General features: G+C 41.3%; 61 protein-coding genes and 1 pseudogene (1 of these 62 only partly in view). 35 read left to right on the top strand and 27 right to left on the bottom strand.

Annotated features, from left to right (window positions below; genetic code table 11):
• Both D7V32_RS09845 and D7V32_RS09840 read right to left on the bottom strand, forming a co-directional pair.
• Window positions 1–433 carry the 5' portion of a universal stress protein gene (locus D7V32_RS09845; RefSeq protein ID WP_120402709.1) on the bottom strand. The gene continues 14 nt to the left of window position 1, outside the view, so 433 of the gene's 447 nt are visible here — the first part of the coding sequence; its start codon is at window positions 431–433; its stop codon lies off the left edge, out of view.
• A gap of 63 nt (window positions 434–496) precedes the next feature.
• A complete protein-coding gene (locus D7V32_RS09840) occupies window positions 497–949 on the bottom strand; it encodes a universal stress protein (protein ID WP_120402708.1) in 453 nt (150 codons plus the stop codon).
• 267 nt (window positions 950–1,216) lie between these two features.
• Between D7V32_RS09840 and D7V32_RS09835 the strand changes: the two are divergent.
• The 3 genes and pseudogenes from D7V32_RS09835 to D7V32_RS09825 all read left to right on the top strand — a co-directional run bounded on the left by D7V32_RS09835 (window position 1,217) and on the right by D7V32_RS09825 (window position 3,170).
• Window positions 1,217–2,138: pseudogene (locus D7V32_RS09835) on the top strand (alpha/beta hydrolase).
• A gap of 124 nt (window positions 2,139–2,262) precedes the next feature.
• The gene (locus D7V32_RS09830; RefSeq protein ID WP_120402707.1) at window positions 2,263–2,607 is read left to right on the top strand and encodes an SMR family transporter; all 345 of its coding nucleotides are present in this window, start codon (window positions 2,263–2,265) and stop codon (window positions 2,605–2,607) included.
• The gene (locus D7V32_RS09825) at window positions 2,607–3,170 is read left to right on the top strand and encodes a TetR/AcrR family transcriptional regulator (protein WP_120402706.1); all 564 of its coding nucleotides are present in this window, start codon (window positions 2,607–2,609) and stop codon (window positions 3,168–3,170) included. Before D7V32_RS09830 ends, D7V32_RS09825 begins: the two co-directional genes overlap by 1 nt.
• A 67-nt stretch (window positions 3,171–3,237) precedes the next feature.
• Here D7V32_RS09825 and leuE read toward each other — a convergent pair whose 3' ends face one another.
• From leuE to aceR, 3 genes are all read right to left on the bottom strand, one after another.
• A complete protein-coding gene (leuE, locus tag D7V32_RS09820; RefSeq protein ID WP_120402728.1) occupies window positions 3,238–3,885 on the bottom strand; it encodes a leucine efflux protein LeuE in 648 nt (215 codons plus the stop codon).
• 128 nt (window positions 3,886–4,013) lie between these two features.
• On the bottom strand, window positions 4,014–5,003 hold the full coding sequence (gene tal, locus D7V32_RS09815) for a transaldolase (RefSeq protein WP_120402705.1): 990 nt from the start codon (window positions 5,001–5,003) through the stop codon (window positions 4,014–4,016).
• Window positions 5,004–5,092: 89 nt separating this feature from the next.
• Window positions 5,093–5,983: an HTH-type transcriptional regulator AceR gene (gene aceR, locus D7V32_RS09810; RefSeq protein WP_120402704.1), complete on the bottom strand. Its 891-nt coding sequence runs from the start codon at window positions 5,981–5,983 to the stop codon at window positions 5,093–5,095.
• 116 nt (window positions 5,984–6,099) lie between these two features.
• Between aceR and aceI the strand changes: the two genes are divergently transcribed.
• Window positions 6,100–6,525, top strand: a complete 426-nt coding sequence (aceI, locus tag D7V32_RS09805) for a chlorhexidine efflux PACE transporter AceI (protein WP_120402703.1) — start codon at window positions 6,100–6,102, stop codon at window positions 6,523–6,525.
• Between the two features lie 181 nt (window positions 6,526–6,706).
• Window positions 6,707–7,789, top strand: coding sequence for an OmpW/AlkL family protein (locus tag D7V32_RS09800; RefSeq protein WP_120402702.1), 1,083 nt, complete (start codon window positions 6,707–6,709; stop codon window positions 7,787–7,789).
• 62 nt (window positions 7,790–7,851) lie between these two features.
• Here D7V32_RS09800 and D7V32_RS09795 read toward each other — a convergent pair whose 3' ends face one another.
• Window positions 7,852–9,372 carry an acetyl-CoA C-acetyltransferase gene (locus tag D7V32_RS09795; protein ID WP_120402701.1) on the bottom strand — a complete coding sequence of 507 codons (1,521 nt, stop codon included), beginning with the start codon at window positions 9,370–9,372 and terminating at the stop codon, window positions 7,852–7,854.
• A gap of 241 nt (window positions 9,373–9,613) precedes the next feature.
• Between D7V32_RS09795 and D7V32_RS09790 the strand changes: the two genes are divergently transcribed.
• The 7 genes from D7V32_RS09790 to dnaX all read left to right on the top strand — a co-directional run bounded on the left by D7V32_RS09790 (window position 9,614) and on the right by dnaX (window position 17,372).
• Window positions 9,614–11,005, top strand: a complete 1,392-nt coding sequence (locus D7V32_RS09790; protein ID WP_120402700.1) for a 3-oxoacyl-ACP reductase — start codon at window positions 9,614–9,616, stop codon at window positions 11,003–11,005.
• A gap of 157 nt (window positions 11,006–11,162) precedes the next feature.
• A complete protein-coding gene (locus D7V32_RS09785; RefSeq protein ID WP_120402699.1) occupies window positions 11,163–12,020 on the top strand; it encodes a MaoC family dehydratase in 858 nt (285 codons plus the stop codon).
• Window positions 12,021–12,115: 95 nt separating this feature from the next.
• A complete protein-coding gene (locus D7V32_RS09780; RefSeq protein ID WP_120402727.1) occupies window positions 12,116–13,366 on the top strand; it encodes a serine hydrolase domain-containing protein in 1,251 nt (416 codons plus the stop codon).
• A 90-nt stretch (window positions 13,367–13,456) separates the two neighbouring features.
• Window positions 13,457–13,921, top strand: a complete 465-nt coding sequence (locus D7V32_RS09775; RefSeq protein ID WP_120402698.1) for a copper resistance protein NlpE N-terminal domain-containing protein — start codon at window positions 13,457–13,459, stop codon at window positions 13,919–13,921.
• Window positions 13,922–13,973: 52 nt separating this feature from the next.
• Window positions 13,974–14,390, top strand: coding sequence for a hypothetical protein (locus D7V32_RS09770; protein WP_147394219.1), 417 nt, complete (start codon window positions 13,974–13,976; stop codon window positions 14,388–14,390).
• A gap of 162 nt (window positions 14,391–14,552) precedes the next feature.
• Window positions 14,553–15,158, top strand: a complete 606-nt coding sequence (locus D7V32_RS09765; protein WP_228200198.1) for a hypothetical protein — start codon at window positions 14,553–14,555, stop codon at window positions 15,156–15,158.
• A 60-nt stretch (window positions 15,159–15,218) separates the two neighbouring features.
• On the top strand, window positions 15,219–17,372 hold the full coding sequence (gene dnaX / locus D7V32_RS09760) for a DNA polymerase III subunit gamma/tau (protein ID WP_120402696.1): 2,154 nt from the start codon (window positions 15,219–15,221) through the stop codon (window positions 17,370–17,372).
• Between the two features lie 33 nt (window positions 17,373–17,405).
• On the opposite strand, the gene D7V32_RS09755 is transcribed toward dnaX, so the two are convergent.
• Both D7V32_RS09755 and D7V32_RS09750 read right to left on the bottom strand, forming a co-directional pair.
• Window positions 17,406–17,849 carry an acyl-CoA thioesterase gene (locus D7V32_RS09755; protein WP_120402695.1) on the bottom strand — a complete coding sequence of 148 codons (444 nt, stop codon included), beginning with the start codon at window positions 17,847–17,849 and terminating at the stop codon, window positions 17,406–17,408.
• A 278-nt stretch (window positions 17,850–18,127) separates the two neighbouring features.
• Window positions 18,128–19,288, bottom strand: a complete 1,161-nt coding sequence (locus D7V32_RS09750; RefSeq protein ID WP_120402694.1) for an iron-containing alcohol dehydrogenase — start codon at window positions 19,286–19,288, stop codon at window positions 18,128–18,130.
• 118 nt (window positions 19,289–19,406) lie between these two features.
• Between D7V32_RS09750 and D7V32_RS09745 the strand changes: the two genes are divergently transcribed.
• Genes D7V32_RS09745 through D7V32_RS09730 form a run of 4 tightly spaced genes read left to right on the top strand, consistent with a single transcriptional unit; the run spans window position 19,407 to window position 23,125 of the window.
• Window positions 19,407–19,922, top strand: a complete 516-nt coding sequence (locus D7V32_RS09745; protein WP_120402693.1) for a low molecular weight protein-tyrosine-phosphatase — start codon at window positions 19,407–19,409, stop codon at window positions 19,920–19,922.
• Window positions 19,923–19,930: 8 nt separating this feature from the next.
• Window positions 19,931–20,965: a UDP-N-acetylmuramate dehydrogenase gene (gene murB, locus D7V32_RS09740; protein WP_120402692.1), complete on the top strand. Its 1,035-nt coding sequence runs from the start codon at window positions 19,931–19,933 to the stop codon at window positions 20,963–20,965.
• A 6-nt stretch (window positions 20,966–20,971) separates the two neighbouring features.
• Complete coding sequence (locus tag D7V32_RS09735) at window positions 20,972–22,087, top strand: YdcF family protein (RefSeq protein ID WP_120402691.1); 1,116 nt, start codon at window positions 20,972–20,974, stop codon at window positions 22,085–22,087.
• The gene (locus tag D7V32_RS09730) at window positions 22,088–23,125 is read left to right on the top strand and encodes an alpha/beta hydrolase (protein WP_120402690.1); all 1,038 of its coding nucleotides are present in this window, start codon (window positions 22,088–22,090) and stop codon (window positions 23,123–23,125) included.
• 85 nt (window positions 23,126–23,210) lie between these two features.
• On the opposite strand, the gene ilvA is transcribed toward D7V32_RS09730, so the two are convergent.
• Window positions 23,211–24,749 carry a threonine ammonia-lyase, biosynthetic gene (gene ilvA / locus D7V32_RS09725; RefSeq protein ID WP_120402689.1) on the bottom strand — a complete coding sequence of 513 codons (1,539 nt, stop codon included), beginning with the start codon at window positions 24,747–24,749 and terminating at the stop codon, window positions 23,211–23,213.
• Between the two features lie 107 nt (window positions 24,750–24,856).
• Here ilvA and rpiA point away from each other — a divergent pair, with 107 nt between their 5' ends.
• The 11 genes from rpiA (at window position 24,857) to D7V32_RS09665 (ending at window position 35,908) form a co-directional block, all read left to right on the top strand.
• Window positions 24,857–25,528 carry a ribose-5-phosphate isomerase RpiA gene (gene rpiA, locus D7V32_RS09720; protein ID WP_120402688.1) on the top strand — a complete coding sequence of 224 codons (672 nt, stop codon included), beginning with the start codon at window positions 24,857–24,859 and terminating at the stop codon, window positions 25,526–25,528.
• A 202-nt stretch (window positions 25,529–25,730) separates the two neighbouring features.
• On the top strand, window positions 25,731–26,405 hold the full coding sequence (locus D7V32_RS09715; protein ID WP_120402687.1) for a YgjP family zinc-dependent metalloprotease: 675 nt from the start codon (window positions 25,731–25,733) through the stop codon (window positions 26,403–26,405).
• Between the two features lie 40 nt (window positions 26,406–26,445).
• Window positions 26,446–27,180: a PDZ domain-containing protein gene (locus D7V32_RS09710; RefSeq protein WP_171407635.1), complete on the top strand. Its 735-nt coding sequence runs from the start codon at window positions 26,446–26,448 to the stop codon at window positions 27,178–27,180.
• A gap of 387 nt (window positions 27,181–27,567) precedes the next feature.
• Window positions 27,568–27,831, top strand: coding sequence for a transposase (locus D7V32_RS17700; RefSeq protein WP_171407634.1), 264 nt, complete (start codon window positions 27,568–27,570; stop codon window positions 27,829–27,831).
• A 708-nt stretch (window positions 27,832–28,539) separates the two neighbouring features.
• Window positions 28,540–29,766: a glycosyltransferase gene (locus D7V32_RS09695; protein WP_228200197.1), complete on the top strand. Its 1,227-nt coding sequence runs from the start codon at window positions 28,540–28,542 to the stop codon at window positions 29,764–29,766.
• Window positions 29,763–30,716: a hypothetical protein gene (locus D7V32_RS09690; protein WP_120402683.1), complete on the top strand. Its 954-nt coding sequence runs from the start codon at window positions 29,763–29,765 to the stop codon at window positions 30,714–30,716. The genes D7V32_RS09695 and D7V32_RS09690 overlap by 4 nt, the downstream gene beginning before the upstream one ends.
• Window positions 30,717–30,864: 148 nt before the next feature.
• Window positions 30,865–31,917 (top strand): N-acetyl-gamma-glutamyl-phosphate reductase, encoded by a 1,053-nt coding sequence (gene argC, locus D7V32_RS09685; RefSeq protein WP_171407632.1) that lies wholly within the window; start codon window positions 30,865–30,867, stop codon window positions 31,915–31,917.
• 77 nt (window positions 31,918–31,994) lie between these two features.
• Window positions 31,995–32,735: a DUF6776 family protein gene (locus D7V32_RS09680; RefSeq protein WP_120402682.1), complete on the top strand. Its 741-nt coding sequence runs from the start codon at window positions 31,995–31,997 to the stop codon at window positions 32,733–32,735.
• Between the two features lie 18 nt (window positions 32,736–32,753).
• Window positions 32,754–33,170 carry an ATP-dependent Clp protease adapter ClpS gene (clpS, locus tag D7V32_RS09675; RefSeq protein WP_120402724.1) on the top strand — a complete coding sequence of 139 codons (417 nt, stop codon included), beginning with the start codon at window positions 32,754–32,756 and terminating at the stop codon, window positions 33,168–33,170.
• Between the two features lie 9 nt (window positions 33,171–33,179).
• A complete protein-coding gene (gene clpA / locus D7V32_RS09670; RefSeq protein ID WP_120402681.1) occupies window positions 33,180–35,456 on the top strand; it encodes an ATP-dependent Clp protease ATP-binding subunit ClpA in 2,277 nt (758 codons plus the stop codon).
• Between the two features lie 98 nt (window positions 35,457–35,554).
• Window positions 35,555–35,908: a YnfA family protein gene (locus D7V32_RS09665; protein WP_120402680.1), complete on the top strand. Its 354-nt coding sequence runs from the start codon at window positions 35,555–35,557 to the stop codon at window positions 35,906–35,908.
• A gap of 41 nt (window positions 35,909–35,949) precedes the next feature.
• Here D7V32_RS09665 and D7V32_RS09660 read toward each other — a convergent pair whose 3' ends face one another.
• From D7V32_RS09660 to D7V32_RS09645, 4 genes are all read right to left on the bottom strand, one after another.
• A complete protein-coding gene (locus D7V32_RS09660; protein WP_120402679.1) occupies window positions 35,950–37,089 on the bottom strand; it encodes a hypothetical protein in 1,140 nt (379 codons plus the stop codon).
• An 82-nt stretch (window positions 37,090–37,171) separates the two neighbouring features.
• Window positions 37,172–37,642, bottom strand: a complete 471-nt coding sequence (locus tag D7V32_RS09655) for a hypothetical protein (RefSeq protein ID WP_120402678.1) — start codon at window positions 37,640–37,642, stop codon at window positions 37,172–37,174.
• Between the two features lie 96 nt (window positions 37,643–37,738).
• Entirely contained in the window at window positions 37,739–38,659 is a 921-nt protein-coding gene (argF, locus tag D7V32_RS09650; RefSeq protein ID WP_120402677.1) for an ornithine carbamoyltransferase, read from the bottom strand.
• A 118-nt stretch (window positions 38,660–38,777) separates the two neighbouring features.
• Window positions 38,778–39,428 carry a TetR/AcrR family transcriptional regulator gene (locus D7V32_RS09645; RefSeq protein ID WP_120402723.1) on the bottom strand — a complete coding sequence of 217 codons (651 nt, stop codon included), beginning with the start codon at window positions 39,426–39,428 and terminating at the stop codon, window positions 38,778–38,780.
• Window positions 39,429–39,662: 234 nt separating this feature from the next.
• On the opposite strand from D7V32_RS09645, the gene prpB reads away from it, so the two are divergent.
• Window positions 39,663–40,547, top strand: a complete 885-nt coding sequence (prpB, locus tag D7V32_RS09640; protein WP_111858393.1) for a methylisocitrate lyase — start codon at window positions 39,663–39,665, stop codon at window positions 40,545–40,547.
• Between the two features lie 2 nt (window positions 40,548–40,549).
• Window positions 40,550–41,686, top strand: coding sequence for a bifunctional 2-methylcitrate synthase/citrate synthase (gene prpC, locus D7V32_RS09635; protein ID WP_120402676.1), 1,137 nt, complete (start codon window positions 40,550–40,552; stop codon window positions 41,684–41,686).
• A 78-nt stretch (window positions 41,687–41,764) separates the two neighbouring features.
• Here the strand turns inward: prpC and D7V32_RS09630 are convergent, their stop codons facing one another.
• From D7V32_RS09630 to D7V32_RS09620, 3 genes are all read right to left on the bottom strand, one after another.
• Window positions 41,765–42,355 carry a hypothetical protein gene (locus D7V32_RS09630; RefSeq protein ID WP_147394218.1) on the bottom strand — a complete coding sequence of 197 codons (591 nt, stop codon included), beginning with the start codon at window positions 42,353–42,355 and terminating at the stop codon, window positions 41,765–41,767.
• Window positions 42,356–42,373: 18 nt separating this feature from the next.
• Entirely contained in the window at window positions 42,374–42,997 is a 624-nt protein-coding gene (locus D7V32_RS09625) for an aminotransferase (RefSeq protein WP_120402674.1), read from the bottom strand.
• 77 nt (window positions 42,998–43,074) lie between these two features.
• Window positions 43,075–43,563, bottom strand: a complete 489-nt coding sequence (locus tag D7V32_RS09620; protein WP_120402673.1) for a CinA family protein — start codon at window positions 43,561–43,563, stop codon at window positions 43,075–43,077.
• A gap of 213 nt (window positions 43,564–43,776) precedes the next feature.
• Here D7V32_RS09620 and D7V32_RS09615 point away from each other — a divergent pair, with 213 nt between their 5' ends.
• Window positions 43,777–44,010, top strand: coding sequence for a hypothetical protein (locus D7V32_RS09615; RefSeq protein WP_120402672.1), 234 nt, complete (start codon window positions 43,777–43,779; stop codon window positions 44,008–44,010).
• Window positions 44,011–44,330: 320 nt separating this feature from the next.
• Window positions 44,331–44,444 (top strand): hypothetical protein, encoded by a 114-nt coding sequence (locus D7V32_RS17570; RefSeq protein ID WP_228200196.1) that lies wholly within the window; start codon window positions 44,331–44,333, stop codon window positions 44,442–44,444.
• Window positions 44,445–44,621: 177 nt separating this feature from the next.
• On the opposite strand, the gene D7V32_RS09610 is transcribed toward D7V32_RS17570, so the two are convergent.
• The 11 genes from D7V32_RS09610 to D7V32_RS09560 form a co-directional block, all read right to left on the bottom strand.
• Window positions 44,622–45,038 carry a roadblock/LC7 domain-containing protein gene (locus D7V32_RS09610; protein ID WP_120402671.1) on the bottom strand — a complete coding sequence of 139 codons (417 nt, stop codon included), beginning with the start codon at window positions 45,036–45,038 and terminating at the stop codon, window positions 44,622–44,624.
• 9 nt (window positions 45,039–45,047) lie between these two features.
• Window positions 45,048–45,587 (bottom strand): GTP-binding protein, encoded by a 540-nt coding sequence (locus D7V32_RS09605; protein ID WP_120402670.1) that lies wholly within the window; start codon window positions 45,585–45,587, stop codon window positions 45,048–45,050.
• Window positions 45,588–45,596: 9 nt separating this feature from the next.
• A complete protein-coding gene (locus tag D7V32_RS09600) occupies window positions 45,597–46,151 on the bottom strand; it encodes a hypothetical protein (RefSeq protein WP_120402669.1) in 555 nt (184 codons plus the stop codon).
• A gap of 82 nt (window positions 46,152–46,233) precedes the next feature.
• On the bottom strand, window positions 46,234–46,590 hold the full coding sequence (locus tag D7V32_RS09595; RefSeq protein ID WP_120402668.1) for a hypothetical protein: 357 nt from the start codon (window positions 46,588–46,590) through the stop codon (window positions 46,234–46,236).
• A gap of 60 nt (window positions 46,591–46,650) precedes the next feature.
• On the bottom strand, window positions 46,651–47,010 hold the full coding sequence (locus D7V32_RS09590; protein ID WP_120402667.1) for a roadblock/LC7 domain-containing protein: 360 nt from the start codon (window positions 47,008–47,010) through the stop codon (window positions 46,651–46,653).
• Between the two features lie 430 nt (window positions 47,011–47,440).
• The gene (locus tag D7V32_RS09585) at window positions 47,441–47,923 is read right to left on the bottom strand and encodes a lytic transglycosylase domain-containing protein (protein WP_228200200.1); all 483 of its coding nucleotides are present in this window, start codon (window positions 47,921–47,923) and stop codon (window positions 47,441–47,443) included.
• A gap of 306 nt (window positions 47,924–48,229) precedes the next feature.
• Window positions 48,230–48,718 (bottom strand): GNAT family N-acetyltransferase, encoded by a 489-nt coding sequence (locus D7V32_RS09580; RefSeq protein ID WP_120402665.1) that lies wholly within the window; start codon window positions 48,716–48,718, stop codon window positions 48,230–48,232.
• Window positions 48,719–48,826: 108 nt separating this feature from the next.
• Entirely contained in the window at window positions 48,827–50,026 is a 1,200-nt protein-coding gene (locus D7V32_RS09575; protein ID WP_120402664.1) for an acyl-CoA dehydrogenase family protein, read from the bottom strand.
• Window positions 50,027–50,052: 26 nt separating this feature from the next.
• The gene (locus D7V32_RS09570) at window positions 50,053–51,348 is read right to left on the bottom strand and encodes an acyl-CoA dehydrogenase family protein (protein WP_120402663.1); all 1,296 of its coding nucleotides are present in this window, start codon (window positions 51,346–51,348) and stop codon (window positions 50,053–50,055) included.
• A 224-nt stretch (window positions 51,349–51,572) separates the two neighbouring features.
• Entirely contained in the window at window positions 51,573–52,946 is a 1,374-nt protein-coding gene (locus tag D7V32_RS09565; protein ID WP_120402662.1) for an ABC1 kinase family protein, read from the bottom strand.
• A gap of 138 nt (window positions 52,947–53,084) precedes the next feature.
• Window positions 53,085–53,390, bottom strand: a complete 306-nt coding sequence (locus D7V32_RS09560; RefSeq protein WP_120402661.1) for a hypothetical protein — start codon at window positions 53,388–53,390, stop codon at window positions 53,085–53,087.
• 136 nt (window positions 53,391–53,526) lie between these two features.
• Between D7V32_RS09560 and D7V32_RS09555 the strand changes: the two genes are divergently transcribed.
• The 4 genes from D7V32_RS09555 to D7V32_RS09540 all read left to right on the top strand — a co-directional run bounded on the left by D7V32_RS09555 (window position 53,527) and on the right by D7V32_RS09540 (window position 56,721).
• Window positions 53,527–53,919, top strand: a complete 393-nt coding sequence (locus tag D7V32_RS09555; RefSeq protein WP_120402660.1) for a lysozyme inhibitor LprI family protein — start codon at window positions 53,527–53,529, stop codon at window positions 53,917–53,919.
• A 72-nt stretch (window positions 53,920–53,991) separates the two neighbouring features.
• Entirely contained in the window at window positions 53,992–55,002 is a 1,011-nt protein-coding gene (gene prmB / locus D7V32_RS09550) for a 50S ribosomal protein L3 N(5)-glutamine methyltransferase (RefSeq protein ID WP_120402659.1), read from the top strand.
• Window positions 55,003–55,015: 13 nt separating this feature from the next.
• Window positions 55,016–56,101, top strand: coding sequence for a chorismate synthase (gene aroC / locus D7V32_RS09545; RefSeq protein WP_120402658.1), 1,086 nt, complete (start codon window positions 55,016–55,018; stop codon window positions 56,099–56,101).
• Between the two features lie 122 nt (window positions 56,102–56,223).
• A complete protein-coding gene (locus D7V32_RS09540; RefSeq protein ID WP_407641541.1) occupies window positions 56,224–56,721 on the top strand; it encodes a GNAT family N-acetyltransferase in 498 nt (165 codons plus the stop codon).
• Window positions 56,722–56,748 lie beyond the last annotated feature (27 nt).

The raw sequence follows: 56,748 nt of genomic DNA, 5'->3' as shown, positions 1-56,748 counted from the left end.
TCAGGACAGGTATTGGTGACTGTGTCAGTACATTTTGCGCGACACTGCCCAGCATAACTTTTTGAATGCCTGTACGGCCATGAGAGCCCATAATGACTAAATCTGCACCGACTTCATCTGCAACTTGAATAATGCCTTGAGAAGGCGAGACACCATGAATGAGCTTGCTATTGACTTCGATACCGTCGCGGACAAAAGAGTTTTTAATATCCTCTAAGCGCTCTTTAGCATTCTTTTCGGCCTGCATGAAATAGTCTGTAATTGCGGGTGCGACTTTATAGAAATCAACGCCGATAAAAGGGTCGATCGCAATGACACTCATAATTGTGACTTGGCTATTTAAATCTTTCGCTAAGCTTAGCGCTTGTTCTACAGCAGCATAAGCCATCGGTGACTCATCGACTGCGACCAAAATATGTTGATATGTGCTCATGCTTAGTTCCTATACTTGGAATTATCGTTATATCTATTGAAAAATGAATGCGCCGCTATAGGTTTAAGCTTCTTTAGCCTTCACAATTAATACCGGCAGCTGAGTATTTGCCAAAACATCTTGGGCAAAACTGCCCAGCAGCATTTTTTGAATGCCTTTACGGCCATGTGAACCCATGACAATCAGATCCGCTTTGTGATTGACTGCTGTTTCTGCAATGACTTTTGCATCGACATTACCTTTGATAATTTCAACTTGAGCCTGTACACCAGCTTCAGCTGCCGCTTTTTGCGCGTCTAAAAGCGCTTCTTGAGCATTTTTCTTTGCCAGCACGAAGTATTCATGCATGATTACAGAAGAGGCGTAGAAGTCAGAATCGGTGAATGGGTCTTCGACCACAAGGCTGATCAGTGTAAGCTGGCTGTTAAAGGCTTTGGCAATTTGGGCTGCTTTTTTGACTGCATCAATAGAAGTGTTTGAACCATCTACAGGCACTAAAATATGATGATATGACATGACTTTGTACCTCAGTTATTATGAATGAGCAGTTACTTTATTCATAGCATAAAGTGCGGTTTGCTTCAATTTTATTATGAAAAAAATTATTTTAAATACATAAATTTACAGATAAACTTTGTTTTAAAGTGCGACTTTTTTGGCAAATAATATCAAGTAAAACAGTCGAGTTTTTATGCAGGGAAATAGCGCGAAAACATAAGCGTTTGATAAAAAGAAGTTATCATTTGCAGATCGTGAAATCCGTAGAAATATAGGAATTTTGCAATGCTGAAACAGCACATTTTATTGCTGATGAGCAGTTTAATGCTGCTGCAGCTGGCAGGCTGTCACAGTACGCAAAGCAGCAGCCGTGTGCTGGTGTATTTAATACGTCTACACAAATTCAGAAAAAAGTTTATAGACCGTCATGCGCCAAAGGGTGTGACCGTCACGAATAATATTCGATATATATATAAAATCCTGCTTTGCATTTAGATATTGATCAGCCGTCAAATATAGAAAATTTGGCGCAAAGGCCCATGGTGGTCTGGATTCATGGCGGCGGCTGGATTTCAGGTTCAAAGGAACATGCAAGAGGCTATTTTAAGCGTCTTGCCAGTCAAGGGTATAGTGTGGTTTCTGTTCAGTATCAGTTTGCGCCAGAAGTGATTTATCCAGCACAGCTGATGTAAATAACCATGCTTTGGCTTATCTGCAGGAAAATGCGCAGCGGCTGAAACTTAATCCGAACAGTATTTTTTAGCAGGGGATTCTGCTGGTGCAAATATGGCGAGTCATTATGCGGTATTTGTAACAAATAAGGCATATCGCGAAGCGGAGCATTTTCAGCTTTTGCATTGCGGTATTTATGACTTAAAACGCTCTATCCAGACCGCTCCTGAAGGGGATTGATCATCTTGTTCAAGCCTATACTGGGGAGCATAAGCATGACACGGTATTGCTTGAGCGGATTTCACCGCAATATCAAATCAGCGCAGAATATCCGCCTGTATTTATCAGCGGCGGCAACAAAGGCTTTTTGACTGATGGCCAGTCATTGCCGTTTGCAGAGGCTTTAAAGCGAATGAATGTTCCTGTGACTGAAGTCTTTTATCCAGACAGCAAAGAACTTTTGTTGCATGAATATCAGTTTATGATGGGTAAAAAAGCCAGCCAGCAAACTTTTGCGCAGACCCTTGATTTATAAATTTTTATACTACTTATTTGATTATAGAAAATTAATTTTTCATCATTATTTGTATTTAGCGCTTGCAATAATTTGAGATTTACATAACATACCGACCAAATGGTATGTTTGTTTAAGGGTTAGAATGAGTCCGATATATGCCGCCTATGCCATGCTGGCTTTGGCAATTATGACTGAAGTTACAGGTTCGACATTTTTGGTCAAATCTGAAGGTTTTACGAAACTTTGGCCTTCAGTTGCGGTGATTGTACTTTTTGCGATTGCATTTTACTTATTGTCTCAAGTGATCAAAGTTATTCCGCTTGGTGTGGCATATGCAATTTGGGCAGGTGTAGGGATTATATTGACGGCAGCGGTAGGTTATTTTATCTTTCGGCAAAGTTTAGATATTCCTGCAATGATTGGTATTGCGCTGATCGTATCGGGTGTGGTCGTGATTAATATGTTTTCAAATTCTGCAGGTCATTAATGGATAACCCTTATAAGCGTAAAAAAGATCCGGAACGTGTAAAGCAGCTGATTTTAGACGCTGCGATGCACCAGCTAGCCGAGCAGGGCTTAACTGGGTTTTCGCTGCAGTCTGTAGCCGATGCAGCTGGTGTTACAAAAGGAGGGTTATTGCATCATTTTCCAAGCAAGCAGGCTTTAATGCAGTCTGCGGTGGTGGAAGTGATCAGTCTGCTGGATCAGGCTATTGAAGAGCATATAGAGAAAGACCCTGTGGATTATGGCTGTTTTACGCGTGCTTATATCCATTTTACTTTGCAAAAAGATATGCATGGCATTGGCAGTTTATCTACAGCAGTAAGTATGGCTATGCTGACGGATCAGGTCTTTAATCAGCGGTGGGTAGAGTGGATGGACGGCAGACTTGCAAGGCATGTCCAGACAGATGCAAATATGGATTTGATGCTTTTACGCTATGCCGCAGATGGATTATGGCTCACCATGTATACGGGTATAGATGAGCACAGCAATACACAGCTTTTAGTGGATGAAATGCTGTGCAGAACATATCCTGCATCATCATGAAAAAACCTAATCTCTAATCGAATTTTTTTAATGCAGTGCTGGCTGCAGTCAGCACTGCAAGACGCAGTTACAGTGTTGAAGTGGCAAGTTTTATTCCAAAGCCGCAAAACAGCAGACCGACACTTGCAACGCAGCTTGCAGTGAGTTTTTTACGCTCTGTAAAATAGCCAGCCAATTTAGCGCCTGAGAAAATTAATAGGGTCAAATAGCTCATGCTGATGATTTGCAAAACGATGGCCAGCATGGTGAAGCTAATGGCTGGATATGGGTAAGCGGGATCTACAAATTGTACGAAGAATGAGAGATAGAACAAAATAGCTTTGGGATTTAATATGCTAATAGTCAAAGCAGTGCGGAACGGTTTCAGCTCAGAGAGTTTTTCTTGCTGCTGTATGGCTTGCGGCGCATCTGCAGAACGCCAAGTATCATAAGCGGCTTTGAGAAGTTTTATGCCTAAATAACTGAGATAGGCTGCACCAACAACTTTTAATAAAATAAATAGCCAAGGAAAAGCGTGCAGTAAGGACGCTGCGCCAAGCGCAGTCAATAGAATTAAAATTAAATCGCCGCTGTATACGCCTAAAGCACCTTTATAACCAGCTTTGATGCCATGACGTGATGCAACTGTCATTACATAAATTGAGTTTGGACCCGGTAAAATGACAATAAGAATTGTACCAATGATAAAGGTCGTCAAATCTGTAATGCCAAACACGATGCGAGGCCCATAAAAAACTGATGCTGCCATTATAGCAGCATCAGCAGGTCTATATCTGATGTTTAATCAGTTTTCAGTCCAGTATAAGTCATGTCTGATAAGCTGAGAGTTCATCATTTTTTTACTTAAGCTTGGATTTCTTGCCCTTCACCGAAGGTTTGGCGCAGTAAAGTGCTAAGCTGCTCGCGTGCTTTGATGAAGCCATCAATACCGCCTTGCAATAATTGAGTAGACATTAAGTCGTGCTCAATTTGAGATTTAAAGCCTGCTTCCGTCAATGGATTTATCGGGTGCTCTGTATGCGGGTATGCATGATTGACTGAAAGCTGCGCAGCTACTTCACGTGTATCATTTTTTAGGCCTTCCAATAAGTTTGGTGCGACTGTAAGCAGGTCACAGCCGGCAAGGCCAAGCACTTGATCTATACTTCGAAAGCTTGCGCCCATGATTTCAGTTTTGATGCCGTGCTGTTTGTAGTAATGATAAATCTGTTTTACCGACAGTACGCCAGGGTCTTGATCAATTGGATAGCTGTCTACATTTTCAGCTTTTTTATACCAATCTAAAATACGGCCTACAAATGGGGAAATAAGCGTGACATTAGCATCTGCACAGGCTTGAGCTTGGTGTAAGCCAAACAATAGCGTCAGGTTGCAGTGAATGCCTTCGGCTTCTAATATTTTAGCCGCTTGTATACCTTCCCAAGTCGATGCGATTTTAATCAAAATTCGGTCTTGGCCTACACCGTACTGGCTATAAAGCGCCAGCAGCTCTTTGGCTTTAGCAACTGTTGCATCGGTATCATAAGAAAGCGCTGCATCGACTTCAGTTGAAACGCGGCCTTCAATCAGTTTTAAAATTTCAGCGCCAAATTTCACAGTCAAAATATCAATGGTGCGTTCAATCAGCTCATCGCTTACATAGCCTTCTTGTTGGGCTTGCAAATGCGCTTCTTCAATCAGCTGCATATTGTCAGGCTGTGAAGCTGCTGCTGTAATAAGAGATGGGTTGGTTGTTGCATCCAGCGGACGGAATTTTTCAATCGCTGTTAAATCACTGCTGTCTGCAACAATCGTTGTTAAATTTTTTAATTGGTTTAAAGCTGAATGTGTCATTTAAATCTAGTTCTTAAAGTTATTGCCCATCATTTAGTTATATCACAAAGCATACGCGGCTAAAGCGGCAGCGGTTGTTTTTAAGACATTTAAACCGGTTTTTTACGCAGTTTTCGTACATAATCTATTAAAAAACGTGCAGCAGTGCCTTGCAAGCTTTCTCGATTCCATACTAAATCTACAAAATACTCAAACTTTGGCGTGAAGTCAGAAAAGTTTAAAATCTGCAGCTGCTGTTCCAGCAGCGGGTTTTCATTCAGCATTTCTGCAGGCAAAACACCCCAGCCTAGGTTTTGTAAAATGATGGCGCAAGCAGAGTGATGATTATCGGTACGCCAATAATTTTTTGAATATAAAAGCTCAGGCTGAATGCTGCGGTCACGGCTGGCGACCACAATTTGCCTGCTTTGCAGAATTTGCTCAAAACTCAGCTGTGCAAATTGCGCTAATCCATAAGTTTTAGCAGCAACTGGTACAAGGGCTTGCCGTTTCAGCTCAATGAATTGCTCATTGCTTTCCAATTGCTCTCGCTCAAACATGAGTGCAAATTGTGCTGTGCCATTCACCAGCATTTTTTGCGCATCTTCCTGCGGCGCTGTGAAAATATTGATTTGCAAGGATGGAAATTGGGCTTCCAGCGCTGCAATATACTCTGTCCAATGCGTATGCAGCAGTTCAGAAACCACAACAATATTGAGTTCAGATTCGAGTCCTGAGCTGAGTGACCTCGCAAGCTGTTTCCATTGATTCATCTCGATTAAGAGCTGTTCAGCTTTTTCAAATAAAATTTTAGCATGTGCTGTTGGCACAGGTTCACGGCCAATCCGTTCAAATAGCCGCAAATTCAAGTCTATTTCTAAGTTTGCAATAGACATGCTTACGGCGGAAGGGACTTTACCAAGCTGTCTGGCCGCTGCAGAAAATGACCCTGTTTCCATGACTGTTTTAAAAATCATGAGCTGCTCTTGATTAAGATTCATATGCGCACAAAAAAATATAGAAATCTAACCTTTCAATAATATTGAAAGAATCTAACTCGATTAATCAATAATATAAAAATAAAATACATTTTTTACAAATTATAGAGTGTTTCAAAATGACGATTTCCAAGAGAAGGATTATTCATGCGCTAAGCTATGAGATCATCCTATTGGTGATCATTGCTATTGCGTTAAGTTTTATTTTTAAAGTTCCGATGGAGGTCAGCGGTACGCTGGGTATTGCGATGGCGGTTACTTCTGTGATTTGGAACATGATTTTCAATCATTATTTTGAAAAATTTGAAGCAAAAAGAAAGTTAAAAAGAACTTTTAAAGTTCGTATTTTACATGCGATTGGATTTGAAGGCGGCTTAATGCTTGTAACGATTCCAATGGTGGCGTATGCAATGCATATGACGTTATGGCAGGCAATTTTGCTCGATTTCAGTATGACCATGTGTATTTTGGTCTATACCTTTATATTCCAGTGGTGTTATGACCGCATCGAAGCGCACTTGGGTTATCAGCCACAATATCGTTAAATTTCAAATAGAAATAACAAGTAGGCCTGTATTGATAAATACAGGCCTTTTTTGCCATATAAAACAACGGCAGCAACAAAAATAAAAAAAACAGTTACATAAAGTGCATATTAAAAAGAGTAATTATTACATAACTTTTAATTATAAAACGAAGAATGCGTTTTTACTCAACAAAAAAAATATGACTGACAAGGAGTTAGTTTATGAAATTGGTGAAAATAACGTTACCTGCGGTTTTAAGCGTTTTTCTGTATCTGCGGGTTGGATGCATGTGATGCCCCAAGGAAAGGCAAATCCATTTAATATTAATACAGCTGTAGCAAATGGTACTCGGGCTGAAGTTGGCACAATTAGCCCGGAAGGTTTTCTAAAAGCGATTGATCCAAATGCAATTTATAATGAAGGGAGTAATTCTGCGAACCTTAAGGATACTTTAACCGACCTTGTGAATGGCCCTTTGGGAGGATTAATTAAAGATAAAGATGGCAATATCAAGTCAGAGATTGCAGGGATAGCAACAATCAATGGGTTGGATAGCTGGTCAGCTGACGGTACAGGGCTGGAAGCGGAGGATGTTGATACATTAGGCTTAACATTTAACTACCATATTAATGATAATGTTTCTTTGCAAGTGATTGGCGGTATTCCACCTAAGGTGGATATTAAAGGTAAGGGAATGATTACAGCGCCATTATCAGGTCTCGCTGAGCCAGGCGGTTTGGGCGGTTTTTTATTTCCTGACGGTTTGCCATTGGATTATGCGGTTCCAATTACTGATCTTTCATCTTATGGTAAAGCCGCTTCAGCGAGAGCGTGGACGCCAGTATTTCAAGCACAGTATCAATTTGGCAAGTCGGGTGTAAATAAATTTAGGCCTTATGTAGGTGCGGGGATTATGTATGCCTATTTTAATGATATTGAACTCAATAAAGGCATTGAATCAGACTTAATTGCGGCTGGGCATATGATTCAAAATATTAAGGATGATAAAGCTGGTGCGGCATTAGACGGAAAAGAATCATCAGGTAATATGGTGGTAGATGTAGATGCTGATGATGCGATTGCACCCATTGTCACACTTGGTTTTACCTATGATTTCACCCCAAGTTGGTTTACGGTCGCTTCAGTTTCCTATGCGAAGCTAAATAACAAAACGACAATTAATGTTGTTAATGAAACTTCGGGTGAGCAATTAATTCATGCCAGTACTAAAATTGATATTGATCCAATTATTACTTATTTAGGTGTTGGTTACCGTTTCTAAAATATTATTAAATCTAAGAATAAAAAAACCGCTCATTAGAGCGGTTTTTTTATTCTCGCGTCTTATTTTTCAATAATGGCTGTTACGCCTTGACCGCCGGCAGCACAGATCGAAACCAACACACGGCCTGAACCTTTTTGGTTTAATAGTTTTGCAGCAGTCGCGATAATACGGCCGCCAGTTGCAGCAAATGGATGGCCAGCAGCAAGTGAAGAGCCTTTTACGTTTAATTTCGCGCGGTCAATTGAACCTAATGGAGCATCTAAACCTAAACGCTCTTTACAGAATTTAGGATCTTCCCATGCTTTAAGTGTAGACAATACTTGTGATGCAAATGCTTCGTGAATTTCGTAGTAGTCGAAATCTTGAAGTGTAATGCCAGCACGTTCAAGCATACGCGGCACTGCATAAGCAGGCGCCATCAATAAGCCTTCTTTTTTGCCAATGAAATCTACAGCGGCAGTTTCTTGGAACGTTAAGTAAGCTAAAACTTCGTGGCCATTGGCTTTAGCCCATTCTTCAGAAGCCAGAAGTACACAAGAAGCGCCATCTGTTAATGGCGTAGAGTTGCCCGCAGTCATTGTGCGGCCATCACCTTTGCCAAATGCAGGCTTAAGCTTCGCGAGTTTTTCTACTGTTGAATCTGGACGTAAGTTGTTATCGCGTTCTAAACCAAGGAAAGGCGTGATTAAATCATCGAAGAAACCTTCTTCGTATGCTTTTGCCATTTTTTGATGAGAAGCTGCTGCAAGCTCATCTTGCGCTTCACGCGCAATACCCCATTCAAGCGCTGTAATTGCTTGATGGTCACCCATAGAAAGACCTGTACGCGGTTCACCGTTTTTAGGCGCATCCATTAAGTCTTTTACATTAATTTTTGTTAAGGCTTTTAAGCGGTCTTTACCTGTTTTAGCAATGTTCAGTTCAAGCAATGCTTTACGCAGACCATCACCAAATGCGATAGGCGCGTCAGATGTCGTATCTACACCGCCAGCAACACCCACTTCAATTTGACCCAATGCAATTTTGTTTGCAACAAGGAACGCGGCTTGCAAGCCAGTACCGCAAGCTTGCTGAATATCGTAAGCAGGTGTTTCTGGAGCAAGTTCAGTATTTAATACGCACTCGCGAGTCATGTTAAAGTCACGGCTATGTTTTAAAACTGCGCCAGCAACGACTTCACCAAGACGTTGGCCTTGCAGGTTGAAGCGCTCAACCAAGCCATTTAAAGCAGCTGTAAACATGTCTGTGTTAGAAGCTGTGAAAAAAGCGCCATTTGAACGTGCAAACGGAATGCGGTTACCGCCAATGATTGCAACGCGGCGAACTGTATTTTGGCTCATGTGTTTTTCCTGTTGAACAGAAGTTTGAGTTGTTTGTTGTGAAGCTGTAGTTTTAGACGCTGTACTTTTACTGCTGCGCGGCGCTGTTGAGCGTGTGCGGGCAGGTTTAGCGCTTGCTGCTGATTTGGCCGCTGTACTGGTTTTTCGAGCGGGGCGGCTAGATGCAGTTTTTGATGGTTTTGACACATCTGGTTCAGCAGAAGTTTCGACTGCTGGATTTTCTTGAGTAGTCTTGCTCATAAGGCTTTTCCAAGCATGTAAACGTGTTTCTGGAGGCTACATTATCATAAACTCAGCAGCGCTGAATTGACTGGAATGACATTGCAGAATGCATTCAGGTCAAGTCATATCTACATTAACTCAAGTATGATTCAATGGAAACTGATGGATCTATTGAAATATAAGGCCAATAACATCATATTGAAGTTTAAAGGATATCTTCAAAGCCATCAAAAAATTAATTTATTCGAGAGATACAAACATGACTGACCAATACCAAGCATTTGCAAAATCTCCAATTGGTAAATTTGTCATCAAAAATTTAGGACTGCCAGCACCGACTTTCCTAGAGCGTTTTGAATCTGCTTCTCCTGTGGTGAAAGGCGCAATTTTAGTTGGCGCTGCGCCAAACAGCACGTTGGCGGGTTCTATTGCTCAAGTATTGGCAAATGTGCATGCAAATGGTTATGCAGGCAATAATGCTGAATTGCAGCAAGCAGCGGCAAAAGCAGGTTTAAACCTAGGCGCTTTCAATGAAGGCGATAAAGAATCTAAATTTAAGGTTGTTGTTTTTGATGCGTCTGGCATTGAAAATTCAGAGCAGCTGCATGAGTTATATGCATTTTTCAACCCAATTGCACGCCAAGTTCAAGCTTCAGGCCGTGTGGTTGTTGTGGGTACAACACCTGAAACTGCAAAAACTGCAAAACAGGCAATTGCACAGCGCGCGCTTGAAGGTTTTGTAAAATCAGTAGGTAAAGAATTTAAAAAAGGCATTGCGGCTAATCTAGTTTATGTAGATGCAGGCGCTGAAGCGAACCTTGAATCTGCACTTCGTTTCACAATTTCACCGCGATCTGCTTATGTATCAGGTCAAGTGATCCGTGTGTCTAAAGCAGACACAGTAGATATTGACTGGACTAAGCCGCTTGCAGGCAAAACAGCTGTTGTGACAGGTGCGAGCCGCGGTATTGGTGAAGCAATTGCACATGTGCTTTCTCGTGATGGCGCGCATGTGATTTGTCTAGATGTTCCGCAGCAGCAAGCTGACCTTGACCGTGTAGCTGGTGCAATTGGCGGTTCAACGCTTGCTATTGACATTACAGCAGGCGACGCAGGTGAAAAAATTAAAGCTGCGGCAGCTGCGCAAGGCGGTTTAGATATTATTGTGCATAACGCAGGTATTACACGTGACAAAACTTTGGCAAATATGAAGCCTGAGCTTTGGGACTTAGTGATTAACATCAACTTGTCTGCCATTGAACGTGTGAATGACTATTTGTTAGCGAATGACGGTTTTAATGCAAATGGCCGTATTGTATGTGTATCGTCTATTTCAGGTATCGCAGGCAACTTGGGCCAAACCAACTATGCAGCATCTAAAGCGGGTGTAATTGGTGTAGTGAAATTTACTGCGCCTGCACTGACAAATGGTGTGACCATTAATGCTGTTGCTCCGGGCTTCATTGAAACGCAAATGACTGCAGCGATTCCATTTGCAATCCGTGAAGCGGGCCGCCGCATGAACTCGATGAGCCAAGGCGGTTTGCCAGTTGACGTTGCAGAAACGATTGCATTATTTGCTTCAACTGCATCGACAGGCCTGAATGGCAACGTGGTTCGTGTTTGCGGTCAAAGCTTGTTAGGGGCTTAATGTAACCCTCTTGAAATTCCCTCTCCTTAAAGGAGAGGGCTAGGGAGAGGCAAAAAGTTTACTATAAAGGGATATGAGGCTACCCTCATCCCAGCCTTCTCCCAGAGGGAGAAGGGGCTTTTAAAACATTGAAATAAAAATTTCTCAAAGGTTCAGTATGAATACTCGCCATTTTAGTCAACTTCCAAAACCTTATTTGGCTTATCCAAAAGTTATCCAAGGCTTGATTTTCAAAAAACCGAAAGGTGAAAAAGTGCTGCCGCAAGTTGAATATGTGGTGGATTCATTTCAAGTCGATGCAAAACATTTAAAAGCGTATAACGAAGTTTGCGGTTTCAAAAACAATGGCTACATTCCTGCAATCTATTTAGCGGTTCTTTCACAAAGCCTGCAAATGCATATGATGACGACTGAAGCGTTTCCATTTGCAATCTTAGGTTTGGTGCATATTCGCAACCAAGTGAAGCAAACCCGCAAAGTAGGTGTAAATGAACAGCTGAGTTTGTCATGCAAGTTTGGCGAGTTAAAGCCGCATGATAAAGGTGTGCAGTTCGATTTTATTACCACAGCAAAAGTGGGTAATGAGGTTGTTGTTGTTGAGTCACTGACAACCTATTTAGCACGTCAAAAAACAGATGCTAAAGCAGCGGCGAAAACTGCAGAAAGCAAAACACCAAACTATCAGTTGGCTGCAGAATGGGATGTATCAGAAAACACAGGCCGCCGCTATGCCATGACCTCTGGTGACTTCAACCTCATTCATATTCATGCTGTTACAGCAAAAGCCTTTGGCTTTAAGCAAGCCATTGCACATGGTATGTGGAGTAAAGCGAAAGCACTGGCTAATTTAAGTTTGCCGGATGCTTATGAAGCAGATGTCTGGTTTAAACTGCCAATGTATTTGCCGTCAAAAGTTGAATTTTTAACGGATGTCAGCACGAAAGAAACAGACTTTGTCATTCAGAATACGAAGAACAAAAAGCCGCATGTCACTGGCATAGTAAAAGCAATTTAATGTATAAAAGCCTGAAGCTAGATGTTTCGGGCTTTTTTAATGCTTACGATTCGATTGCAAAAATTTAAAATCATGTGTCATGGAGTTCAGGGATGATGAACCAAGTTAAAGATATTTTGTTTGCAGATCCTAAAAACTATCTCGGCCAAGCAGAAGCAGATTTCCAAGATTTAGCAGCCTTGTTCAGCCGTTTGCAAGATGCGCGCAGTACACAGGGCGGCGCGGCGCTGACGGTTTATTTTCAAGGTCAAAAAGTTGTCGATATTTATACGGGACAAAAGTCCTTAGATGAAAAATGGCAATCGGACACGCTTTCTATTTGTTATTCCACGGGTAAAGGTGTGCTGTCTACATTGGCGCATATTTTAGTCAGTGAAGGCATGCTGGAATACGATGCGCCTATAGCTGGTTACTGGCCTGAATTTGCTCAGAATGGCAAAGCGCAGATGACGCTGAGGCATATCCTGAGTCATCAGAGCGGTTTATACGATATACGCAATAATATAGAACAAGCCAATGAAATGGCCGATTGGCAGCATATGCTGCAGGTGATGGAAAAGGCCGCGCCGCGTTTTACTATTGGGAAAGACATGGCTTATCAGCCCTTAACCTTTGGCTGGCTGGTTGGCGGTGTGTTAGAAAAAGCCACAAAGAGAACTTTGTCCGATTTAATGCAGCAATATTTGGTGCGGCCTTTAGACTTAGATGGCGCTTATTTTGGTGTGCCTGATGCTGAATTGGCGCGTGTTGCAGTGCCGCTGCCAAAAGTTAAAAAATCATCTGCAGCTCATACAGAAAAAAAGCCAGCAGCCCGTAAAGAGTCTCCTTTAGATAAGCTGATTGAACTTAGCGGGCAAAACCCGCAAGATTTTCAAGATGCAATGATTCCGAAGGGAATGAAAAACTTTAGCTTTTTTAGTCCTGAAGGCATGCAAGCGGTGATTCCTGCTGCCAATGGCGCATTCAGCTCAGATAATTTGGCGCGAATATATGCCATGCTGGCCAATAAAGGCAGTTGGCAAGGTCAAACCCTCATTAATACAGATACTTTTGCTGCATTAAGAGCAGTACAAAGCCGTAAGCGTGACCGTATTATGCCGCTGCCTATGCATTGGCGTTTGGGCTATCACCGTGTATTAAGTCTAGGTAAGGCATCCAATGGTTTTGGCCATATTGGCTTCAATGGTTCGGGGGCATGGTGTGATCCAGAGCGGAATTTAAGCTTTGCTTATACGCATAATTTTGCAGCAGGCTCTCTAACAGGAGATTACCGTTTATGGGCCTTAACGCAGGAAACGCTGCGCTGTGCAGATTGGATATTAAAAGGTAAGAAAGGTTGGCTATAGTGTGTTGGCTGCAATTTAACCTTTGATGCGTAACTTTTATCACAGAATATGCTATTTTCCTTTGCCCTTATAACTGCAGGAACATCTGTCATGAATAAGTCCGTGATTATTCCATTGGTTTCATTCACCAGCACAGCAGCTTTAGGTTTACAAGGCTGCGACAGCACGTCGAATGAAACCCAGACAAAAGATCAGCAAGTACACGTTCAAAAGCATGTCGTTCCTGTGTGGGCAGGAAGCTATATGGGCAATACGCCGTGTATGGACTGCAGTGCTTTATGTGAGGACTGTGAGGGCATGTCTGTGAAACTAAGCCTGCATGAAAATATGACCTATACATTAGACCGCGTGAGCAACAGCGGCAATGATTCATCTGTTTTACTTCATGGAAAAATGCAGTTTAAAGCAGGAGATCAAACCCAGCTGGAGCTGCTGAGTGTGCAAAGCCGCAACTTGCTTTTTGTTCACACAGCAGAGCATACACTGGAAATTTTGCAGAATGAAACAGCAAAGCACTATGCTGCTGCAGATCATTTTATACTTGAGCGAAGCTGAAACTTTGTTCATATTGAAGTTGCTGATAAGTTAAAAGATGATTGAGGCTCAAATGCTGAAACCGTATGTAGAGTTCCGTACAGAACTATTTCCGCCGTGCTCTGAAAATACGGATGAATGGGAAGGCGCCGTTTGGGGGGGAACCTTGGCTCAGTATTTGGATGAACAGCTGAAAATGCGCGGTCTTCCAGCTGCTGGAATTCATTCTGAGGACTGGGGCTATGTGATAAATTTTGATGCGCCATTTCACGACAGTATTTGGGTGGGCTGCGGCAAATATGAAGAATATACAGATGGTTATTTGCTGATGATTGAGCCGAAAAGCCCAATCATAAAGAGATGGTTTAAGGCTGATATAGATCTGATAGATCAGCTTACTCGGCTATCTAATGCTTTAAATGAAATTTTAGAACAGAACCCGCAAATTCGTGACATCAAGTGGTGGACTGCTGTTGATTTTGAAAGATAATTTAAAACATCTCTTTAAATATTTATAAACTGTAAACATGATAAAAAAAGAATTCACAATTACTGAGCTGTTTGGTTTGCTGTCTGTTATTGCATTGAGTATTTCGGTACTTTCGAATGCCTTTTTTATTATTCCTTAGATGCAATGTGGGTGATGTCAATTTTGTCACCCACATTTTATGTTACTGAAATTGTTAAGGTGCTCGTTGTACTGAGTATTTTTATCACAATAATTGGAGCTCTCTTAGACGTATATAATTATTTATATAAAAAATATAGAAAATTTCAGCCTAAAAGAAAATTACGTTTTAATTCATTTAATGAGCAAGAGCCGCTTAAACAGCAATTTGAAAAAGCAGCAAAGCGCTATGTTTGGGGGCAATCGGTCTTTGTTATAAGTATTTATATCACCTGCATGACAATTTTATTTAGCTATCAAGTCGTTGGTCTGACTACATATTTGTGGAGTTCGGTATTAATAGGGATTACTTTAAGCATCTTTACCAATGCTGACTTACGTAAAGATAAACAGCTGAAGTATGTTGCAATGATGATTTTGATTGTATTTTCTACATGCTTTTCCGCGCAGTTAAAGCTTAATCATATAGAGAACTCACCTCAGGCGATTTTAAAACATAAAGATCAAAAAACTTGGTATGTATTAGATGCCTTTCAGGACAAACTGGTTTTATTTAGCCAGACTGAGAAGCAATCAGATATTAAAGTTGTAAAATTTGAAGAAGTTGAGAGAATTCGCTCCGAGAAATAAGATCTTCATTCACTCTTAGTCAAAAAAACAGTATCCTTATGCATGTGAAAAGGAGCATACATGTATCAAGTACTTGCGCGAAAATACCGTCCCCGCAATTTTAATGAATTGGTTGGTCAAAACCATGTGTCACGAGCGCTGACCAGTGCTTTAGACCGCGGCCGTCTGCACCATGCCTATTTATTTACTGGGACACGCGGTGTAGGTAAAACCACCATTGCGCGTATTTTGGCAAAGTGTCTGAACTGTGAAACTGGCATTACATCTACGCCATGTGAGGTTTGCGCGACTTGTAAATCCGTTAATGAAGGCCGTTTTATCGACTTGATTGAAATTGATGCTGCATCACGTACAAAAGTCGAAGATACCCGTGAACTTTTAGATAATGTGCCTTATGCGCCTACACAAGGTCGTTTTAAGGTTTATCTGATTGACGAAGTGCATATGCTGTCTACGCATTCATTCAATGCTTTGCTCAAGACATTGGAAGAACCGCCAGAACATGTAAAATTCCTTTTTGCAACCACAGATCCGCAAAAGCTGCCGATTACTGTAATTTCCCGCTGTTTGCAATTTACGCTGCGTCCTTTAGCTGTCGATGAAATTACTGCGCATTTGACTGATGTTTTACAAAAAGAAAGTATCGGCGCAGAGCAAGACGCAATTTGGCAAATTGCAGAGTCTGCGCAAGGTTCACTGCGTGATGCGATGTCTTTAACTGACCAAGCGATCGCTTATGGTCAGGGTGCAATTCAGCATCAAGATGTCAAAGATATGCTGGGGCTGATTGACCGCACAATTATCTATGATTTAATTTTGGCGATTCACCAAAACCAGCAAAGCCGTATCAGTGAGCTGCTGATGCAGTTCCGTCAGCAGGCGCTTGATGTTTCAATGGTTTTGGATCAATTGATTTCAACATTGCATGAGCTGGCTTTACTGCAGTATTTGCCGGATTTAAGTCTGAAATACAGTGCTGAAATTAACCAAAAAATTATGCGTATGTCACAGCTGGTGTCTGCGCAAGATTTGCAGCTGTACTATCAAATTGCCTGCAAAGGCCGTGCAGATTTGCAGCTGGCTGTGACGCAAGAGCAAGGCTTTGAAATGACGGTGCTGCGTTTGCTGGCATTCCGTCCTATGCAGTCCAATGAAATTCAAGCTTCAGCGCCTGTTCAGCAGATTCAAGCCCAGCCTGCGCCAGTTGCTGTGCAGCCAGTTATAGCTCCTGAACCTGTACAGATTCAGCCCGAAGAAGTTACGCCAGCAGCAAGTCCGTCAGTTGAACAAAATTCTGATGCTTTCCTGTCTGATGATTTCGATCATTATGGGGAGGAAGATGATTTCGCAACTCGTTCAGATATGAACGAACCATCGTCAGATGACTTCTTGGATGAACCTGAAGAAGAAGCAGTACAGCCTGTTGCACAGCAAGCTGAAAATGTTGAAAGCGCTGAGGCTGAAGTTGTAGAGCAGAGTTTAAGCCAAGCTCAACAGCAAACTGCTGCACCAGAACAAGCGGATCAGATTATTTTTGATCCTGCTGCTGATGACGTACTCTTTGGATTAGATGACTCTGATGAACCGGCAGCTGCGTCAGAGCCAGATTATGCTTTTGAATCTATTGCGCCTTTAGAACGGATTGAGTCTGCTATTTCAGCTGCACCTGTAAAGTCTGAGGAGGAGGAAGTTGCGGCAGAATCTGCGGGTGAGCTTTTTGATGCGCCGATGACCGTGCTGGAGCAACAGCAGCAGCCAGTTGCTGTTCCAGTTCAAAATCCTGCTGATGCATCATTGATGCCGCAGGATATTTTGAAGCTGAAACAGCAGGATTTGCAGGGTGAATGGACGGTTGATAAATGGGAGTTTTGGTTCCGTAATAGTGAGTTGTCACCAGCAGTGCAGGAACTTGCACAGCACGGCATTATGACGGGTCAAATAGACGGCGAAAGCATTGTCCATATTCCGAAACAATATGAACAGCTGTTGACGCAAACCCAGCATGTATTGGAGCAGGCGTTGCACAGTATTTGGCCTGCGACACGTTTTAATGTGCAATATGGCGAAGTTGAAGGGCAAACGCCTTATGCATTGTTGGGTGAACGTAAGGCGAAAGCATTTAACCGTGCTTCTGAACTCTTGCATAATGAACCGATAGTAAAATCATTAATGGCTGTATTTGACGGTGAGCTGCAAAATATTCAGCTGAAGTAATTCAGAAGACTGAATGTTGCAGTTTGGTTGTTATTATTCAGCCCGCAGTATCATAAATGGCTCAAGAGCATCCCGCATTTCTACAGGAATAAGGGTGCTTTTTTTATGGCTGCGGTCTACAAATACATGTACAAAATGCCCCTGAGCAGATGCATTATCCTGTCCTTGTTTAAAGATTGCCAGATCATAAGTCACTGATGAATTGCCAATTTTGCTAATTGCGACGCCAACTTCAATAATTTCAGGATAAGTCAGTTCTTGCATAAAGCTGCAGGCAGAACTGACCACGAGGCCAATAATAGGTGATTGATGAATATCAAAGTCTGCTTTTTGTATAAGTAAGGCATTGGCAGCTGTGTCAAAATAGCTGTAATAAGTCACATTGTTAACGTGACCATAAATATCATTGTCTGCCCAGCGGGTTTGAATGGGGAAAATAAAGCGGTATTGCTGGCGTAATTTTGCAGTTTGTTTCATCTTCGGTTCATTATTATATTGCTTGCATTGTTTTACTGAGTTTATGATTGAAATTCAAGCTCATAAAGTCAATTTCTATGATGAATATCGCCAATTAAGTTTTTAATCTTCAATGGATTGGCAGTGAGTCATAGCAGAAGCATCGATTTAACATCATCAATCTAAGAAAATAAAATGCCAGTCAATTTCTTAATAAACCGGCATTCAAATTAAAATCTATTTTTCTGCGCTGCGGCGGCTAGGGTGAGCTGTTCACTGGGTTGATAGCGTGTATTGGCTTAAGCATAAATAGCGTTATAGATTTGCAGCGCATCATGCTGCTGCAGTACGCGAGGGTTGTTTTGCAGTAACCGTGTTTGCAGCATGGCATCATCTGCCAGCTCATCTAACATTTGCCGCGGGACATTGAGCTGCTGCAGTTTAAGTGTAAGGCCGCTTTGATCTAAATGGTTCTGCATATGGTCAATAAATAAGTCACATAAACCTGAGGTGCAGCCTGTGCTGTAGGGGTCAAGCCATTGCATTAGCTCCGCATAATGAGCTTTTGCTTCAGGCGCATTAAACTTTAGAACTTCAATTAGAACTAAGGCATTGGTGTGGCCATGTGATAGATGAAAATGGCCGCCCAACGGATAAGCCAATGCATGAACAGCGCCCACAGGAGCATTGGCAAAGGCTTGGCCTGCAAGCATGGAGCCCACCAGCATGTTCTGCCTTGCTTCTAGATTTTGTCCATCCATCAAAACCAGCGGCAAGTTTTTATTCAGCAGGCGCAGTGCTTGTTTCGCCAGCATATCTGCATAGGGGTTTTTCTTAATTTTAGATGTATAAGCTTCTATAGCATGAACCATGGCATCTATACCTGTAGCTGCTGTAATCTCAGCAGGCAAATTCTGTGTAAATGAAGCATCTAAAATAGCGGCATCTGCATACAGCACAGGAGAGACGATTCCAGTTTTTACAGTTTCACCTGTAGTAACTATAGAGATAGGGGTAACTTCAGAGCCTGTGCCTGCTGTGGTTGGTACTAAAATTAAAGGTAAGCGCGGCTTTTTGGCATTGCCTACGCCGTATAAGTCTTGTAAGGTTTGTGTTTGCTGAGGGTGCGCCAATATCGCAATAACTTTTGCGACATCTAAAGAACTGCCGCCGCCAAAACCAAGGACTAGATCAGCATGATTTGATTTTGCAAATGCAACCGCATCCAGCACAATATGTTCAGCGGGATCTGCTTGAACATTTGAATAGATTACATAGTCTTGTTTTGCGTTTTCAAGTATTTCTAAAATAGGCAAATGCTGCTGGCGCTGAATCATGCCGGGGTCAGTGACCAGCAATACTCGCTTAGGGCTGAAGTCACGCAGCAAGCTCTTCAGTTCCTGAATTGAACCAATACCAGAAATAATATTGCTGACAGTTTGAAACTGAAATTGACTCATCGCTTTATCCTTATTTTTTTATACTTAAATGAACATTATTCTTGAGTGTTGATATAGGATTCATCCTGTAAATAACTTAACATAAGATGCTTGAAATAAAAGTAACATTGAGGTTGTTATGTCATCCAAAACGCCATATCAGGTGTTATGTGTTTGCTTGGGCAATATTTGCCGGTCTCCGACAGCAGAAGCTGTACTCAGACACTTATGTGATGCAGAAAACTTAAATGTAATGATCGATTCTGCTGGGACCAGTAATTATCATCCAGGCAAAGCCCCAGACAGCCGCAGTCAGCAGCATGCTAAAAAGCGCGGCTATGATTTATCCGCGTTGCGCGCGCGTCAGCTGCAAACACAAGACTTCAAAAAATTTGATTTAATTTTGGCTATGGATTATGAAAATCTGGACAATATTCAGCATTTGATGCACCGCGCTCAGCAAGAGTTTGGCGCAGCTGCTTTACGTGCAGAAGTTGCCTTAATGAGCCAGCATGACTGCAATTTTCCAGAGCAGGAAGTGCCAGATCCATATTATGGCGGCAGTGAAGGCTTTGAGCATGTATTGGATCAATGTGAATCCAGCAGCCGTGCGTGGGTTGAAATCATAAAAATGAAATTGGAAGCAAAGGTTTAAGCGGTCATATGCAAATTCAAAATCAAATCCAGCTCAAAACATTTAATACGCTAAATCTAAATGCTGTTGCATCTCACTACACAAAGATTCATTCTGAAACAGATTTGCTGGAAGCATTAAATTATGCTGAAACCAATCAGCTCAATATTTTAATACTTTCTGGCGGCAGCAATATGCTTTTGCCGCAGCAGATTCATGCGCTGGTTCTGCATATGCACATTATGGGGGTTGAAACCCTTGCAGAAGATGAACACAGCCGCACAATTCGGGTGGGCGCTGGTCAGGTTTGGCATGATTTTGTACTGTGGACAACGGCTCAAAAAATATATGGCTTGCAGAATCTGGCCTTAATTCCAGGCTTAGTGGGCGCATCGCCTGTACAGAATATTGGAGCATATGGCGTTGAGGCAGGCGAATTTATTGAGTCTGTTCACGTCTATGACCGCTATGAAAAACAGTTTAAAGAAATTTTGGCGCAAGATTGCGATTTTGCTTACCGCCACAGTATTTTTAAAGATGATCCGAACCGTTTTATTATTTGCAGTGTGACATTTAAGCTGTTGAAGAACCCTGCGTTAAAGCTGCAGTATGGTGATTTAAAAGCAGCTGTTGGTGATGAGCAAACACCTGAAAACCTGCAGACGCAAGTGATTCATATTCGTCAGTCTAAGCTTCCGGACCCGAAAGAATATCCAAATGCAGGCAGTTTTTTCAAAAATCCTGTTGTTTCTGAAAAAGTTTATGTTTCTATAGCTAAAGACTTTCCAAATTTGCCGCATTATCCTCAGGCAAATGGCGATGTAAAAATTGCTGCTGGCTGGCTGATTGATCAGTCAGGCTGGAAAGGAAAAAAACTAGGCGCGGTGGGTATGTTCCATAAGCAAGCGCTGGTTTTGGTGAATTATGCCGATGCAGCTTTACAGGATGTGCGCGCAGCTTATCGAGCTGTGCAGCAGGATGTGAAAGCTAAATTTGGCATTGCTTTAGAGCCTGAACCAGTGCTGTTTGATGAGCAAGGCCTTATCCGCTCACATCAGGATTAAAAAATAATGCGTAAAACGCCTTGGATTGTTCGAATTGTGCAAATCGCAGCATTGATGTTTGCATTTTTTGGCTGTCTGACAGTTTTTATTTATACGCCTTTTTATTCTCAAATGATTGTGAAAGCGCTGAACTACTTCGTGCCTGTAGAGGTTAATGAAGTTGCAGCGCAAAGCCAAAAAATGGCTTCTTTAAGCGATCAGGACAGTTATGAGCCGGGGTCAGATTTATGGATTGCGCGTCAGGCCTATTTAAAGGTCATGGAAGAGGCGCTGCAAAATAAAGAAACTGCCGATTTGGCCCTGATTCAGGCGCGCTACAAGGCTTTGCAACAGCTGATCGATGAAGCGCATCAAAAGGAAGAAGATGAGCAGGAGAAGCCAAAAGTGCCGCTCTTGGTCAATGCGGAGTCTGAAACAGAGGCAAGCAGCGCGTCTGAGGTTCAGGCACAGCATATTTTCGACATTACGACGCATTTGGATAAAGAACAAATGCAGAAATATGTCACCTTCCTAAAAACGCATGAAATTGAACTGGCTGCTTCTGAGCCGGTGAATGATGAAACCATTGAAGATATTGCACTGATCAAAGATCAAAATAAGCCTGCTGTGCAGCATGCAGATCCGTATGCCATCGTTGTTCTTGGCGGCGGTTTAACTTTGGATAAAAACCGCAAAGATATTATTGTGAATGAATACACACGTCTGCGCTTGGAAACAACGCTGGAAGTAAAGAAAAAATACAATTTGCCTATTGTGCTGAGCGGTGTAGAAGCGCCGTATATGCAGCGCTGGCTGAAAGAGCATGATGTGGATGCCAAACTGCTGGAAGACCGCAGTATGAATACGTGTGAAAATACACGTTTCAGTTCATTGCTGCTGCAGAAAAAAGGCGGTGCGCCAACAGTGATCTTAATTACGGACCGCTATCATATGCCTAGAACTCGCCGTTTATTTGCGTTGAACGGGATTGAAACAGTGCCGCTGGAAGCGCCAATGCCAAGTCAGCTGACTGCATGGCAGCCAAGTGAAAAAAACTATGACCATAGCCGCCGCGCCAATTATGAAATGCTGGCCGCCATGCGTGATATGTGGGTAGGTACAGAATGCAGGGAGGTGCCTTAAATGTCTGATATTCCATTTTTAAATCCTGCAGTACTAAAGCAACTGGATTTACCGGTTCCTGACCGCAGCACGACGCCGCTGCAGCTGGAAAAGCTGAATTTGAACCGTCCTTATGCACCGAGTTTAGAACTGCAGTCTTACCGCCGTCTATATGCTTTAGACGCGCTGGATTGTGAGCACTGGCAAGGCTATGTTGAAATGCCGCTATTTAAATTGCACGTACAGGTTTTTCAGCCCAAGCTGACTGAAGGTCAAAAAGTTAAAGGTACCGTCTTTTTACTGCATGGTTATTTGGAGCATAGCGGTATTTATCAGCCGATTATCCGTGAAATTATCGATCAAGGCTTCAGTGTTCTGACCTATGATTTACCAGGGCATGGCTTAAGTAATGGTTCACCTGCAAGTATCCAAAACTTTGATCATTATCAGCAGGTATTGGAAGCGGTGCATAAGTATGTAAAACATGCAGCGCAGCTGCCGCAGCCGTGGCTGGGCATTGGGCAAAGTACAGGCGGCGCAATTTGGATGCATCATTTGTTGGCATTTGCGCAGCGCCGTGAAAATCCGTATGTAGACCGTGTACTGCTGCTGTCGCCGCTCATTCGTCCTGCAAAAACTGCGTGGTGGCATAATTCGGTTGGTTTGGGCATTATTCGCCGTATTAAGCGGGAAGTGCCGCGCCATTTCCGCCGCAATAACCATAATCCAGAGTTCTTGCGCTTTGTGCGTTTAAAAGATCCGCTGCAGCCGCGCATGATGGGTATGGATTGGATTTTAGCCATGTCCAAATGGATGCAGGAAATGGAGCAGCGGCCAGCTTGCCGTATTCCAGTTTGGCTGGCGCAGGGCGCTCAAGACCAAACAGTCGATTGGCGTTACAATATTGAGTTTATCCGCCGTAAATTCCGTTTACAGACTTTGTTAATGCTGGAGGAGGGTTCGCATCAGCTCATTAATGAACGTGCAGATATACGTGCGGCATTAACAGGTTTAATTCCTGCATTTTTGCATGCGCAAAGCGGTAAGGCATATTATTGATTTGGCCTGCTGGTTTGGTGTAATCCAGCGTGATGCAATAAAAAAGAGCTTTCATTAGAAAGCTCTTTTTCATGTCGATATGGACTTATTTGAGGAAACGCTGATAACCTAAGTTATTGGTGATTTCAGCATATGGATAAGTAATGCTTTCCAATGTTTCAACTAAACCGTCTGGGTTTTGTTTGGCATCTGTTGCTTCCATACCGACTAATACACGGCCTTCCGCTGCACCGTGGTTACGGTAGTGGAACAGGGTGATATTGTGTGTCGGGCCAAGACGCTCTAAGAAAGTTAATAATGCGCCCGGACGCTCAGGAAATTCCACGCGGAATAGGCGTTCATTTTCAATATCTGCATGGCCGCCAATTAAATAACGGATATGCAGTTTTGCCACTTCATCATCAGACAAATCATCGACATCATATTGTACTTTCAGTGTTTCAAAAATGTCATGACGTTCTTTATCACCGCCTTTTAAACTAATCCCGACAAAGACTTGTGCAGCACTGGCATGACTGGCACGGTAGTTAAATTCAGTGATATTTCGGCCTTGTAACGCACGGCAGAAGTTTAGGAATGAGCCTTTTTCTTCTGGGATGGTCACTGCAAAAATGGCTTCTTTACGTTCACCGAGTTCTGTACGTTCTGCAATATAGCGCAGGCGGTCGAAGTTCATATTGGCGCCGCAAACAATCGACACTATATTTTTGCCTTCTAGGCCATGCTCAGCCACATATTTTTTAATGCCTGCCAAAGCCATTGCGCCAGATGGCTCTACAATGCTACGGCATTCATCAAAGGTATCTTTAATTGCTGCGCAGATTTCGTCTGTATTGACCAGTACAACTTCGCGTTCAACGATTGGACCAGAATTATCCGATTTTTGCAGTTGAATCACTTCAAATGGTTTTTCACCAATTTGAGCCACAGCTGTACCGTCTGCAAATAAGCCTACAGAGGGAAGAATGACACGCTCACCAGCTTCAAATGCGGCTTTTAAACAGGCAGATTCATCATATTCCACAGGAATAACTTTGACATGCGGAGCAACATCACCGAGGTAAGCTGCGATACCTCCAATTAAGCCGCCGCCGCCAACAGCAACAAAAACATAATCAACATCACGCCATTGACGTAAAATTTCGTTGGCAATGGTACCTTGGCCTGCCATCACCAGCTCGTCGTCATAAGGCGGAATGAATGACATGCCGTCTTCCTTCGCACGCTGAATAGCATATTTATTGGCAACATCAAATGAGTCGCCATGCAAGACCACTTCACCGCCTAAGCGTTTGACCGCTTGAACTTTAATATCGGGAGTCGTTTTAGGCATGACAATAATGGCGCGGATACCCAACTTTTTACCAGACAGCGCCACGCCTTGCGCATGGTTGCCTGCAGAAGCCGTAATAACGCCACGTTCCAACTGAGATTTCGGTAATTGACTAATACGGTTATAGGCGCCGCGCAGCTTAAAGGAAAAGACAGGTTGCAAGTCTTCACGTTTAAAGCGAATGTTGTTATTTAGTTTTTCACTAATTCGTGGCGCTGCTTCGAGTGGAGTTTCGATTGCAACGTCATAGACCGTTGCCTGTAATATTTGTCGAACCAAACGAGACAGCATGTTAATTTTCCATCTAACAGTTTAAAATAGGTGTTCATTGTAACAAACACCTGTACATTTGGGCTGTAAAATCAGCAGCAAATGTCAAAAAATAGTTGAGCCAAGTTATGAGTCTGTATGCTACCCAAGATGAAAAGAAACAAGCTGCCGCAAAAGCTGCATTAAAGCATTTGCCAAAGGGCGGTATTTTGGGTGTTGGTACAGGAAGTACTGTGAACTTCCTCATTGAATTATTGCCAGAACTTCAATTGGAAGCAGCTGTTGCAAGCTCGGAAGCAACAGCACAGCGTCTAAAGAAATTAGGCATTGAAGTGGTTGATATGAACCACGTTGGCGGTTTAGATGCCTATGTAGATGGCGCAGATGAAATTGACCGTCACATGCATATGATTAAAGGCGGCGGCGCGGCGCTTACACGTGAAAAAATTGTTGCCTCTATTGCGAAAAAATTCGTCTGTATCGTAGATGATTCAAAATGGGTTGACCAATTGGGCCGTGATTTTCCGCTTCCTGTTGAAGTAATTCCAATGGCGCGTTCTGCTGTGGCGCGTAAAATCGTCTCTTTAGGCGGTGATCCGGTTTACCGTGAAGGTGTAGTAACGGATAACGGCAACGTAATTTTGGATGTGCATAACTTAAATATTTTAAATGCTTTAGAGCTTGAAAAGACTTTGAATGACATTCCGGGTGTTGTGTGTAACGGTATCTTTGCATTAAACAAAGCAGATATTGCAGTTGTTGCAACCGATAACGGTATTGAAGAACGTACAGCGGTTTAGTTTCTTGATTTAATACAGTTCTATCAAAAGTTTAAGTGAAACTGAATTGAATTTATATTGAAAGTTCCTTCTCCCTCTGGGATGAGTAGCGAAGCTACGCAAGAGGATGAGGGAATTAATCAACCTCTCCCTCTTGCGAAACCATGTTTCTCATCCTGAAAGGAGAGGGAACTACAAATTTCATAATAAAATTATAGAATAAATGACCCCAAACCTTCCTGAAATTCAAATTACTCGAAAATTACGCGCAACACGCCTCAGACTGCGTGTAGAGCCAACTCAAATTAAATTAACGGTTCCTCAGTTTTGTACACAGCGCCAAGTTCAAGATTTTCTAAAACAATCAGAACAATGGATGATTGATACGTGGCAGAAGCAGCAGGCTGCAGTGGGGCAGATCGCCCGAAGTTTGCCTACGGAGCTGAAGATTTTTAATTTAAAGCAGCCTTTAAGGGTTATTTATAAAACCCAAAAAAATTCATTCATTTTAGATGAGCAAAATCACCAACTTTTCATTAGTGATAGACAGCCTGAAAGCTACTTAAAGGCTTTTGTAATTGCCTATGCAAAAGCGCATTTACCTGTGTATTTGGAGCAATTAAGTCTTGAAATTGGCTTGCCGTTTGGTGAATGTGCTATTCGACAGCCGAAAACCCGCTGGGGCAGTTGTTCTGCTAAACACGACATTATGCTGAACAGCGGATTGGTACTTTTTTCGCAGGAAATCACACGCTATGTTGCAGTCCACGAATTGGCGCATACTAAATACTTTGATCATAGTCTGAATTTTTGGGAGGAGGTGGAGAAGCATGATTCAAACTATAAAAATCATCGGAAAACTTTAAAAAGTGGTGTGATGCCGTGGTGGTGGTGCTAGTATATTTTTCATAAAACCTAAACTTATTGGGTGTATGGTTATGAAAAATAAAAAAATTCTGGGATTAATTTTACTTGCGTGTTCAGCCCCGATTTTTGCAGATAATTTTCAAGATCGGGAAAGCTGGCGAAAAAAACCTGAAGTCATGATGGTTGATGATATTGATCTTAAAACAGATGAGCTGATTGAGCAGGGCTATGTTCCTGTGATGAGTGAAACATTTAAAAGTGTATCTACAAATAGGGGCTACAGCGATAGCATGTGGGACCTGAAAAATAAAGGAAATCAATTGGGGGCACAAATTGTTATTTTCAGTAATGCGCCTGTAGAGAATGGATATTATTATAGATATAGAAATTCAAAGCCAGATTCATATCCATTTTTAATTGGTGATAATCAAAAAAGTGATTTAAATAGTTATCCTGTTGGAACTATTGAGGCAGTTCCTCATCGTCTTGCGAACAGGACAGAATATTCCTCACGATATTTTTATAAATATAATTCAGTAACAGGAATTTATCCCAGCATATTGTCTTCTAAGGATAAAATTAATAATGGCCTTCAGGGCGGCGTGATTGTAAAAAAAGTTCAAGCTGACTCTCCAGCCAAAGGTGTTATTTTTCCGCAGGATATTATTATAAAAGTGAATGATGATAATATTAATGATGTCAGTGCATTTGTTGAAAGTTCAAATTATTTAAGAGGAAATACGGTAAAGTTTGAAATTCTGAGAAAAGGACAGAAGATGCCCATAGAAGTAAGTATGAAACAGTGATATTAGATATCTTTCATCAATCAAAAAATGGCCAGCCTTTTGATTAATATTTGTGATCTGATTTTCTTGGTATTCGTACATAATTTTTAGACGAAATACATCGATTCAAAGAAGCTTTCTGAAACACAGTTTAAGCGATATACGAGCATCTCATGGACAACATTTTATTTAATGGTTGAGCAATTGCAGAAGCATGTTCCAGCTAAGGCAGACCACACAAGTTAAGTGTGGAAGATCAGGTTTTGTTCTGTCTAAGCGATTGGCGGGAATACTGGACTTTATTCACATCGCAATGAATTACGGGGAGCAGAGCCAACAGCCTCAGGAATTTCGTTATGTTGAAGAGATTGTCTGATTCAGTCCAATCTGTTTAATTTAACGAAGAGTTTGCCTGAAGGTGAAGGCATAGGCTGGAATGTGGTGATCGTGGATGCCGCAAAAATTCCAATTCAAAGGCCTAAAAAGCAGAAGAAAAGCTATAGTGGCAAGAAAAAGACGCATACTTTCAGAGTACAGGCCATCATTCATTATAAAACTCAGCAAACTCTGAATTTATGCGCTGATCGGGGTTCGGTGCATGATTTCGAGCTATTCAAACGCAATTTAAGGCAGACTCCTTTAGGGGCTTTTATCCTTGCAGATAAAGGCTAGCTGGGAATTTATGCTGTGTATCCTAATAGCCTATTGCCGTTAAAAGACACTGTAAATTGTATCCTGAATTCAAAATCTATAATCAGGCAATCAACAAAAGAAGAATCGGAATTGAGCATGTATTTGACCGCCTGAAAACCTTTAAAATTCTTGCGGAACGTTATCGAAATAGAGGTAAACGGCCGAGTTTAATTTAATTGCGGGAATCGATGACTTGGAGTTGAGTTAAAAATGATTTATGAAAGAGGTGTATTGTATTTATTTTTGTATTTTCTTTTTAATTAATAGCATAAGTTGAATTTAGAGTTTTTACTTTATTAATTTAAGTTTTTTTTGCTTTAAATATAGGCAATTTATTTTTAATACTGATAGTTGAGTCACATTTTTATATTATTTTGTGAGTTTTTTGTGTATTATGTGCTTCGATTAAGGCTGAGTATATTTTGAACGAATTGTTGTTTGAAAAAAATGAGCCCTCACATTTTATTTAAATACGAGTGTGTTTTAAATAATTGCTTTTATATATTTTAAAACATGCTTCTGGCTTTGTTTTCTCCTTCTCCCTCTGCGTTAATAATAGACGCTTAAAGCATTTATATGGTTATTCATGATCGTAGCAGTCGTGCTACACGGTTTTATATTTCTGTTCGCGTAAAATTTGTTATAGCTTTCATTGGGGCTTGTCTTTGGACATGGTTCTCTTTATGGATGGCCGAAAATTGGATTCGAGATTTAAGTCAATTGATCGGCTCCGTCGCGGCGATATTTTTTATTTACGGCATTGCAATTATTCCTGGATTTATGAACTCCTTTGCCGCATTGAGTTTGGTGATGGATAAAAGGCCTAAACGCAAAGCCCTAGATATCTATCCAAATATTACAATTCTCATTGCTGCATATAATGAAGAGTCTTCTATTTTAGATACGCTCAAAAGTGTGGACCAACAGAATTATCCTGGCGGCTTGCAAGTTATTGTGATTAATGACGGATCTAAAGATCACACTGCGCAGCTGGTAAAACAGGCTGAAGCTCAGTATCCATGGCTAACCTTACTAGATTTAAAGCAAAATGCGGGTAAAGCCCATGCCTTAAATGAAGGGTTGAAATTGGCCAAGTATGACTTGGTGCTAACATTGGATGCGGACTCCTATTTATATAATATTGCGCTGCAATGTATTGTCGAACGTTATGTTTCTGATCCGCCAAATACACGAGCGGTTGCAGGTAAAATTTTGGTTCGAAATTCACGTCAAAACTTACTTACGAAAACGCAAGAGTGGGATTATTTTTTAGGAATCGCTGCGACAAAGCGTTTACAGCCTTTATATCAAGGGACTTTGGTTGCTCAAGGTGCATTCTCAATTTATGACCGTAATGCGCTTGTTGAAGTCGGCGGCTGGCCTGAGTGTGTAGGGGAAGATATTGTACTCACTTGGGCATTACTCAGAGCAGGTTACCGTGTCGGCCATTCGGAGGATGCATGTGTCTTTACCAATGCGCCCTCTGAACTAAATGTGTTTGTGAAACAGCGTCAGCGGTGGGCTCGCGGCATGATGGAAGCTTTTATTAAGCATCCAGGAGTCGTGATTAAGCCGCGATTATCTACCTTCTTTATTCATTGGAATATGCTGTTTCCATGGTTAGACATAGCTTTTACCTTTGGTTTTATTCCGGGCATTATTTTGGCATGTTTTGGTCATTTTTGGATTGTAGGCCCAATGACTTTGGCACTCTTGCCTATGGCATTTTTATTGGGTTTTCTCAATTACAGTATTGAGAAGCGTATGTTTAAAGCCATGGACCTTAAAATACGTAAAAATCTAACAGGTTTTTTTGTATATGTTTTGGCTTATAGTTTCTTGCTGCAGCCTGCAAGTATTTTAGGCTATTTAGATGAAATTTTGAAAACACGTAAAAAATGGGGTACTAAATGAAATCGAGCAACGTCAATTTTGGTTTCTCATTGTGTTTTGTGTGTGTGCTTTCTGCCTATGCGCAGGCAGATGAGTTGCCAGCAAAGCAGCCGTCAGACTGGGCAGCTGGTACAGAATTTTTCATTAGCCGTGATAGTGAAGGCTTCGAAACAAAAAAACTATCAGCAGAAATTTTTCCTCAATATGACAACGCAAATGATTATTTGGGGGCGCGTTTCAGTGCTTATAATTATAAAATTGATGATTGGCAGAGTGATGCCTATAAGGTATCGCTGATTGCTAAAAATGTTGAAGCTGCAACGGCAAATGGCTGGACGTTGGAAGCTGGGATATTTGAACAAAATGATCATACTTTAGCGGCCTTTGATGGAAGCTATCGTCAACCTTTAAGCAAAAGTACTGCTATAGAAGTATTTGCTAATCGAGACTGGGTCGAAACTCGGCCCGCTTTAGAGCAGGGTATTCATTTTACATACTTGGGCGGCGCTGTTGATCAGCAAATAGGGCCGCATGTTACAGTCGTCGGTTTGGCAGCCGCGCAGCTGTTTTCAGATGATAACCGCCGTGATCATGGCCGCTTAAAATTGATTTATCAGCCATCGCTGGAGAGAGGTTTAACGTTGCAGGCGCGATATCGTATGTATCGAAGTGATGCTGATGATGTTGCTGGCTTGTATTTTAACCCTAAGGATTATGAAGAGAGTATGCTCGCTATCGGTTGGCGTAAAAGATTTAGTGGCTGGACCGCAGGGCTGACAGCAGGTTATGGCCGTGAAAAAGTAGCCGATGTGCCGAGTCAATCGACAAAACTGCTGGAACTGAATATACAGAGTCCGATCCATCAAAACCAATTTATACGCTTGAATGCCGGTTATAGTAATAGTGCTTCATATTATGGCGCTGACTATAGCTATCGATATTTGATGGGCGAATGGGTGCTTAAGTTTTAACGAAGCTAAAAGCAGTGTTAGTTTTACCTTGGCTTTTAAGCCAAGGTAAAATGATAAAATTCAGCCAATAGCTCGGCAAAACAGTTTAGAAAGCCATAACTTCCTGTCATACTACGCAGTCATCAAATGGATACTTTGAATAGAGGTAATGAGCGTGATTTCAGTAGGTATTGTCGGCGGTACAGGTTATACAGGTGTTGAATTACTGCGTATTTTACTGCGACACCCAAATGCGGAAGTGAAAGTATTAACTTCGCGTACTGAAAATGGACGCCGTGTAGATGATATGTTCCCAAGCCTGCGCGGACATACAGACCTTTGCTATTCAGACCTAAATATAGATGAATTAAAACAATGTGATGTTGTATTCTTTGCCACACCGCATGGTGTTGCAATGAAACACGCAGAAGAATTGGTTGCTGCAAATACAAAAGTGATTGATTTGGCGGCAGATTTCCGTTTACAAGACCTTGAACAGTTTGAAAAATGGTATGGCATGCAGCATGCATGTCCTGAAATTTTAAAAGATTCAGTTTATGGTTTATCCGAATTAAACCGTGACAAAATTCAACAAGCTGCAGTGATTGGCAACCCAGGCTGTTACCCGACAACTGTACAGCTGGGTTTGGCGCCAGTTTTAAAAGCTGACGCATTAGTGAAACCTGAAAGCATTATCATTGATGCAAAATCAGGTGTTTCAGGTGCTGGCCGTAAAGCAAGCCTTGGCATGATTTATTCTGAAAATGCAGACAACTTTAAAGCTTATGGTGTTGCAGGCCATCGCCATCATCCTGAAATTGTAGAAGCGCTTGAAAATATTTCAGGTCAAAAAGGTGTGTTTAACGAAATCTTATTCGTTCCGCACTTAGTGCCGATGATTCGCGGTATGCTCAGCACGATTTATATCGATTTAACTGATGCAGGCGCAGAAGCGGATTTACAGTCGCTTTATGAGCAATTCTATGCAAATGAAACTTTTGTAGATGTTATGCCTGCAGGCAGCTCACCGGAAACACGTTCTGTGCGCGGCGCAAATCAATTACGCATTGCTTTGTACAAGCCTCAGCCTAAAAAACTGGTGATTCTTGCAGCACAAGACAACTTAGTAAAAGGTGCTGCAGGCCAAGCTGTGCAAAATATGAACTTGATGTTCAGTTTTGCCGAAGATGCTGGTTTGCAAGGCATCGGTTTATTACCATAAGAAACGTATTAGAGCTTCACACACATTTAGATTTCGATTTAAATGTGTGTCTTGAATAAATCAAATAAGAGATGGCGATGCCGAATTCAGACTCAAATATCACGTCAGACAGCAAAAAAACGTTTTTACAAACCAATATGTCTTTGGCGATTGGCGCTGCGGTTATTGCGGTCAGCAGCGGTTTGCTGGGCTATTCTGTCGGTCATCGGCAAGGGCTGACAGTGGTCGGCTATGATGCTGATGCTGAACAGCTGGTAGAAGTTGTGCAAAAGCAAAAAACTGAATTGGCAGCGATGCATAAATCGCTGAACACAGCCGTGCAAGAGCGTGATGTGGCGGTCAGCAACTCAAATGACCTGTATTTGGCTGTAAATAAAGCGCGTGATGAACAAGAACAGTCTGAAAATTTAGGTGTGCTGTACCGAGAAGTGCTGCGTCAGCGCGGCGGTATAGCATTGGCGGTACAGCATTTAGCAATTAAACCGCTGCCTGATAATGCCTTTGAATACCAGCTGGATTTAATGCAAGTTAATCCTGGAAAGCGCAATGCGTCTGGTACGGTTGAAATGCGTTTAATCCAAGGTACTGAAGTCATGACTGTGCCGATGGATGATAAAAACTTCAATTTTGAAAACAATGAGCGTTTAACAGGCCGCTGGACAATGCCAAAAGGCTTTACGCCTAACTTTATTGAAGTTCGTTTAAATGGGCCTGCGACGCCAGTTGTCCGCAGATTCAGCTGGTCTAAAGGACAGCCTGTAGAAAATCAATCCGCATTTCTTTCAGAAATTCCACAAGCTGAAGCAAATGCAAATTAAACTGTGAAAACAAACTATATGCGAAGCAATAAACCTCAAATCAGTCTCTCAAGTATTAAAGACTCTTTTCATCAAACTGGGTTGGTTGACTGGCATATCAGCCCGCGTCTAAGCGGTGATGAATCTCATGAGGAAGGCGGTTCGGATGCCGCAGTGATGACTGCTCCGCCTCAATTCAAGCGTCCGCCTATGTATGCTGTCGTTTTAATGAACGATGACTACACGCCAATGGACTTTGTTATTGAAATTTTACAACAATACTTTGCAATGAATCTTGACCAAGCTACTCAAGTAATGCTAACTGTACATTATGAAGGAAAGGGTGTTGCAGGTGTTTACCCGCGGGACATCGCGGAGACAAAAGCGAACCAAGTCAATAATTATGCTCGGTCACAAGGTCATCCATTGCTTTGTCAGATTGAGCCAAAAGATTAAGGGGATTACATGCTCAGTCGTCAATTAGAAGTATCATTACGTTTGGCTGTCAGCATGGCTCGTCAAAAGAGACATGAGTTTCTGACGGTAGAACATTTATTATTGGCTTTACTCGATAACGACTCTGCTGTGAATGCGCTCAAAGCTTGCGGTGCAGACATCATTGTGCTTCGTAAAGAGTTAGAAGAATACGTTGAACAGCATACACCTAAGTTGGGTGAAAACAACGACCAAGCGCCGCATCCAACAGAAAGTTTCGACCGAATTTTACAGCGCGCAATTTTTCATGTGCAGTCGAGCGGCGGTGACCGTACTGTTGAAGGGGCAGATATTTTAGTTGCAATGTACTCTGAGCGTGACTCGTTCGCTGTATATTTGCTGAAACGTCATCAAATTAACCGTTTAACACTGACTCAGTATCTTTCACACGGTACGCGTAAAGATGATGCGCAGCCAGAAGAAGAAATAGAAGAGCTGGATGGTGAAGCATCATCATCTGCAAATGCTGGCCCTTTAGAGCTTTATACGACTAACCTGAATGTTGAGGCGCAAAAAGGAAAAACAGATCCGCTGATTGGCCGTGAAAAAGAAATTGAGCGCACTGCACAAATTCTTTGCCGCCGCCGTAAAAATAACCCGCTTTTGGTCGGGGATCCGGGTGTCGGTAAAACGTCTATTGCAGAAGGCTTGGCATGGCTGATTGTGAATGGAAAAGCGCCGAAGCCGCTTGAAAATGCCGAAGTATTCAGTTTGGATATTGGCGCATTGGTGGCGGGTACAAAATACCGCGGTGATTTCGAGAAACGTTTAAAGCAGCTTTTAAATGCATTGAAGAAAAAACCAGAAGCAGTGCTGTTTATTGATGAAATCCATATGATTATTGGTGCTGGCTCAAGCATGGGCAGTACGATGGATGCATCAAATTTAATTAAGCCAGCGCTCGCAAATGGTTCTCTGCGCTGTATCGGTTCGACAACTTTTCAAGAATATCGTCAAGTTTTTGAAAAAGATCATGCTTTGTCCCGCCGTTTCCAGAAAGTTGATGTAAATGAACCATCAATCTCAGAAACGATTGATATTTTGCGCGGTCTGAAGTCGAAATTTGAAGAATTTCACCATGTGAAATATGATGATCAGGCTTTAGTTTCTGCTGTGGAACTTTCTGCTAAATTCATTAATGACCGTTTCTTGCCAGATAAAGCTATTGATGTGATTGATGAGGCTGGTGCGCAGCGCCGTCTGAAAGCTGAACAAGACGATACGGCAATTACTGTGGAAAATATTGAAGATATTGTTTCTAAAATTGCCCGTATTCCGCCTAAAACAGTTTCTAAAGATGACAAGTCTGTGCTTGAGCATTTGGAGCGAGACCTTAAGCGTGTGGTATTTGGTCAAGATGAAGCAATTGAAGCATTATCTTCGGCGATTAAACTGTCACGTGCCGGTTTGAAGTCACCAGATAAGCCTGTTGGCAGTTTTGTCTTTGCGGGGCCTACAGGTGTAGGTAAAACAGAAGTTACTAAACAGTTAGCCAAGCTGTTAGGTGTTGAGCTGATCCGCTTTGATATGTCTGAATATATGGAGCGTCATGCCGTATCTCGCTTAATTGGCGCACCTCCAGGCTATGTCGGTTTTGATCAGGGCGGTTTACTGACGGATGCAATTCATAAAAATCCGCATTGTGTATTGCTGCTGGATGAGATTGAAAAAGCGCATCCAGATGTTTTTAACTTGCTGCTGCAAATTATGGATCATGGCGCTTTGACGGATAACAATGGACGTAAGTCGGACTTCCGCAATGTGGTTCTGGTTCTTACGACGAATATCGGTGCGGAAAGCATTTCACGTGTCAGTATTGGTTTCATGGATCAAGACAATAGCCGTGATAATCAGGATGCAATGAAAAAAGCTTTCTCGCCTGAATTCCGTAACCGTTTAGACAGCGTTATTCAGTTTAAAGCCTTACCTACAACCGTCATTGAAAATGTGGTGGATAAGTTCTTAACTGAACTGCAAGCACAGCTTGATGATAAAAAGGTATTGCTGGAAGTGGATCAGGATGCCCGTGAGTGGATGGCAGAAAATGGCTATGACCGCCTGATGGGCGCACGTCCAATGCAGCGTTTAATTCAAGAGCATTTGAAGAAACCGCTGGCTGAAATGATCCTGTTTGGTGAGTTGGCCGAGCATGGCGGCAATGTTGCCGTATCTGTGAAGAAGGAAAATGGAAAGGCAATTGGTTTGAAATTAGAGGTTTTTGAAGACCAAACTGCTGAGCCAGCTTAATATCGTTACAACAATCACTATAACCCGTGTTTTCACGGGTTATTTTGTATCAGTCTGTTTAATTTTTTGCATTACACTCATTTAGAAGGTTAAAAATTTTGGATCTGCCGTTCACTAAAGTATTGACGACATTCTTTTTATTTTTAGTTACTGCGGTGATGGAAATTTTAGGATGCTATTTTCCTTATCTTATTTTGAATCAAGGACGAAGTCAGTGGCTGTGGGTGCCTACAGTACTGGCTTTAGGGGCATTTGTTTGGCTGTTGACCTTGCATCCTGCTGCATCTGGGCGTATTTATGCGGCGTATGGCGGTATTTATATTTTTACAGCGCTGTTATGGCTGCGTTATGTCGATCAAGTCAGTCTGAGCCGTTGGGATTTGGCTGGCGGTGCGGTTGTGCTTATTGGAGCTGCATTAATTATACTGCAGCCGCAGGGAGTAATTCGCTAGACATTTTTTAACTTCGTCGTGAATGGTTGCTTTGAATGTATTTATACAGGTTCAAACCATTTCACAATGCGATGAATATCCGCTTCAATACTTTGAATCTCTTGATCATTCGGCTTTGGAAGTACACATTGACCTAATACAGAATACCTTTTGACAGGGCACAGATAATGCCATTCTGCATAATGCATTTGGTTGCTTTTGTTGTTGTATATACTGTGTCTAAATGTGTCGATACTTCCATTTTCAAAGCGACTAAGGCTTATATAGTGTGTTTTGCAATTAGTTTGATCTGTTTGTGTTGATTCATAGCGCACTAGTTTTCCATTAATATAGAATATGTTGTATTCAAAACTTGGATATTCCTTGCACGTGCTTACATCTTTAAGTTTGGCGCGAATGACATAATTTTCAAAATGCAACTGATCCAGCTGAGCTGTATCTTTTTGTGCCTCATAGACTTCGTCCACATTTGGAATGCGGTGTTTTAATTCAGCGTTATGGTCACTGCTTTGAACATTATCTATCTGTCGAATGCCACTGTTTTGCATATAACCAAGATAACGGTGATGACGGGCAAATTGATAAGGTGTAGGCTGGCCGTTGTCGATTAAGTCAGCATCAATATGTTGTTGTGTTTCATAGCCTTGTTTACTGAAGCTTAGAGTTCCGAGTAGGCCTTCGTAAGCTGTGCCAATAGATATTGCCTGTTGTAGTATATTTCCTCCTCCATAAGTAAAAGGAGTCTGAATGACTAGCTGGCCTTCCATAACTGAGGGAGCATTATTTTTTGGATCAGACTTTGGTAGCGAGTAGTTGAAATTACTGAGCTTATACAGCCATCGGTGGTACTCAGGAATATGGAAAACAATACTGTGAGTGGCTGGATTTGCAGCGCCTTGAATGGGCACAGTGATGAAATTTCTATGCAAGCAAGGAAGCTGTAAAAAACTACATTTATCTATTGTGGCAGTCAGTCCAGGTATTGCAATGATGGCCTTATAACTGGCTTGGGCTTGTTGCGGCAGAAGAAAAATCTTCTGCACCTTTTCTGTGGTCATGGTTCCATAACTTGAATATAAATCTAATTTGATATCAAGGTATTGTTTATATTGGAATAATTGAATAAAAATAAATAAGAGGAATAGGGTGGCCAAACTTATTTTAAGTTTTTTATGATGCATTATTATCGTGAGCAGGCTTCTGAAATATTCAGGAATTGTTGCAGAAGCCTATCCATATAGCAAATAGGATATTTGCCGATGATTAAATACCGCAATCTTTTTGCTTTAATTCAAGTTTGTAGTGGTTTTTCTCTGAACTTAAATCGAACTCGACCAAATAGGGATTTCTTTTCTGATATTCATGCTCAAAGAAAATAGGGCAGTTCTGTATTAAATTTTTCTTAATGAGTTTCTGAACTTCTTTAGATCCAAGATCTTGCTCAAACTGTGCAAAATCAGGTGTGATAATCATGCCTGTTAATTCAGTTTTTTGGGAAGATAAATTAAGCTGTTCAATGATTGTATTATTGTCAATTTCTAAGGGTAAAGTTTTAGAATCTTCGGCACTTAAAACGCTGAGCAGTTCATCAAGTTCTTTAGGCTGCTGAATTTTAAATTGAGCATCAATAATCTGTTTAGATTGTAAATATTGATCAAATTCGGATGCTTGAATTTGGCAAAGGGCGGAGCCTAAAATGGTGGTTAGGCATACACCAATAGTTTTTAAATACATAAAGATTATCACTGTCAAAATTTTAAATTATGTTTTGATTATAGCGATGAAGCATGAAAAAAAGCACCCGAAGGTGCTTTTTATTCAACGAAAACCTTAGTCTTTTTTAAGGTTTTCGTTAATTAAGAATTCTACCAATGCTTTTTGAGCGTGTAAGCGGTTTTCTGCTTCATCCCAAACAACAGCATTTTTATGCTCTAGAAGGTTTTCAGAAATTTCTTCGCCGCGGTGTGCTGGTAAACAGTGCATAAATAAGCAGTCTGAATGAGCAAGGTCCATTAGGCGTTCGTTAACTTGGTAGTCTGCAAATGCTTTTTCACGGATTTTTTGTTCTTCCTCTTGCCCCATGCTTGCCCAAACGTCAGTAACAATTAGGTCAGCATTGACAGCTGCATCTTCAGCAGAATCAACCAGCTCAACGCAGTGAGCAAATTCAGAGAGAAACTTTTCTTGAGGCTCATAGCCTTTAGGCGCAGCAATTTTCAGTTTAAAGCCCCACATGTGCGCAGCTTCAATGTATGAGTTGCACATGTTGTTACCGTCACCAATCCAAGCAACGGTTTTACCTTCAATTGAACCGCGATGTTCAATAAAAGTCTGCATATCAGCTAACAGTTGGCAAGGGTGATGGTCATCGGTTAATGCATTGATGACTGGAACTTTAGAGTAAGAAGCAAAGCGTTCTACTATGTCATGACCAAAAGTGCGGATCATTACGATATCAAGCATGCTTGATATTACACGAGCTGAATCTTCAATGGGTTCACCGCGGCCTAACTGAGTGTCGCGAGATGACAGGAAGATTGCGCTGCCGCCGAACTGAGTCATGCCAGCTTCAAACGATACGCGTGTACGTGTGCTCGATTTTTCAAAAATCATGCCCATAACTTTGCCAACAAATGGCTGAAAAACTTCGTTGTCGTGCTGCTTGCGCTTCAGTTCAATGGCGCGCTGCAAAATTTGGTTAAGTTCTAAAGTCGATAAATCGCGTAAAGTGAGGAAGTGACGTAGAGCCATGGCTACTCCACAATAATTGCTGAATCAAAAAATAAACAACAATTAGTTGTTGGTTGGTTAAAGGAAAAAATATGGAATTGGCTACTCTATACTATCTAGATATACGATTGCAAAACAATTAAGGCTTTTGATGGCCATCAAGAAAGCGATCTACGCAATATTCAATATAGTTGGTGTTTTCTTGATCGCTTTCGTCTTGCGGCAAGCCCATAAGAATTTTCCACTCTATATCCCTTAAGATGCCAAAATAAAATTGAGAGGAAAATAATGGATTTTCACAATGTAATATTCCATTTTTGTGGGCTATTTCAAGCCAGCCAGCAATGGCCAATTGTATTTTTTTAGGGCCATGTTCATGGATATGCTGCGCAATTTCAGAATTACGTTGACTTTGTTCCAAAATTAAACGCATAAAAGCCGCTTTTTCTGGCTGTTTTAAATGTTCTTGAAAATTGATTAAGGTTTGAATGAGGTAATTTCTAAAGCTAGAAACTTGGGGGTTAAATGGCATAAAAATATCTTTAAAAAATTGATCACGGCGATAGTCGCAAATAGATTTAAAGAGGCCTTCTTTATGGCCAAAATATTTATAAATGGAAGCTTTAGAACCGCCGGCATGGTTCACAATATCATCTAAAGAAACAGCATCATATCCATGTTCTAGAAATAGTTCAGCAGCGCTTTCTAAAAGCGCAACGCAACGCTCATGACCGCGTTTTGTTTGCGGTAAGTCAAGTGCGATGGATTCTAACTGAGCTAAATCTTGCATGTTGGAAATAATCATGTTCATTTATAAAGGATCTTCAATTATATCAAAAAATTGTATAAGTTTCCGTATTCGCGCCGCGGCCATGTAATTATGCTGTAACGAAATAATATTATAGATTTTAAAAATATTTGACTAAAGTTTTAGAGTAAAAATTCTAAATGGTCATAGCGGCTAAAATATTTATGGTTATACTCAAAACTCAATAAACAACAAGTGACCACTGTGGAAGGGAATATGACACAAGAAACGTCTGCAGGCTTAAGATTTAGACAAGCACTGGAAGTGGAAAAACCATTACAAATCATTGGTACAGTCAACGCTTATGCAGCGATGATGGCGAAACAAGTCGGTTACAAAGCGATTTATCTTTCGGGTGCTGGTGTTGCAAACTATTCATATGGCTTACCTGATTTAGGCATGACCAGCTTAGACAACGTATTAGAAGACGTCCGTCGTATTACCGAACGTGTAGACACACCGTTACTTGTCGATATTGATACTGGTTGGGGTGGCGCATTTAACATTGCTCGTACTGTGAAACAAATGATTGCAGCAGGCGCAGCAGCAGTACATATTGAAGACCAAGTTGCACAAAAGCGTTGCGGTCATCGCCCTAACAAAGAAATTGTTTCTCAACAAGAAATGGTAGACCGTATCAAAGCTGCGGTAGATGCTAAAACTGATTCAAACTTTGTGGTGATGGCACGTACCGATGCATTACAAAAAGAAGGTTTGCAAGCGGTGATCGACCGTGCATGTGCATGCGTAGAAGCAGGCGCAGATGCAATCTTCGCTGAAGCAATGACAGACATTACCATGTATAAAACAGTCTGCGATGCAGTCGGTGTTCCTGTACTTGCCAACATTACTGAATTTGGTGATACGCCGTATTACACTACTCAAGAATTGGGTGAGCAAGGCATTTCAATGGTGCTTTATCCATTGTCAGCAACCCGTGCGATGCAAAAAGCTGCACTCGAAGTTTTCCGTTCTATTCGTGAAAATGGTACACAAGTGAATGTGTTAGATACCATGCAACAACGTAAAGAGCTATATGAATTTCTTGATTATCATACTTTCGAAAACACCTTAGACAAACTATTCACTGAAGGAAAATAAAAATGGCTGAAGGAAAAGTACTTACAGGCGCAGGACTGCGCGGACAAGTTGCAGGTAAAACAGCATTATCAACAGTCGGTAAGAGTGGCGCAGGCTTAACTTATCGTGGTTATGATGTGCAAGACCTTGCTGAAAATTGCCAATTCGAAGAAGTTGCTTATCTGATTTTCTTTGGCGAATTGCCGACAGCAGAACAACTTGCGACTTATAAAGCAAAATTAAAATCACTGCGTCAATTGCCGCAAGCCTTGAAAGAAGTCCTTGAACGTATCCCTGCGGATTCACATCCAATGGATGTCATGCGTACAGGTGTTTCAATGTTGGGTAACCTTGAAACTGAAAAATCATTTGATGAGCAGCAAGACGTTGCAGATCGTATTTTGGCGACATTGCCAGCGATCATTTGCTACTGGTACCGTTTCAGCCATGATGGCGTACGTATTGAAGAAAATACCGATGACGATTCTATCGGTGCTCAATTCCTGCATTTATTACGCGGTGAAAAACCAAATGAATTGCATGAACAAGTGATGAATGTATCGCTGATTCTTTATGCAGAGCATGAATTTAACGCATCTACATTCACAGCGCGTGTGTGTGCATCGACATTGTCAGATATGCATTCATGTATCACAGGTGCAATTGGTTCACTTCGCGGTCCATTGCATGGCGGCGCCAACGAAGCAGCGATGGAAATGATTGAAAACTGGACCTCGCCTGAAGAAGCTGAACGTGAAATGTTGGGCAAACTTGAGCGTAAAGAAAAAATCATGGGCTTCGGTCATGCAATCTATAAAGACAATGATCCGCGTAATGGCATCATCAAAATCTGGTCTGAAAAACTCGCAAAAGACGTAGGCGATACAGTACTTTACCCAGTCTCTGTACGCTGTGAAGAAGTAATGTGGCGTGAGAAAAAATTATTCTGTAATGCCGACTTCTTCCATGCTTCTGCATATCACTTTATGGATATTGCAACCAAACTATTCACGCCAATCTTTGTGATGAGCCGTGTCACAGGTTGGGCTGCGCACGTGATGGAGCAACGTGCGGACAACCGCATTATTCGCCCAAGTGCAGATTATACGGGTCCAGAACTGCGTAAAGTTGTGCCAATTGCAGAACGTTCAGCAGCATAATGAATGACAAATTATTGTTGATTCTGAACTAAATAAAGCCTCGAAAGAGGCTTTATTTATTTGGATAGCGTATTGAATTTATTTAGATAAAGCAGGCAATAAAATCACACTTTCTTCACGCTGGAAACCCTCATCAAATGGGTAAGTCAGTGAGCTAAAGGTCGCTAAAATACCTTTTCGTTTAGGAAGTACATAAGCTTGTTGAAGTCGGATGTCAGGAGTGTAATGAACCAGATATTGTGGCTGAGTTTGAAATTTCTCTGTATTCAGTACAAATTGTGTCGAATATAATGTGGGGAAGTCAGACTCTCTTTTTGTTTCATCTTGTTGTAAAATATTTAATTTTATTTTTTTTGTATCTACTGGAATCAAAGGTTCAAGCTCTTTTTTGAGTGCGGTGAGTTGTTGTTCAAATACAGCAGGGTCATCCGCTTGCGCAATGCTGTTGTCAGATTTGGAAAAATAATATTCAGCGCGTTTAAGATCATAATAATATAGCACTGCTGTAGATTGGCTATGGACTGGAGATCTTAAAACATAAAAACGTTTTGATTTTTTTGAATAGCCTAAAACTTCTAAATGCACATTGTAATATTGTTGTGCGAAAGTTATAGGTGCGATACACAGTGCTGAAATCGTCATCAAAACAGAAAATGGAGAAGGCATCACTCAATACTCTATGGGATCTTATTTTTTGCGTAATAAAACAGGGGTTTCTGTGGTATATCCCGTTTCTTCAGGAAAAGCAAGGTATTGAGTTGAAACCATTTTATAAGGTTGGTTTGGGATTAAAAAAGCTTGATGAATTTTCAGATTCGGTTTGTAACTGACAGCTGTTTGTGTGCCACTACGATACTGACCTGAGCTTATTTGATATTGGTAACGATACTCGGACATAGTGATATTGGGTTCATAAATGTGCGGTACTTGTTTTACAGTTTTTTTCAAAATATGCAGCTGTGTGCCTTTTAAATTTTGCGCAGTGAGTGGCTGAAGGCGTTTTTTTATTTGATTTAAATCTTTCTCAAACTGAATGCCGTCTTGGTCGTAATCCACTTTGCGGGTTTTGGGGTTGATATAGATTGACTTGACTTCAATAAGTTTCGGTTCAGTTTTTTTCTGATTAAATTGATAGTAATAAAGTTGAGGCAACCTGCCGCGGCCATCTTCAAAATGCCGCAGTAAATAGACTTTTTGCTCAGTTTTATCATAGCCCAAGACTTCAATTGTTTGAGAGCCTCCTACTGTTGCAAAGGCGGAGCATGAAAATAGAGCCAGTATTGTTAAAGTATTTAATTGCCGTATTAACATCGTAAACTCCTTTTGCAATTTATTTCTATCAAGTATGCAAGTGAAATACTGATAAAAATATGAAGCTTATGTATGATTTATTCTGCTTTTAAAATCGCTAAAATATTTTCTGCTGTATTGAGTGTTAAGCTGTCTAGGCGCTCTAAAGCAGAGCCCTCTATGAAGTATTGATAACTATAAATTTTATTTTTAAACAGAATGGCGATATAAAACGTTCCTTCTGGTTTTTCAGCGGTAGCGCTGCCGCCTGGTTTAAGCAGGCCTGTACAAGACACAATAATGTCTGCATGCACAAATAGATTTTTTCCATGGACTGCCATGGCTTGGGTGACTTCTGCTGATTCGGCTGTGTATTGATTGATCAGTGAGGGGCTAATTTTGAGAATATCAATTTTAATACTGGGGTCATAACTGACAAGACCGCCTAGTAAAATATCAGCACCGCTATTCTTATAGATTGAAAACTGGCTTGCCAAGTACCCTGAGCTGGCGCTTTCAATAAATGCGGTGGTCAGTTTGCGCTGTTCAAGCAGTGCGCAGCACGTTGTTAAAAGAGCATATTTCATAAGTTTAGAAAAATGTGAAATTCTGTTAAGTGTAGCAATTTAATGTGTGTTTTTTAATCATATTCGGATTTTTTAATATTTTGCAGGAAAGGGTTTTGGCTTGAGGGTGGTGACTGTTTAAACAATGTTCAAAATGAATAGAAAAGAGTTTTACTTCTTTTGAAAGAGTGGTAAAAATAAAAATAAAGTGTGTATAGAAAGTAGGATGCAGCAATGAAAACAACGGTTAAGTATGTCGTATTAAAAAGCATGGATTACCAATTAGGCACTCCGCTTTTTCAAGAAGAAATTGATGCTGGCAGCCAATATTTTGATCAGATTCCAGCAGAAATCACATATCAAAATCATATATTTAAAGTAAAAAGCAAAGAGTTGAAGCGAGTCCAGATTACAGAAGAGTTTGAGGATTCACAAACAATTATTGTGAAAGTAATTGCGATTAATTAATAGAAAAATCAGTAGTTTAAAAAAACCTCTTGTGATAAGCACGGGGTATTTTTTTATGTCAGTTTTATTGCAGTTATTACGAGCAGTTATAAAAATAAACAAAATAATACACAAATATGAGTGTAAATATTATTTAATATTACAGTAAGAGTGTCGTATTGTGTATGAAAGCACATAAAGTAATATTCATGGTTGGCAGTTCACTGGATTTTCCACTAAATTGTAATTTGGTGTAAAAAAAGCTACAAATAATGTCTATGTAGTGAGAAATTATCAATATAACTGTAGTTTTTTGAAAATTTGAGTCGGTAAGTGTTTTTATGGATCTTCTTAAATTCGTTAAAAGTTTTAATACTGTAGGTACATATTTAGCGCTCTCTGTAGCTTTGCTTTCATTTTTGATTGTTTATTTTTATGTGATTAGTCCAGCATAAAAGCACTTGAAAGTTAAAGTTATGGTTTAGTTAAAGCCATTCTACATATAAAAACGATCTTAGCCAGATTAGAAAAAAGCAACGCTAGAAATAGTGTTGCTTTTTTTGTTTTAACATTTGGCAGGAGAGGATAGAGCTGTTTCAGCAATGAAGGCTGTAGATTGTTTCTGCAATGAGTTAAGTATTTTGGAAGGCTGTAATATTTGCACTGGCTTTTTTGATTGCATAAAGCAGTTGCCCTAAAAGAACATCATTTCCAGCTAACGTGACGATGATGAGCGGGTATTGAGGGTGCGGTGCTGTGGAGAGGATAGCCTTTCCGTTTTTTGCATCTAATGTAATGCTTTGACAGCCGTGCAAATTAATTTCTGACAGAAAAGCTTGCACCATGGCCAGTATTGAACTGCTGACCGCAGCCAGTTTGCTGGTATGGTGCATATTTTTTTTATATACAAATGCAAGTTCAAACCCATCTGTTGAGCAGAGCATCAAGGCATCAACATGTGAGACATCAGCAAGAATTTGTTTTAATTCGGACTCTGCATACGCAACAAGTTCACTTGGCGCAGTACGTTTTAAAAGATTTAAAGACATAGGGGACTCTTAAACACTTAGTGCAACTTCAGCTTTGGTGATTAATGCTTCTATAAGCAATAAGATGTCATCTTTTTTACGGGCATCTACAAAAAAAAGTGTATGGTGCTGGTGGCGGTGCAAATCTTCCCATTGCCGATAGATTGCGGTGCTTTGTGCGGACTTTAAATCTGTATGGGTAATGCCGATAACAATATTTTGACTGATGGTTTTAAAGTAATCCAGGTAGTAGTTCAGCTCATCAATTGGATCATGAGCGGTGTGGTCAATTAAAATGATTGTGCCGAGTGCGCCTTTGCAAATGACATTCCACATAAAATCGAAACGCTCTTGGCCTGGAGTGCCATATAAGCCGACTTTAATACCGTCATCTAAGGTCAGTTCACCATAGTCAATACCTACGGTTGTGAACTGTTTGCTATGCGCTGCAGTATCTGTATTTACTGCTTCGGTAGACAGAACTTCAATGTTTGAAAGCGCTTTAATTGCAGAGGTTTTGCCTGCCCCCATTGTGCCGGCAAAAACAATTTTATATTGCTGTAAGATCATTAGAGTACCTTATAAGCCTAGTTTTAATCGTAATTTGCTGAAGAAGCTGCGTTTAGCGCTGTTTTCAGCCTGATTGGCTGCAGCAGACTCTGTTGATGAAGTCATTCTCGGGGCTGCAAGGGTTTCAATCATCTGAGCCATTTCACAGCTGAAAATAAAGCGTTCTATGCGCTGTTTGCTGAATTGGGTTTTATCCTGAATATAGCGTACTGTGCAGCCATGGCTAAAGTAGGCCGAAATTTTTAAAACTTCGCTTCTGCTTTGTGAGGCTGTTGGCTGTGGCCAATGCAGCAATTGATATGCCAATGGGAAATTCAGGCTGTCATCGGCTAGGTAATCCCAGACAAATTGCCAAATGCCAGTATTTAAATCTACGGCTTTAAAGCGGTGCTTAAAGGAGACAATTTGGTTGATATCTGCAGGTGTGATTTCGAAACCGTCCCAATGTTCAATTTCAACTTTTGTATTTAAGAAAAACTCTTTTTGTTCTGTATCAAGTATCGCAAAGTTAACATCTTTATTTTTAATAATAAATTTGGTGCTGTTTGTAGAGCTTTGGTGCATTTTATTAAATGCTTTTTGTATGGCAGCAGGGCTGATTAGCGGTTTGATTTTGACAGCTGCTGCAGGTGCGGGGGCAGATTCCTTAATTTGAGGTGCAGCGGGAAATGCTTTGAACAGTTGAATCTAGCTGTTTATTAAGCCATGTAATGAATTGATCAGGTGCTTTTAAGGGCAGATAAAGTATGTCATCCAGAATTTGTCCTGCACGGCTATCATCTTTGTATAGTTTTAAAACTGCTAATTTAGATAAATCAAGAGTTTTAAGGTGGCTGACATCTACATAGTCGTCATTAATCAGCAGCACTTGCAGTTTTTTGTCTGCAATATTTGTCCAATGGATATCGTGATGAAAGCTGAACTGCTGTGAAATAATATTCTTTAATTCACGGATAACAGAAAGGCCCAGACCAAAAAATGAAATATAAATTGGATGTTTCATGGTGATATTCTTATAAGCAGAAGCGAAGGCTATTGCCTTATGCAATAGCCTTGTGAAGGATTAAGAGAAATCCAATTCTTTTTCAAAACGTTTTAACTCATGACGAGCCATTGCCAAGTTTGATTTTTGGCGGTCGAGTACAAGATAGAGGAATAGTGCGTCATTTGAATCAAGCGGGCGGATCAAATGATACTGTTTACCTAAAGTAATCAAAATATCTTCGATTGTATCGTTTAGATTTAATGATTTAGCAACTTTGCGTTTTGCGCGGATGACTTCTGTATTTCCTGCTGCAGCAAATTCTAAATCAATTTGATTTCCGCCTTGGGTTGCTAGCGCTAAACCGCTTTCACTATCTACAAGTGCTGCTGCTACAAAACCGTCAATTTCTGTCAGAATATCTAAAGTTACTTTAGCCATGAGTTGCCCCCTAGTTATCAAAAAAAGTTGATAATTTATTTGCAAAAATAAATATATCTCATGAATAGTCATACACAAAGGGGTAAAACACAAGGCGTCATAATATGACAATTTTTTGTCACTTTACGGTCAAAAAATGCTTAGTGGTTATCATAATGTGCTTTGAATTGTAGAGGGTGGCGCTTTAAGTGTGGTAAATTCAGACAAATGTGTATATTTACTGAACTGGCATAACATGCGCTTTAATAAAAATAAGTGTAAATTTTTGTTAAAATAAACTTAATTTTTATATTTCATACAAAAATATATTGTTTTTATAGATGTTATTTTTGATAGCGTGAGGCTTCTTAGTTAAGAATGTTGATTATTTGGCGCAATGAAGAGGCTGAAGTGTTGTATTTTGATACTCTAGCTTCAGCCTAAATAATATTTAAAGGTGATTTTCTAGCTGTTTTTTGTGTTCTTTGACTTGCTTAGCGTAGCGTTGACCTTGTTTTTTCATCGCACGATTATTTTTATAACCGCTTGGCCCAACATTGTAATAAGCCAATCCTGTTTTAATATCACCAGCCTGCTGTGAATAGCGGGATAGAATATAAGTACCGCAATTGATGTTCACTGCTTCATCAAATAAGTCACCAGGGCATGTTTGCTGCCAATAACGCGGAATAATTTGTGTATAGCCGACAGCGCCTGCTGGTGACGTTACTGTTGGACGGTAGCTGGACTCTTGGCGGATTACAGCGGCCATGAGAATTGGGTCCATACTGTAGCGTTCAGCACTTTGAATAATCATTGGCGCAACCCGATTAGCTGTATTTGGCGCTACAGTATAGGCGCGCTGAATGCCGGCAGAGAGTTTTGCAGAGCGTTTTTCCAGTGAGTTGCCGCCGAGTGATGAACAGCCTGCCATCAGCCCTAAAGTTACAAATAAGAGAGCGTGCTTCAATACAGGGACAGAACGCTCGGAGAGGCTAATCGTGTTTTTAAAACGCTGACTTAACTGCAAAACAATATCCATTTACATAATAACTGGCGAACATTATGCCGTTTGAGCTGTGCTCGTCAAGAACTGCTCTACTGGGCAATTATTGCAAAATGTTAATGCAATGAATGAATTATGTTCAGTCAGATGACTGCATAGCGCTTTGACTGTATTTGCTGTTTTTGAGGGGGCAAATAAAAAGCTCAGAACTGGCTGCAGATTAGCCAGTTTTCTCTATGCAAGGGTTTTTAGCATCCAAATTTCACAAGCATGGCTATGTCCAGTATTGCCTTTGGGGGCTTCCAAGTGTTTAAAGCCTAATTTTTCATATAATTTAACCGCTTGCCATAGGGATTGAGTTGTTTCTAAATAGCAAGCTTGTGCCTTCGTGCTTTTTGCAAATATAAAGGCCAACTCCAGCAGCTGCTTAGCAAACCCTTGTCCGCGGATGACTTCATTAAAATACATTTTTTGAATTTCAAGCAAGTCTGCATCACCTTTAAGCGGTGAAATACCGCCGCCGCCAAAAATCGTGCCGCTTTCGTCTTGGATTACCCAGTATCTTGCATTGGGCTGCTGATAGACCGTATATAAATCATCAAGGATGGGATCTGCTACAGCAAATCCTGATTCAGGCGCTAGGCCAAATTCCTTAGAAACTTGGCGAATGACGTCTGCGATAGATGCATTATCTTGTTTTTGAATAGGGCGGATGCTGTACATGTGTTGTTCAATGGAGATAAATTAAAAGCGGTCTTTTTTATACCAAAAAAGACCGCTTTCATGTTGTTTTATTACATATATTTCAATGAAATATATAAATTAAAGTGTTTATTTTAATTCGCTGGATGTTTTGCCAAGTTCTCTGCGGGCAATGATCAGCTGCTGAATTTGCTGTGTGCCTTCAAAAATATCTAAAATTTTAGAATCACGGGCCCATTTTTCGAGCAGTTCTTCTTCGTTATAGCCAGCGCATGCTGCCAGTTCTACACATTTTAATGTAATTTTATTGCCCACACGGCCTGCTTTGGCTTTTGCAATAGATGCTTCGCGTGAGTTTGGTTTTTTATTGTCAGCCATCCACGCAGCCTTTAACATCAGCAGGCGGGCAGCTTCCCATTCGGCCTCCATTTGGTAAACCTGCGCAGCAATGTTCGAGGTCTGTAAATAAGGCACAGCATAATCTGCGCTGAGCTCATCTTTAAAAATTTCTTTAATGCGCTCAAGTGATGCTTTTGCACAGCCGACAGCCATTGCGGCAACAAGCGGACGGGTGTTGTCAAAGGTTTCCATGACACCAGCAAACCCTTTGGCAACATCAATTTCAGCATTGCCTAATAAGTTGCGGGCAGGTACGCGGCAGTCTATAAAGCGGATGACTGCTGTATCAGAAGCTTTAATCCCCAGTTTGTGCTCTAGGCGTTCTACGGTCATACCTGGAGTGCCTTTTTCAACGACAAAGGATTTAATAGCAGCACGGCCTAATTGTTTATCTAGCGTTGCCCAAACAACAACGGAGTCAGCGCGCTCGCCAGAGGTTACAAAAATTTTCTCGCCATTCAGGATGTAATCATCACCGTCTTTTATTGCCGTGGTGCGGATTGCAGCAGAGTCTGAACCGCAGCCGGGCTCAGTAATGGCCATCGCAGCCCACGTCCCGTTTAAGCGTTCAAGCTGCTCATCATTGGCTACAGCTGCAATTGCTGAATTGCCAAGGCCTTGACGCGGCATGGTCAGCAGCAGGCCAGTATCGCCATAACACATTTCAACGACGCTCAGAGCGGTTGACATGTTAACGCCATTTTTATTGCTGGTATCAGTATCGCCGCGTTTATTCACAGCAGCGCCTGCATTCATGCCGTCACCGCCTTCATTCATGCCGTCAACCAAAGATGAAAGCATATCGAGCTCTTTGGGATAAGCATGTTCAGCTTTGTCGTATTTGCGTGAAATTGGACGCAGCACATTAAGCGCAACTTCATGTGCCTGATCGATCAGCATTTTAAACTTTTTAGGATTTTGTAAATTCATGAGATTATTCCTTATTATTCTTTTATTTAAGCATGCAAGCCAGATTGCATAATGCCGACAGCCCGCAAATCGCGGTACCAGCGCTCTACGGGATGCTCTTTGGTAAACCCATGGCCGCCAAGCAGCTGCACACCGTCTGTGCCAATAGTCATCGATTTTTCAGCGCAAAGAATACGGGCTAAGTAGGCTTCTCGGTGAAATGGCTTTCCTGCTTCAGCAAGGCTGGCGGCATTTAAAACCAGCATGCGCATAGCATCAATTTCGATTGCCATGTCAGCAATTATAAATGCAACGCTTTGACGGTGTGAGATAGGCTCACCAAAAGCGATCCGTTCATTGGCGTATTGGATGCAATATTCTTTTACGGCTGTGCATGTACCCACAGCCATAGCGCACCACATCAGGTTGCCTAAGTCGAGGAAGCTGCTGTAATTAAAATCATCGTCGGCAAGGCGTTCAGCAGGAGTGTTTTTAAATGATAAAGTCACTGTTTCCGTTGGTTTTAGACCCATTGCTGGTGACTTTTTAATTTGTATCGAGCTGTCGCGTGTAACGGTAAAAACTTCTGGTTGCCCATTCAGCATGGCGCTGACTAAAAAAAGATCAGCGGATTCGCCGAGCAGAACGGCTGTTTTTTCGCCAGTAATGCTGTAATTGCCGTCTGTATCATGTGCTTGGGTTTTGAGAACAAATGGATTAAATGCGGGGGTGTTTTCCTGTACGGCAAAGCTTGCCTGCAGCTCACTGTCCTCTGCAAAGTTTGGCAGATATTTGGCTTGAACAGCTGCAGACCCCCACTGTGTAATTGCATTAATGACGCTGAATGTGGACAGCAGGCCAGCGGTCAAACTGAAGTCGCCGTGTGCTAAACGTTCTGCAATCAGCATATTGCTGATAATATTTTTTTCTGCAGCAACACCGCCCAAGTCTTCTGGCAGGGCGTAAAAGTTTAATCCAAGATCAATGCTGTACTGTAAAAGGCTTGGCGGGAATTTTTCTTCATGATCGGCTTGGTGCGCTAAAGGACGAAGGACTTCGGCTGCAAACTGTGCCATAGAGTCGCTTAAGATCTGCTGCTCTTCACTTAAGTTTAAGTCAAACAGGGACTTTGTTTGGTTTGGCAGTCTGTGTTTTGCAGGATTAGATTGCGGCTTAAACACTTTTTGCGTTTTGGTTAGGGTTTTAAAGCCTGCTTTTGAACCTTGATAAAGCGACTTTTCCATAAATTTGCGAAGCTTTAATTGGTCTAATACATCGCTGCCAGCAATTTTGGTCAGCAATGACAGTCCGAATCCTTGTGCTTTATTCACCATGTCGCTCATATTTATTATTCCTAGAGGGTGTTCTTGTACTTTTTATGCTGACACTTGCGGCATGAAAAAACTATGTCAGTTTTGACAGTGTTTATTGACTTGGATGAATGGTTTTTAATAGGATGATTTATTTATTAAGATATTGTTTTATATTTAGTATTTTTATTTTTTTTAAATTAAAATTTAAGTTAAATTGACTTGAATGACATTGCGTCATTCAAGTCTAAACGGAATTAATGATATTTTTTGATCATGCTGCGAACATTGGTTTTTGCTTCAATGACCGTCATAAATGTATAGGCGCCGATAAATTTACGGCTAATGAACATGAACTCTTTGGGCGGCACGCTGAAATAGCGTGAAGCCATAGATTTTGATGCTTGCTGCATGACGCGGCTATGCAGCTGGCTTTTTTTCCAGTCATAACGCATATGCTCATCCATAATCCCGGCTGGCAGATTTGGATTGTTTAATGGGCTGCTGAAAGCTTCTGTTGCCAATAAAAACACTTTAGCCATGTCGGGTTTAATGCTTAAAGGCATCGCATCAAAAAAATCATAGCCTGTCATGGCTGCAACCATTTTTTCCGCATCATGGTCGAAACCGGCATTAATTAAATTACGCGCTACACTTAGTAGGTTGCTGTCAAACTGGCGGATTGCGCCAAAGTCCAGCAAAACAATTTTATCTTTTATGCTTTCACCGTCACCTAGGCGTACAAGATAATTGCCGAAGTTCGGGTCAGTCTGCATTTCACCCCATTCAAAGATTTCACGTACAGCAATTTCAAGTGATGCTTCACCTAAGGCATTACGGCGTTCTTGCGGTAAAGACAGCATAACTGGGCTGTTAATCGGCACACCGCGTTCAAAGGTCATGCACAGCACTTGCTGTGTGCAATAGCTGTCAATAATCTGCGGTACGATATAGCGCGGATCTTCTTTTAGGCGTGCGCCAAAACGGCGTGTCGTTTCAGCTTCAATTTTATAATCGACTTCGCGGTGCATCATTTCACGGACTTCTTCGAACCATTGGTCGAATTCACGTGTTTGCGGCACCATGCGTGTCAATTTCAGCATGTTTTTAAATAAGTTCATGTCCGAATCAATTGCATCGGCAACACCCGGGTATTGAACTTTTAAAACCAGTTCCAAGCCGTCTGATTTACGGGTGGCTCTGTGTACTTGCGCCAGTGACGCAGTGCCTAAAGGCTCATGGTCAATCGTTAAGTCATCTAATTTAGAGCCGAGCTGGTCTTGCAGCTGTTTTTTAATTGCAGGCCAATCCAGCGCTACTGTTTGATTATTTAGTGTATTTAGCGCTTGAGTAATTTCTTCAGGCAGAAAATGTTCACCGTATAAAGCCATCATTTGGCCAATTTTTACAATTGAACCTTTTAGCTTGCCAATTTCAGCAACGAGATATTCGGCTTGCTCTTTCGTGGCTTTTTTACGTTTACGTTCTTTTTCTTCTTCATTTGAGAATATTGAAGTTGCACTGGAGGCAGCCCAGCGTGTGCCCGCGAGCAAAGATGCCTTTGCAATCGATAAGCGTCGGTCTATAGATGAAGTTTTAAGTTGTTTAAGCTTATCGTTCTGATCTGACATTAAGCGCTATCCTTTAATCAGCAAGTCGCAGAAATATGTATTGTAGCGAATCTTACCCTGTCTTCACGTATTAAAAAAGTTTAACCTGCTGAATTAATAGCAGACGATTCAGGCCGCAGTGCAGTAAAGCCGCGCAAACTAAATTTTAAACTTAATTTTTACATCCTGCTTTTGCTGTAAAGCATCACGGTGGGTATTAATATGCTGCCGTATGAGATTCTGCACAGCTTCATGATTAAAGCCTTTGGCATAGCCTTGAATTAAAATAATGCTGGGTAAGCTGAAAAACAGCTGTTTGGCATCGTCCAAATTTGCAGCTGGAAAGATCTCTGTTTCTACCAGCAATTGCTGGAACAGGGCTTTTTCTGCATTGACATGAGAGGATTCGGTATCATCCCAATAGCGTTGACGCATTGCCATCAGATTATTGTGCTTGTAGCTCATACGGCTTTAATCCATAAAATTACACCACCTAATATGGTGCTGAAATATTTCATTTCAATCATGCTAAAGTAATTTAAAAAATGTTATAAATGCAGAATAAATTTATAACAATGTGTTTATTGTCTTGGGGAATTCAATGAAACCTTTAATCATGACGCTGCTGATGTGCTGTGCTGGGATTTCTGCACAAGCTTATGCTTTAAGCTTTTCAAAAGATTATGAGGGCTGTATGCGTAAAGCAGGAAGTCATTCAGAGTCAATTCGTACTTGTCAGATTAAAGAGCTTAAGGTGCAGAATAAGCGTCTAAAGAAAGTGTATAAATTAACGGCAAAAACAGCAAATCCAGCTGAGCAGGCGCTTATCAAGCAATCTAAAGCGCAGTGGCATCAGCAGCGCGGCAATGCATGTCAAACGGCTGGCAAAAAAATAAAAGCGTATAATGGGTTCAATTCCAGCTGCGCATTGCAAATGACCGTTTCTCATGCAGATATGATGGAAGTGCGTTTGAACAACAAAATAATGAAGTGATTTTTAAAATAAAAAAATGAAAACTGAGGTATCATAAGGCGTTTTAAAAATATGACCTTGGAGACGCCTTAAGTGGATCGACTGACTATTAGCCCTGAACAATTGCAGGAAGCCGCTGAAAATCTTAGCACCATTCGTGACTTTATCCGTTTTGGTGTGACAGCATTACGTCAATACGATGCACATTTAGGCCAAGGTACAGAAGATTATTTTGCTGAAAGTTCCGCGCTGGTTTTACAAACGCTGTCTTTGGATTGGAATGCCGATTCTGAAATTTTAGAGGCGAAACTTTTGCCAAGCGAAGCGGCTGAATTTCTAGCTTTGCTTGAGCGCCGTATCAATGAAAAAGTGCCAACTTCTTATCTTTTAAATTTGGCCTATTTCGACGGCAAGCCATACTATGTGGATGAGCGCGTACTGATTCCGCGTTCACCTATTGCAGAATTGATTCAAAACCGTTTTGCGCCGTACTGTTTAGATGAAAATCATTTGCCACGTGAAGGTGTAAATAACCTTCCTGAAAATTCTAATCCTAAAATGCCGCGCCGCATTTTAGATATGTGCACTGGTTCAGGCTGTATCGCCATTGCGTTGGCATATGCTTTCCCTGAAGCGGAAGTGGATGCGACAGATCTTTCTAAAGATGCATTGGAAGTGGCACAGATCAACTGTGAACACCATAATCAACAATTCAATGTTGCATTACTTGAATCTGATTTATTTGCAAAAATCCCAGCTGAAAACCAATATGATTTAATCGTTTCGAATCCTCCATATGTTGATGCAGAGGACATGGCTGATTTGCCTGAAGAATTCCACCATGAACCAGAAATGGCGCTTGCAGCAGGTCAAGACGGTTTAGATCTAGTACGTAAAATGCTGGCTCAGGCGGCAGATTATTTAACAGAAGACGGCCTGATCGTAATTGAAGTGGGCAATTCTGAGTGGGCAATGCGCCAAAACTTCAACACTGTAGATTTTTACTGGCTTCAGTTCCAAAAAGGCGGCACAGGAATTTTCGCATTGACAGCAGCGCAGTGCCGTCAATACAGAGATTTATTTATTCAATCTATTCAAGCATAAGGAGTCGTTTGACATGGCAGGCAATAGTATAGGGCAACTCTTCCGTGTAACGACTTGTGGTGAATCTCATGGCGCAGGCCTGATGGCAATCGTAGATGGTGTGCCGTCAGGAATTGAACTATGTGAAGCAGATTTGCAAAAAGATTTGGACCGCCGTAAACCCGGAACGTCTAAATTTGCAACGCAGCGTAAAGAACCTGATGAAGTTGAAATTATTTCAGGTGTTTTTGAAGGTAAAACGACAGGAACATCGATTGGTTTGCTCATCCGCAATACAGACCAAAAATCGAAAGATTATGGCAATATTGCGCAAACTTTCCGTCCGGGTCATGCGGACTATACCTATACACAAAAGTATGGTTTTCGTGACTACCGCGGCGGTGGCCGATCTAGCGCTCGTGAAACAGCAATGCGTGTGGCAGCAGGCGCTATTGCAAAGAAATTCTTGTTTGAGAAATTCGGCATTGAAATCCGCGGTCATGTAACGCAAATCGGTACAGAAAAAGCAGAGAAATTGGACTGGAATGAAGTTCCGAACAATCCATTCTTCTGCGGTGATGCTGATGCAGTCCCGCGTTTTGAAGCGCTTGTAACGTCTCTTCGTGAGCAAGGCACCAGCTGCGGCGCGAAACTTGAAATCATTGCTTCCAAGGTGCCTGTAGGCTGGGGTGAACCAGTATTTGACCGTTTAGATGCAGATATTGCGCATGCGATGATGTCAATTAACGCGGTGAAAGGTGTCGAAATTGGCGATGGTTTTGGCGTTGCGGAACAATTTGGCCATGAAACACGTGATGAATTAACCACGGATGGTTTCCTTGCAAACCATGCCGGCGGTATTTTAGGCGGTATTTCTAGCGGCCAAGACATCCGTGTCGCGATTGCATTAAAACCGACAGCATCAATCACTACGCCGGGCAAAACAATCACGATTACCCGTGAAGATACTGATGTACTGACGAAAGGCCGTCATGATCCTTGTGTAGGTGTTCGTGCAACACCAATTGCAGAAGCAATGCTGGCAATTGTGCTGATGGATCATTTCATGCGTCAGCGTGCGCAAAATGCTGATGTAGTTCAGCCATTTGAACCGATCTAAAAAATTAAATTTTTATACAATAACCAGACTTCGGTCTGGTTTTTTGTTTTAAGATAAGAAAAAATTTAGAAATAATAACGATGTTTCATTATAGAAAAGCAGAACTGCATGATGTGGCGCAATTGCAGGATTTAATTAATTCAGCTTACCGCAGCCAAAATAGTCAAAGCTGGACGAGCGAGTGCAGCATGGTTGATGGTGATCGTATTGATGCACTGCAGCTGGATTGTCTTTTAGCAAAAATAGATTTCGAATTGTGGGTATTGGAAGAGATAGAGGGATGTGCTCAGGATGAAATGCCGCATCATCTAATATTGGGCTGTATCGGTATTCAATTTGAAGCGAATACTGCAGAAATAGGTACTTTTGCTGTTTTGCCTGAACTGCAAAATAAAGGTTTAGGCAAAACCTTGCTTGATTTTGCTGAAGGGCGCATCAAAATGCGCAATGAGATCATACAAATTGTGATGTACGTACTGCATTTACGCAAAGAATTAATCGATTATTATCTGAGAAGAGGATATCAAAGAACATTGCAGACAGAACAATATCCACTGCATTTAAATGTAGGAAGGCCAATACAGGACATACACTTAATTCAATTAATTAAATTCTTATAAGTGTTTGGCTGAATTATTTTTTAAGCA

The sequence above is a fragment of the Acinetobacter tianfuensis genome (assembly GCF_003611465.1).
Taxonomy (GTDB): Bacteria; Pseudomonadota; Gammaproteobacteria; order Pseudomonadales; family Moraxellaceae; genus Acinetobacter; species Acinetobacter tianfuensis.
Note: the sequence above shows the minus strand (reverse complement) of the source record. Positions and strands in the feature narration are given on the sequence as shown.

Bases quoted from the DNA above. Each gene is read 5' to 3' on its own strand.
- aceI (WP_120402703.1), top strand. From the start codon at position 6,100: ATGACGATTTCCAAGAGAAGGATTATTCATGCGCTAAGCTATGAGATC.
- D7V32_RS09785 (WP_120402699.1), top strand. From the start codon at position 11,163: ATGAATACTCGCCATTTTAGTCAACTTCCAAAACCTTATTTGGCTTAT.
- D7V32_RS09620 (WP_120402673.1), bottom strand. From the start codon at position 43,563: ATGAAATATGCTCTTTTAACAACGTGCTGCGCACTGCTTGAACAGCGC.
- argC (WP_171407632.1), top strand. From the start codon at position 30,865: ATGAGCGTGATTTCAGTAGGTATTGTCGGCGGTACAGGTTATACAGGT.
- D7V32_RS09770 (WP_147394219.1), top strand. From the start codon at position 13,974: ATGCTGAAACCGTATGTAGAGTTCCGTACAGAACTATTTCCGCCGTGC.
- D7V32_RS09800 (WP_120402702.1), top strand. From the start codon at position 6,707: ATGACTGACAAGGAGTTAGTTTATGAAATTGGTGAAAATAACGTTACC.
- D7V32_RS09755 (WP_120402695.1), bottom strand. From the start codon at position 17,849: ATGAAACAAACTGCAAAATTACGCCAGCAATACCGCTTTATTTTCCCC.
- D7V32_RS09790 (WP_120402700.1), top strand. From the start codon at position 9,614: ATGACTGACCAATACCAAGCATTTGCAAAATCTCCAATTGGTAAATTT.
- D7V32_RS09795 (WP_120402701.1), bottom strand. From the start codon at position 9,372: ATGAGCAAGACTACTCAAGAAAATCCAGCAGTCGAAACTTCTGCTGAA.
- D7V32_RS09775 (WP_120402698.1), top strand. From the start codon at position 13,457: ATGAATAAGTCCGTGATTATTCCATTGGTTTCATTCACCAGCACAGCA.
- prpC (WP_120402676.1), top strand. From the start codon at position 40,550: ATGGCTGAAGGAAAAGTACTTACAGGCGCAGGACTGCGCGGACAAGTT.
- dnaX (WP_120402696.1), top strand. From the start codon at position 15,219: ATGTATCAAGTACTTGCGCGAAAATACCGTCCCCGCAATTTTAATGAA.
- D7V32_RS17570 (WP_228200196.1), top strand. From the start codon at position 44,331: ATGGATCTTCTTAAATTCGTTAAAAGTTTTAATACTGTAGGTACATAT.
- D7V32_RS09780 (WP_120402727.1), top strand. From the start codon at position 12,116: ATGAACCAAGTTAAAGATATTTTGTTTGCAGATCCTAAAAACTATCTC.
- D7V32_RS09565 (WP_120402662.1), bottom strand. From the start codon at position 52,946: ATGTCAGATCAGAACGATAAGCTTAAACAACTTAAAACTTCATCTATA.
- D7V32_RS09730 (WP_120402690.1), top strand. From the start codon at position 22,088: ATGTCTGATATTCCATTTTTAAATCCTGCAGTACTAAAGCAACTGGAT.
- D7V32_RS09750 (WP_120402694.1), bottom strand. From the start codon at position 19,288: ATGAGTCAATTTCAGTTTCAAACTGTCAGCAATATTATTTCTGGTATT.
- D7V32_RS09735 (WP_120402691.1), top strand. From the start codon at position 20,972: ATGCGTAAAACGCCTTGGATTGTTCGAATTGTGCAAATCGCAGCATTG.
- aroC (WP_120402658.1), top strand. From the start codon at position 55,016: ATGGCAGGCAATAGTATAGGGCAACTCTTCCGTGTAACGACTTGTGGT.
- D7V32_RS09655 (WP_120402678.1), bottom strand. From the start codon at position 37,642: ATGTATTTAAAAACTATTGGTGTATGCCTAACCACCATTTTAGGCTCC.
- D7V32_RS09570 (WP_120402663.1), bottom strand. From the start codon at position 51,348: ATGAGCGACATGGTGAATAAAGCACAAGGATTCGGACTGTCATTGCTG.
- D7V32_RS09600 (WP_120402669.1), bottom strand. From the start codon at position 46,151: ATGCACCAAAGCTCTACAAACAGCACCAAATTTATTATTAAAAATAAA.
- D7V32_RS09645 (WP_120402723.1), bottom strand. From the start codon at position 39,428: ATGCAAGATTTAGCTCAGTTAGAATCCATCGCACTTGACTTACCGCAA.
- D7V32_RS09830 (WP_120402707.1), top strand. From the start codon at position 2,263: ATGAGTCCGATATATGCCGCCTATGCCATGCTGGCTTTGGCAATTATG.
- argF (WP_120402677.1), bottom strand. From the start codon at position 38,659: ATGGCTCTACGTCACTTCCTCACTTTACGCGATTTATCGACTTTAGAA.
- D7V32_RS09625 (WP_120402674.1), bottom strand. From the start codon at position 42,997: ATGTTAATACGGCAATTAAATACTTTAACAATACTGGCTCTATTTTCA.
- D7V32_RS09560 (WP_120402661.1), bottom strand. From the start codon at position 53,390: ATGAGCTACAAGCACAATAATCTGATGGCAATGCGTCAACGCTATTGG.
- clpS (WP_120402724.1), top strand. From the start codon at position 32,754: ATGCGAAGCAATAAACCTCAAATCAGTCTCTCAAGTATTAAAGACTCT.
- ilvA (WP_120402689.1), bottom strand. From the start codon at position 24,749: ATGCTGTCTCGTTTGGTTCGACAAATATTACAGGCAACGGTCTATGAC.
- D7V32_RS09590 (WP_120402667.1), bottom strand. From the start codon at position 47,010: ATGGCTAAAGTAACTTTAGATATTCTGACAGAAATTGACGGTTTTGTA.
- D7V32_RS09680 (WP_120402682.1), top strand. From the start codon at position 31,995: ATGCCGAATTCAGACTCAAATATCACGTCAGACAGCAAAAAAACGTTT.
- D7V32_RS09660 (WP_120402679.1), bottom strand. From the start codon at position 37,089: ATGCATCATAAAAAACTTAAAATAAGTTTGGCCACCCTATTCCTCTTA.
- D7V32_RS09695 (WP_228200197.1), top strand. From the start codon at position 28,540: ATGGCCGAAAATTGGATTCGAGATTTAAGTCAATTGATCGGCTCCGTC.
- D7V32_RS09840 (WP_120402708.1), bottom strand. From the start codon at position 949: ATGTCATATCATCATATTTTAGTGCCTGTAGATGGTTCAAACACTTCT.
- D7V32_RS09610 (WP_120402671.1), bottom strand. From the start codon at position 45,038: ATGTCTTTAAATCTTTTAAAACGTACTGCGCCAAGTGAACTTGTTGCG.
- murB (WP_120402692.1), top strand. From the start codon at position 19,931: ATGCAAATTCAAAATCAAATCCAGCTCAAAACATTTAATACGCTAAAT.
- D7V32_RS09585 (WP_228200200.1), bottom strand. From the start codon at position 47,923: ATGGCAGGCTGTTCATCACTCGGCGGCAACTCACTGGAAAAACGCTCT.
- D7V32_RS09745 (WP_120402693.1), top strand. From the start codon at position 19,407: ATGTCATCCAAAACGCCATATCAGGTGTTATGTGTTTGCTTGGGCAAT.
- D7V32_RS09605 (WP_120402670.1), bottom strand. From the start codon at position 45,587: ATGATCTTACAGCAATATAAAATTGTTTTTGCCGGCACAATGGGGGCA.
- D7V32_RS09580 (WP_120402665.1), bottom strand. From the start codon at position 48,718: ATGTACAGCATCCGCCCTATTCAAAAACAAGATAATGCATCTATCGCA.
- D7V32_RS09710 (WP_171407635.1), top strand. From the start codon at position 26,446: ATGAAAAATAAAAAAATTCTGGGATTAATTTTACTTGCGTGTTCAGCC.
- prpB (WP_111858393.1), top strand. From the start codon at position 39,663: ATGACACAAGAAACGTCTGCAGGCTTAAGATTTAGACAAGCACTGGAA.
- D7V32_RS09690 (WP_120402683.1), top strand. From the start codon at position 29,763: ATGAAATCGAGCAACGTCAATTTTGGTTTCTCATTGTGTTTTGTGTGT.
- D7V32_RS09615 (WP_120402672.1), top strand. From the start codon at position 43,777: ATGAAAACAACGGTTAAGTATGTCGTATTAAAAAGCATGGATTACCAA.
- D7V32_RS09825 (WP_120402706.1), top strand. From the start codon at position 2,607: ATGGATAACCCTTATAAGCGTAAAAAAGATCCGGAACGTGTAAAGCAG.
- D7V32_RS09555 (WP_120402660.1), top strand. From the start codon at position 53,527: ATGAAACCTTTAATCATGACGCTGCTGATGTGCTGTGCTGGGATTTCT.
- aceR (WP_120402704.1), bottom strand. From the start codon at position 5,983: ATGAATCTTAATCAAGAGCAGCTCATGATTTTTAAAACAGTCATGGAA.
- D7V32_RS09575 (WP_120402664.1), bottom strand. From the start codon at position 50,026: ATGAATTTACAAAATCCTAAAAAGTTTAAAATGCTGATCGATCAGGCA.
- tal (WP_120402705.1), bottom strand. From the start codon at position 5,003: ATGACACATTCAGCTTTAAACCAATTAAAAAATTTAACAACGATTGTT.
- D7V32_RS09595 (WP_120402668.1), bottom strand. From the start codon at position 46,590: ATGAAACATCCAATTTATATTTCATTTTTTGGTCTGGGCCTTTCTGTT.
- rpiA (WP_120402688.1), top strand. From the start codon at position 24,857: ATGAGTCTGTATGCTACCCAAGATGAAAAGAAACAAGCTGCCGCAAAA.
- clpA (WP_120402681.1), top strand. From the start codon at position 33,180: ATGCTCAGTCGTCAATTAGAAGTATCATTACGTTTGGCTGTCAGCATG.
- D7V32_RS09715 (WP_120402687.1), top strand. From the start codon at position 25,731: ATGACCCCAAACCTTCCTGAAATTCAAATTACTCGAAAATTACGCGCA.